General features: G+C 37.7%; 61 protein-coding genes (2 of these 61 only partly in view). 12 read left to right on the top strand and 49 right to left on the bottom strand.

Annotated features, from left to right (window positions below):
- The 16 genes from PQ479_RS12935 to PQ479_RS12860 form a co-directional block, all read right to left on the bottom strand.
- A protein-coding gene (locus PQ479_RS12935; RefSeq protein ID WP_047987781.1) for a DUF881 domain-containing protein crosses the window boundary here: on the bottom strand, positions 1–440 show its 5' portion. Its footprint begins 277 nt before the window's first position; only the first 440 of its 717 coding nucleotides appear in the window; the start codon lies at positions 438–440; its stop codon lies beyond the left edge, outside the window.
- Positions 441–445: 5 nt separating this feature from the next.
- The gene (locus PQ479_RS12930) at positions 446–1156 is read right to left on the bottom strand and encodes a DUF881 domain-containing protein (RefSeq protein WP_337957105.1); all 711 of its coding nucleotides are present in this window, start codon (positions 1154–1156) and stop codon (positions 446–448) included.
- Positions 1146–1925, bottom strand: a complete 780-nt coding sequence (locus PQ479_RS12925; protein WP_047987779.1) for a cell division protein FtsQ/DivIB — start codon at positions 1923–1925, stop codon at positions 1146–1148. The genes PQ479_RS12930 and PQ479_RS12925 overlap by 11 nt, the downstream gene beginning before the upstream one ends.
- A gap of 549 nt (positions 1926–2474) precedes the next feature.
- Positions 2475–3575, bottom strand: a complete 1101-nt coding sequence (gene spoVE, locus PQ479_RS12920; RefSeq protein WP_047987778.1) for a stage V sporulation protein E — start codon at positions 3573–3575, stop codon at positions 2475–2477.
- 157 nt (positions 3576–3732) lie between these two features.
- Complete coding sequence (gene murD / locus PQ479_RS12915; protein ID WP_047987777.1) at positions 3733–5085, bottom strand: UDP-N-acetylmuramoyl-L-alanine--D-glutamate ligase; 1353 nt, start codon at positions 5083–5085, stop codon at positions 3733–3735.
- A gap of 1 nt (position 5086) precedes the next feature.
- Positions 5087–6061 (bottom strand): phospho-N-acetylmuramoyl-pentapeptide-transferase, encoded by a 975-nt coding sequence (mraY, locus tag PQ479_RS12910; protein WP_047987776.1) that lies wholly within the window; start codon positions 6059–6061, stop codon positions 5087–5089.
- Positions 6062–6065: 4 nt separating this feature from the next.
- Positions 6066–7427 carry a UDP-N-acetylmuramoyl-tripeptide--D-alanyl-D-alanine ligase gene (locus tag PQ479_RS12905; RefSeq protein WP_047987775.1) on the bottom strand — a complete coding sequence of 454 codons (1362 nt, stop codon included), beginning with the start codon at positions 7425–7427 and terminating at the stop codon, positions 6066–6068.
- A 1-nt stretch (position 7428) separates the two neighbouring features.
- A complete protein-coding gene (locus tag PQ479_RS12900; protein WP_047988009.1) occupies positions 7429–8889 on the bottom strand; it encodes a UDP-N-acetylmuramoyl-L-alanyl-D-glutamate--2,6-diaminopimelate ligase in 1461 nt (486 codons plus the stop codon).
- Positions 8890–9014: 125 nt separating this feature from the next.
- Positions 9015–10940 (bottom strand): stage V sporulation protein D, encoded by a 1926-nt coding sequence (locus tag PQ479_RS12895; protein WP_047987774.1) that lies wholly within the window; start codon positions 10938–10940, stop codon positions 9015–9017.
- Between the two features lie 111 nt (positions 10941–11051).
- Positions 11052–13301: a penicillin-binding protein gene (locus PQ479_RS12890; RefSeq protein WP_047987773.1), complete on the bottom strand. Its 2250-nt coding sequence runs from the start codon at positions 13299–13301 to the stop codon at positions 11052–11054.
- 302 nt (positions 13302–13603) lie between these two features.
- Entirely contained in the window at positions 13604–13966 is a 363-nt protein-coding gene (ftsL2, locus tag PQ479_RS12885; RefSeq protein WP_047987772.1) for a cell division protein FtsL, read from the bottom strand.
- An 18-nt stretch (positions 13967–13984) separates the two neighbouring features.
- Positions 13985–14917, bottom strand: coding sequence for a 16S rRNA (cytosine(1402)-N(4))-methyltransferase RsmH (gene rsmH, locus PQ479_RS12880; RefSeq protein ID WP_047987771.1), 933 nt, complete (start codon positions 14915–14917; stop codon positions 13985–13987).
- Positions 14918–14944: 27 nt separating this feature from the next.
- A complete protein-coding gene (gene mraZ / locus PQ479_RS12875; protein ID WP_047987770.1) occupies positions 14945–15376 on the bottom strand; it encodes a division/cell wall cluster transcriptional repressor MraZ in 432 nt (143 codons plus the stop codon).
- 153 nt (positions 15377–15529) lie between these two features.
- Positions 15530–17149 (bottom strand): bacillithiol biosynthesis cysteine-adding enzyme BshC, encoded by a 1620-nt coding sequence (gene bshC, locus PQ479_RS12870; protein ID WP_047987769.1) that lies wholly within the window; start codon positions 17147–17149, stop codon positions 15530–15532.
- Positions 17150–17334: 185 nt separating this feature from the next.
- The gene (locus tag PQ479_RS12865) at positions 17335–17721 is read right to left on the bottom strand and encodes a DUF3397 domain-containing protein (RefSeq protein ID WP_047987768.1); all 387 of its coding nucleotides are present in this window, start codon (positions 17719–17721) and stop codon (positions 17335–17337) included.
- Positions 17721–18635: a 2-dehydropantoate 2-reductase gene (locus tag PQ479_RS12860; protein WP_047987767.1), complete on the bottom strand. Its 915-nt coding sequence runs from the start codon at positions 18633–18635 to the stop codon at positions 17721–17723. Before PQ479_RS12860 ends, PQ479_RS12865 begins: the two co-directional genes overlap by 1 nt.
- 225 nt (positions 18636–18860) lie before the next feature.
- Between PQ479_RS12860 and PQ479_RS12855 the strand changes: the two genes are divergently transcribed.
- Positions 18861–19367: an N-acetyltransferase gene (locus PQ479_RS12855; RefSeq protein WP_047987766.1), complete on the top strand. Its 507-nt coding sequence runs from the start codon at positions 18861–18863 to the stop codon at positions 19365–19367.
- A 67-nt stretch (positions 19368–19434) separates the two neighbouring features.
- Here the strand turns inward: PQ479_RS12855 and PQ479_RS12850 are convergent, their stop codons facing one another.
- The 3 genes from PQ479_RS12850 to PQ479_RS12840 all read right to left on the bottom strand — a co-directional run bounded on the left by PQ479_RS12850 (position 19435) and on the right by PQ479_RS12840 (position 21053).
- Positions 19435–20040: an RsfA family transcriptional regulator gene (locus tag PQ479_RS12850; RefSeq protein WP_047987765.1), complete on the bottom strand. Its 606-nt coding sequence runs from the start codon at positions 20038–20040 to the stop codon at positions 19435–19437.
- A gap of 221 nt (positions 20041–20261) precedes the next feature.
- Positions 20262–20435 carry a 50S ribosomal protein L32 gene (rpmF, locus tag PQ479_RS12845; protein WP_003321705.1) on the bottom strand — a complete coding sequence of 58 codons (174 nt, stop codon included), beginning with the start codon at positions 20433–20435 and terminating at the stop codon, positions 20262–20264.
- Positions 20436–20528: 93 nt separating this feature from the next.
- Entirely contained in the window at positions 20529–21053 is a 525-nt protein-coding gene (locus tag PQ479_RS12840; protein WP_047987764.1) for a YceD family protein, read from the bottom strand.
- Between the two features lie 191 nt (positions 21054–21244).
- Here PQ479_RS12840 and PQ479_RS12835 point away from each other — a divergent pair, with 191 nt between their 5' ends.
- Positions 21245–22480 (top strand): nucleotidyltransferase, encoded by a 1236-nt coding sequence (locus tag PQ479_RS12835; RefSeq protein ID WP_047987763.1) that lies wholly within the window; start codon positions 21245–21247, stop codon positions 22478–22480.
- Between the two features lie 369 nt (positions 22481–22849).
- On the opposite strand, the gene PQ479_RS12830 is transcribed toward PQ479_RS12835, so the two are convergent.
- Together PQ479_RS12830 and PQ479_RS12825 are read right to left on the bottom strand one after the other, a co-directional pair.
- The gene (locus tag PQ479_RS12830) at positions 22850–23911 is read right to left on the bottom strand and encodes a SepM family pheromone-processing serine protease (RefSeq protein WP_047987762.1); all 1062 of its coding nucleotides are present in this window, start codon (positions 23909–23911) and stop codon (positions 22850–22852) included.
- Positions 23904–24701, bottom strand: coding sequence for a patatin-like phospholipase family protein (locus PQ479_RS12825; RefSeq protein ID WP_047987761.1), 798 nt, complete (start codon positions 24699–24701; stop codon positions 23904–23906). The genes PQ479_RS12830 and PQ479_RS12825 overlap by 8 nt, the downstream gene beginning before the upstream one ends.
- Positions 24702–24862: 161 nt before the next feature.
- On the opposite strand from PQ479_RS12825, the gene ylbJ reads away from it, so the two are divergent.
- Positions 24863–26104, top strand: coding sequence for a sporulation integral membrane protein YlbJ (gene ylbJ / locus PQ479_RS12820; RefSeq protein ID WP_047987760.1), 1242 nt, complete (start codon positions 24863–24865; stop codon positions 26102–26104).
- Positions 26105–26126: 22 nt separating this feature from the next.
- On the opposite strand, the gene coaD is transcribed toward ylbJ, so the two are convergent.
- Complete coding sequence (coaD, locus tag PQ479_RS12815; protein WP_047987759.1) at positions 26127–26612, bottom strand: pantetheine-phosphate adenylyltransferase; 486 nt, start codon at positions 26610–26612, stop codon at positions 26127–26129.
- Between the two features lie 21 nt (positions 26613–26633).
- Entirely contained in the window at positions 26634–27188 is a 555-nt protein-coding gene (gene rsmD / locus PQ479_RS12810) for a 16S rRNA (guanine(966)-N(2))-methyltransferase RsmD (protein WP_047987758.1), read from the bottom strand.
- Positions 27189–27574: 386 nt separating this feature from the next.
- On the opposite strand from rsmD, the gene PQ479_RS12805 reads away from it, so the two are divergent.
- Entirely contained in the window at positions 27575–27964 is a 390-nt protein-coding gene (locus tag PQ479_RS12805; RefSeq protein WP_047987757.1) for a DUF7147 family protein, read from the top strand.
- A gap of 78 nt (positions 27965–28042) precedes the next feature.
- Here PQ479_RS12805 and PQ479_RS12800 read toward each other — a convergent pair whose 3' ends face one another.
- The 4 genes from PQ479_RS12800 to PQ479_RS12785 form a co-directional block, all read right to left on the bottom strand.
- Entirely contained in the window at positions 28043–28276 is a 234-nt protein-coding gene (locus tag PQ479_RS12800; protein ID WP_273717023.1) for a hypothetical protein, read from the bottom strand.
- A 154-nt stretch (positions 28277–28430) separates the two neighbouring features.
- Positions 28431–29669 carry an MFS transporter gene (locus PQ479_RS12795; protein WP_047987755.1) on the bottom strand — a complete coding sequence of 413 codons (1239 nt, stop codon included), beginning with the start codon at positions 29667–29669 and terminating at the stop codon, positions 28431–28433.
- Positions 29670–29817: 148 nt separating this feature from the next.
- Positions 29818–30096, bottom strand: a complete 279-nt coding sequence (locus PQ479_RS12790; protein WP_047987754.1) for a YlbG family protein — start codon at positions 30094–30096, stop codon at positions 29818–29820.
- A 151-nt stretch (positions 30097–30247) separates the two neighbouring features.
- Positions 30248–30688 carry a YlbF/YmcA family competence regulator gene (locus PQ479_RS12785; RefSeq protein ID WP_053070322.1) on the bottom strand — a complete coding sequence of 147 codons (441 nt, stop codon included), beginning with the start codon at positions 30686–30688 and terminating at the stop codon, positions 30248–30250.
- Positions 30689–30889: 201 nt separating this feature from the next.
- On the opposite strand from PQ479_RS12785, the gene PQ479_RS12780 reads away from it, so the two are divergent.
- Positions 30890–31663 carry an ATP-grasp domain-containing protein gene (locus PQ479_RS12780; RefSeq protein ID WP_047987753.1) on the top strand — a complete coding sequence of 258 codons (774 nt, stop codon included), beginning with the start codon at positions 30890–30892 and terminating at the stop codon, positions 31661–31663.
- A gap of 239 nt (positions 31664–31902) precedes the next feature.
- On the opposite strand, the gene PQ479_RS12775 is transcribed toward PQ479_RS12780, so the two are convergent.
- From PQ479_RS12775 to PQ479_RS12765, 3 genes are all read right to left on the bottom strand, one after another.
- The gene (locus tag PQ479_RS12775; RefSeq protein ID WP_337957104.1) at positions 31903–32139 is read right to left on the bottom strand and encodes a YlbE-like family protein; all 237 of its coding nucleotides are present in this window, start codon (positions 32137–32139) and stop codon (positions 31903–31905) included.
- Positions 32140–32159: 20 nt separating this feature from the next.
- Complete coding sequence (locus PQ479_RS12770) at positions 32160–32627, bottom strand: YlbD family protein (protein ID WP_047987751.1); 468 nt, start codon at positions 32625–32627, stop codon at positions 32160–32162.
- Between the two features lie 70 nt (positions 32628–32697).
- Positions 32698–33762 carry a CAP domain-containing protein gene (locus PQ479_RS12765; protein ID WP_047987750.1) on the bottom strand — a complete coding sequence of 355 codons (1065 nt, stop codon included), beginning with the start codon at positions 33760–33762 and terminating at the stop codon, positions 32698–32700.
- Between the two features lie 240 nt (positions 33763–34002).
- Between PQ479_RS12765 and PQ479_RS12760 the strand changes: the two genes are divergently transcribed.
- Entirely contained in the window at positions 34003–34353 is a 351-nt protein-coding gene (locus tag PQ479_RS12760; protein ID WP_047987749.1) for a YugN family protein, read from the top strand.
- A 39-nt stretch (positions 34354–34392) separates the two neighbouring features.
- Here PQ479_RS12760 and PQ479_RS12755 read toward each other — a convergent pair whose 3' ends face one another.
- The 7 genes from PQ479_RS12755 to cyoE all read right to left on the bottom strand — a co-directional run bounded on the left by PQ479_RS12755 (position 34393) and on the right by cyoE (position 41685).
- Positions 34393–34860 carry a TcaA NTF2-like domain-containing protein gene (locus tag PQ479_RS12755; protein WP_047987748.1) on the bottom strand — a complete coding sequence of 156 codons (468 nt, stop codon included), beginning with the start codon at positions 34858–34860 and terminating at the stop codon, positions 34393–34395.
- Between the two features lie 57 nt (positions 34861–34917).
- Complete coding sequence (locus PQ479_RS12750) at positions 34918–35478, bottom strand: DUF420 domain-containing protein (RefSeq protein ID WP_047987747.1); 561 nt, start codon at positions 35476–35478, stop codon at positions 34918–34920.
- 1223 nt (positions 35479–36701) lie between these two features.
- Positions 36702–37046 carry a cytochrome C oxidase subunit IV family protein gene (locus PQ479_RS12745; protein WP_047987746.1) on the bottom strand — a complete coding sequence of 115 codons (345 nt, stop codon included), beginning with the start codon at positions 37044–37046 and terminating at the stop codon, positions 36702–36704.
- A gap of 4 nt (positions 37047–37050) precedes the next feature.
- Positions 37051–37671: a cytochrome (ubi)quinol oxidase subunit III gene (locus PQ479_RS12740; protein ID WP_047987745.1), complete on the bottom strand. Its 621-nt coding sequence runs from the start codon at positions 37669–37671 to the stop codon at positions 37051–37053.
- Positions 37672–39558, bottom strand: coding sequence for a cytochrome c oxidase subunit I (gene ctaD / locus PQ479_RS12735; RefSeq protein ID WP_273717022.1), 1887 nt, complete (start codon positions 39556–39558; stop codon positions 37672–37674).
- Positions 39559–39599: 41 nt separating this feature from the next.
- Complete coding sequence (gene coxB, locus PQ479_RS12730; protein WP_047987743.1) at positions 39600–40652, bottom strand: cytochrome c oxidase subunit II; 1053 nt, start codon at positions 40650–40652, stop codon at positions 39600–39602.
- Between the two features lie 97 nt (positions 40653–40749).
- Complete coding sequence (gene cyoE / locus PQ479_RS12725) at positions 40750–41685, bottom strand: heme o synthase (protein ID WP_047987742.1); 936 nt, start codon at positions 41683–41685, stop codon at positions 40750–40752.
- Between the two features lie 289 nt (positions 41686–41974).
- On the opposite strand from cyoE, the gene PQ479_RS12720 reads away from it, so the two are divergent.
- Entirely contained in the window at positions 41975–42886 is a 912-nt protein-coding gene (locus PQ479_RS12720) for a COX15/CtaA family protein (protein WP_047987741.1), read from the top strand.
- Positions 42887–43001: 115 nt separating this feature from the next.
- Here PQ479_RS12720 and PQ479_RS12715 read toward each other — a convergent pair whose 3' ends face one another.
- A complete protein-coding gene (locus PQ479_RS12715) occupies positions 43002–43283 on the bottom strand; it encodes an Fpa/YlaN family protein (protein ID WP_047987740.1) in 282 nt (93 codons plus the stop codon).
- A gap of 108 nt (positions 43284–43391) precedes the next feature.
- A complete protein-coding gene (gene glsA / locus PQ479_RS12710; protein WP_047987739.1) occupies positions 43392–44318 on the bottom strand; it encodes a glutaminase A in 927 nt (308 codons plus the stop codon).
- A 132-nt stretch (positions 44319–44450) separates the two neighbouring features.
- Between glsA and PQ479_RS12705 the strand changes: the two genes are divergently transcribed.
- Positions 44451–44960, top strand: coding sequence for a hypothetical protein (locus PQ479_RS12705; RefSeq protein WP_047987738.1), 510 nt, complete (start codon positions 44451–44453; stop codon positions 44958–44960).
- A 132-nt stretch (positions 44961–45092) separates the two neighbouring features.
- On the opposite strand, the gene PQ479_RS12700 is transcribed toward PQ479_RS12705, so the two are convergent.
- On the bottom strand, positions 45093–46421 hold the full coding sequence (locus tag PQ479_RS12700; RefSeq protein WP_047987737.1) for a PhoH family protein: 1329 nt from the start codon (positions 46419–46421) through the stop codon (positions 45093–45095).
- A gap of 293 nt (positions 46422–46714) precedes the next feature.
- Between PQ479_RS12700 and PQ479_RS12695 the strand changes: the two genes are divergently transcribed.
- Complete coding sequence (locus PQ479_RS12695; RefSeq protein WP_047987736.1) at positions 46715–46918, top strand: YlaI family protein; 204 nt, start codon at positions 46715–46717, stop codon at positions 46916–46918.
- A 27-nt stretch (positions 46919–46945) separates the two neighbouring features.
- Here PQ479_RS12695 and PQ479_RS12690 read toward each other — a convergent pair whose 3' ends face one another.
- Entirely contained in the window at positions 46946–47281 is a 336-nt protein-coding gene (locus PQ479_RS12690; protein ID WP_053070321.1) for a YlaH-like family protein, read from the bottom strand.
- A gap of 38 nt (positions 47282–47319) precedes the next feature.
- Positions 47320–49161 carry a translational GTPase TypA gene (gene typA, locus PQ479_RS12685; protein WP_047987735.1) on the bottom strand — a complete coding sequence of 614 codons (1842 nt, stop codon included), beginning with the start codon at positions 49159–49161 and terminating at the stop codon, positions 47320–47322.
- A 175-nt stretch (positions 49162–49336) separates the two neighbouring features.
- Here typA and PQ479_RS12680 point away from each other — a divergent pair, with 175 nt between their 5' ends.
- Positions 49337–49522, top strand: a complete 186-nt coding sequence (locus PQ479_RS12680; protein WP_047987734.1) for a DUF5325 family protein — start codon at positions 49337–49339, stop codon at positions 49520–49522.
- 374 nt (positions 49523–49896) lie between these two features.
- Here the strand turns inward: PQ479_RS12680 and PQ479_RS12675 are convergent, their stop codons facing one another.
- The 4 genes from PQ479_RS12675 to PQ479_RS12660 form a co-directional block, all read right to left on the bottom strand.
- A complete protein-coding gene (locus tag PQ479_RS12675; protein WP_047987733.1) occupies positions 49897–50781 on the bottom strand; it encodes an NAD(P)-dependent oxidoreductase in 885 nt (294 codons plus the stop codon).
- A complete protein-coding gene (locus PQ479_RS12670) occupies positions 50782–51588 on the bottom strand; it encodes an inositol monophosphatase family protein (protein ID WP_047987732.1) in 807 nt (268 codons plus the stop codon).
- A 229-nt stretch (positions 51589–51817) separates the two neighbouring features.
- Positions 51818–53200, bottom strand: coding sequence for an alanine/glycine:cation symporter family protein (locus PQ479_RS12665; protein ID WP_047987731.1), 1383 nt, complete (start codon positions 53198–53200; stop codon positions 51818–51820).
- A gap of 253 nt (positions 53201–53453) precedes the next feature.
- Positions 53454–53639 carry a hypothetical protein gene (locus PQ479_RS12660; RefSeq protein WP_273717021.1) on the bottom strand — a complete coding sequence of 62 codons (186 nt, stop codon included), beginning with the start codon at positions 53637–53639 and terminating at the stop codon, positions 53454–53456.
- Between the two features lie 176 nt (positions 53640–53815).
- Between PQ479_RS12660 and PQ479_RS12655 the strand changes: the two genes are divergently transcribed.
- A complete protein-coding gene (locus PQ479_RS12655; protein ID WP_047987730.1) occupies positions 53816–54463 on the top strand; it encodes a YktB family protein in 648 nt (215 codons plus the stop codon).
- A gap of 89 nt (positions 54464–54552) precedes the next feature.
- Here the strand turns inward: PQ479_RS12655 and PQ479_RS12650 are convergent, their stop codons facing one another.
- Together PQ479_RS12650 and PQ479_RS12645 are read right to left on the bottom strand one after the other, a co-directional pair.
- Positions 54553–55089, bottom strand: coding sequence for a hypothetical protein (locus PQ479_RS12650; protein WP_047987729.1), 537 nt, complete (start codon positions 55087–55089; stop codon positions 54553–54555).
- A gap of 20 nt (positions 55090–55109) precedes the next feature.
- Positions 55110–55379 (bottom strand): UPF0223 family protein, encoded by a 270-nt coding sequence (locus tag PQ479_RS12645; RefSeq protein WP_047987728.1) that lies wholly within the window; start codon positions 55377–55379, stop codon positions 55110–55112.
- Between the two features lie 238 nt (positions 55380–55617).
- Between PQ479_RS12645 and PQ479_RS12640 the strand changes: the two genes are divergently transcribed.
- Entirely contained in the window at positions 55618–57081 is a 1464-nt protein-coding gene (locus PQ479_RS12640) for an aminotransferase class I/II-fold pyridoxal phosphate-dependent enzyme (RefSeq protein WP_047988006.1), read from the top strand.
- Positions 57082–57138: 57 nt separating this feature from the next.
- Here PQ479_RS12640 and PQ479_RS12635 read toward each other — a convergent pair whose 3' ends face one another.
- Positions 57139–57671 carry the 3' portion of a polysaccharide deacetylase family protein gene (locus tag PQ479_RS12635; protein WP_047987727.1) on the bottom strand. It continues 316 nt past the right edge of the window, so only the last 533 of its 849 coding nucleotides appear in the window; the start codon falls outside the window, past its right edge; its stop codon occupies positions 57139–57141.

The raw sequence follows: 57671 nt of genomic DNA, 5'->3' as shown, positions 1-57671 counted from the left end.
GCTATTTCACTTCCCCCAAAACTTCTCACTTCGTTTAATAGAAATCGAAATAACTCTACTGGAGGAGTAAAATCATCAACTTGTAAAAATTCTTCATCCACAAGTGATTCAATCCGGATAATAACACCATCTCCATTTATTTCGGATAAGCTCGCTATTTCCTTAAGTTCATTTATTTGATTTTCTAATACACCAGAAACATTGTCACGATTTGTTAACGTTTCTTCATATTCAACGGCCAATTGATTTAATTTATCAATTTCGTTCGATAATTGGATGCGCCTGTCTTGAGATTGCTTCAACTGCTCTCTAAGCTCACGAACATCCCGAGTATCACGAACTTGGACTTCTTCTTCGCTTTCTTGAAGTGATTGAAATTGGATGGCAATCATAATACCAATAACAAAAGAGACAAGTGTCAATATCCATATATTTTTCAACTTACTTACCCTCCTCTTTCAGATAAGTAAGAATTAAACTCAATATGATTTTGCTTTTGAGTTCTAACCGTTATGCCGTCATTAACGAGTTGTTCCAAAACACCACCATGGATCTCAATCGAAGCTAGTAAAGTATCCGGTTCCCCTATCGCAGAAATTGTAAAAGGAGCTGTTGAAACATGTCCATCTACGAGGATAACGGGCCCTACACATTTTATATAAGATTGATTCGTTAATCGATATCCATTTATTGCAACGGCCTCAGCTTGTGAGACAAATAACTCATCAATCACCTTCTGTACATGCTCCTCATGTACGATGTAATCATTGGGATTTGCATTCGTTGGTAAATACTCCGAATCCTCTAATGATATTTCAATACCCGGACCATGAACAGGAACCGTACCTGCTATTTTTCTTAGTCGTTCAATATCATCAATGAGATTCTTGTTACGAACTTCCTCTTCTTCACTTACATTAGCTAATTGAGACTCTAATTCTCTTATTGAGCTTTGTTTTTCACTAATCTCTTCTTGTAAGCTCATATTAAATTCTTCCGATTCGATAATTTGACTTCTTAAATCGTCTTCATAACGCCATTGTGTTTCATCATGACTTGAAGTGCTTTGTCTTTCACTCGTTATTTGATAACTTAAAGCTACGATAAAACCTGAAACGAACAGTACGAAGGATAGAATAACGTGTTTACCCTTCACCTTCAATTTCTACATCCTCCTCTAAATCAAACTGTTCAAAATATGGACTCATTTTCATATGTAACACACCATTTTGTTCACGATCTATTTCCTGAGCAATAGATGGGTATGGAACCATCCATTCTGAAAAATTATGAATAAAAGACCTTACTTCAATTCCGTCTGTCATATATAAAGTTATTTCGTTTGGCTCGTTATCTCCACCATTGTAGAATACTTGGGAGATTCGCTCACTAATTTGCTCTGGCAATAGTGAAAGCTCAGCGGCAAATTCTGTCAATAACTCTCCTTCATCAAGACCCATAATAATCGGTGCATCAGAAGGATATTCTTGTCGTTCTAATTCATTGAGGAAAAGACCATTTGCCATCATTGGGTAAAACTTATCTTGTTTAAATAAATAAGCTACTCGTGGATGTTCCTCAATATGTAACACGACAGTTGAGGGTAATTGTCTATCAATCGTCGCTCCTTTTATTTCAGGTAACGTTTGTATCGACGCTTCAATTTCCTCTGCATTCAAATTCCAAATGTGGTCCCCTTGTTTGAGCCCACTAGCCTCGATAATTTCTTCTTCAGAGGCAATATAAGACCCCTGAACTTCAATTGTTCGAATTTGGCTTAATGGTGATTGGAAATATACGATTACTAACAATAAAAGAAAGAACATAACTAGAAAGAATAACAGCCGACGATTCGCCTTACGTTTCCGCTGTTCTTTTAACGATGGCATGCGATCTTCCAATGTTACAATTTTGTCGTTCCCCATCGTCACCTCTCCCTCATTGTCTATCATTAAACATCTGTTTAATTATACCATAAAACAGGTACAAATTTATCACATGACTTTAACTTTTTCAGTAAAGAACGCCACTCTACGTAATCTTAAACGATTATTTTCTAAGTATTCCTTTGATATAGTTGATTTGGTCTAATACCTATATCTCAGAATTGCTTTTTCATTAAACTTTACTTCTTACTTCCCTTTAAGAGTAGCTTATTCGTTATGAAGAAACTTATATCCTTCTGTTTCGTTTCAAAGCTTTCTAACAAATCTAGTCAACATTCGACTTCTTTCTTATTTTATCACGTTACGTATTACAAACACATGATCAGAGTATGTGAGATTATCTGAATTGAATCCCTTCGAATGATTCACCCCTCGATAGTTTCACACAATTACCAATCCACACCAATCTTCAACCCTAAACAAATAATAATGATCTACATCCATGAAGTACGATGAATAATCTTCATAAAAAAACTAGAAAACCTGACATATCTAATCAAGTCGTCTAGTTCTTCCTATCATTTGCCCTTAAATTCTTGAATGTTTACTTATATTCAGCAATACTCCCAAGGAAACAAGCATTAATGTCAACGATGAGCCACCATAACTTAATAACGGTAGCGTAATACCAGTTACAGGAATCAACCCTGTTACCACCCCTATGTTAATCATCACTTGTATCGCTAACATCGCAATAATACCAATTGCCAACAAGCTTCCAAACAAATCCTGTGCTCCTAGAGCAATTCGAATGCCCCGCCAAAATATGAAAGCAAACAGTATTATCACAATCGCACCACCGATAAATCCTAATTCTTCAGCAAGAATCGCAAAAATAAAGTCCGTCTGAGGCTCTGGCAAGTAAAAATATTTCTGTCTACTTTCTCCTAACCCCATGCCCATCAAACCACCTGGCCCAATTGCATACAAGGATTGAATAATTTGAAATCCTGACCCCAAGGGATCCTCCCACGGGTCCAAAAATGAAGTAATTCGTTTAATACGGTATGGAGCAGAAGCAATTAAACCAACAAAACCTGCTAACCCAATCAAACCAAGAAGCACAAAATGACTGACCCTTGCACCGACTACAAAGATCATCACTACACACGTGCCAACCATAACCGCCCCCGTCCCTAAATCAGGTTGCAGCATAATCATACCGAAAGCGACCATTACAATACTTAAAGACGGTAGAAGCCCACTCTTAAAAGAGGTGATATGTTTTTGATTTTCCGAAAGAAACTTAGCTAAAAATATGATCATCGCCATCTTCATAAATTCTGACGGTTGAATAGAGAAAGCCCCAATCCCTAGCCAGCTTTGAGCACCCCCCCGCACTAAACCAACCCCAGGAATCAAAACGATAATTAGTAACAGAAAACAAATGATAATCATTATTTTGGCTAACGACTTCCAAGTCCAATAATCAATATTCATAATAAAAATCATGGCAACCAATCCGAGTACCGCAAAAAACAGTTGTCTCTTTAAGAAGAAAGAGGAATCTTCAAACCTGTATTCAGCCCAAGCCGCACTTGCACTATAAACCATGATCATACCAATAATTAATAAAGCAATAATTAATAGTAATAAACTATAATCCGGCGTTCTTTTTTGACTAGCCACTTGACCACCTCACCTGCAACAAATGTCTTACTAAACACTTTATGCGGACAAGTCGTTAAACATGTCATGAAGGTAACTAGTTTAAAAATCGAAAAAAATGAGTAAAGCTTTTGAGCTCTACTCATTCCTTGACCATACGTATGGTTTATATATCTTACTACCCTATTTTCATTACTGCACTCATAAATTCTAGTCCACGTTCTTCAAAGGTCCGATATTGATCCCAACTCGCACATGCCGGTGACAATAAAATCACTTCACCTACTGTAGAATTCTCCCAAGCAAGCGAAACGGCATCATCAACTCGATTAGCCTCATAAATAGTAGCAACTCCTGCTGCTTCAGCTACTTTTTTTAATTTAGTCGCTGTCTCACCGAACGTAATTAACTTACTGACATGTCCAAGTGAAGGGATTAAGGCGTCAAATTCATTTCCTCTATCGAGTCCTCCAGCTAACAGGATAACAGGTGCATCGAATGCTGCCAAAGCTTTTTTTGTTGCTAAAATGTTCGTTGCCTTTGAATCATTATAAAAAGAACGCCCTTCTAATGCACGAACAAACTGCAAACGGTGCTCTACCCCTACAAACGTTTTTAACACATGAATCATTTGTTCTTTTTTGGCTCCAGCAACATAGGAAGCTCCAACCGCTGCGAGGATATTTTCAAGATTATGTGTACCAGGTAAAACAATCTCACTGACATCAAGAAGTTTCTCTGCATTGATATAAAGAGCACCATGATAGACCGATAACCCATTGGCCAATAATGCCTTTTGTGTAAATGGAATCTTTGTAGCATGGAGATTTGTGACCATCTTAGATACTATTGGATCATCTGCATTATAAACAATAAAATCAGAATCCGTTTGATTGGCACCAATGTTTGCTTTAGCGTCTATGTAAGCATCTTTTGAACCATGATAATCAAGATGTGCATCAAAGATATTTAACAGCACAGAAATCTTAGGACGATATGTTGAAATACCCATTAATTGAAAGCTAGAAACCTCCATAACAATTACGTCATCCTCTGTAGCCGTCTCAGCTACCTCACAGGCAACTGTGCCAATATTCCCAGCAATAAGAGGATTTCTAGCACTTTCATTCATCATATGGTGAACCAATGTCGTCGTTGTCGTTTTTCCATTTGACCCAGTAATTGCAATGATCTCGGCTTCGCTAATTAAATATGCTAATTCAATTTCTGTAATTACAAGCAAATCTCTTTTAGCAGCTTCTTGCAATAAAGGGTTCGAATAAGGAATACCCGGGTTTTTGACAATTAACTCATAGCCTTGATCAAGTAATGAAAGAGGGTGAGAGCCACTGATAATTTGAAAGCCTTCCTTATCTAATCTTTGCGCTTGTTCATTTTCCTCTAAAGGTTTAGCATCATTAATGGTCACTTCAGCACCGAGGCGCTGCAACAGACGAGCTGCCGCTTCACCGCTTTTGGCTAATCCCAAAACTAAGACTTTTTTACCTTTCATCCCGTTGTAAGTCTTCATATTATATCCACACCTCAATATAGATTCCTAACAACGCTAATAATAAGCCAACAAACCAAAACGTCACAACGACACGCCACTCGGACCAACCTGACAATTCATAATGATGATGCAGTGGGCTCATCTTAAAAATACGCTTCCCTCTTGTTTTAAATGAAATCACTTGAATGATAACGGATAACGTTTCAATGACAAAGACTCCACCAATAATAATTAAGAGAATTTCGAGCTTCGCCATAATAGCAATCCCGGCAATCGCTCCACCAAGTGCTAAGGAACCTGTATCTCCCATAAACACTTTAGCAGGGTGTGCATTATAGACTAAAAACCCTAATACAGCACCAACGACAGCTGCACTAAATACCGAAATATTAACTTGATCGGCACTCCATGTAATGACAGCAAACGCTCCAAAAGCTATTGCTGCGGTTCCAGCTAGAAGACCATCTAACCCATCTGTCAGATTCACGGCATTGGATGCCCCAACTAACATTACGATAATTAAAGGTAAGTAAAACCAACCAAAGTCAATACTAATAGATGTTGCTGGTATGGTAACCACTGTTGAGAAACCTAGTTGTATAAGTCCAAAATAAAATAAAACGGCTATTAACAATTGACCAAATAACTTTTGTTTTGAGGTCAACCCTAAATTTCTTTTTTTGACGACTTTAATATAATCATCTAAAAACCCTACTAACCCAAACCCTACTGTTACAAATAATAACAATAAGATCTCTTGACTAAAAGATAAGAACCGAATCGAGACAAATAATGTCGCCAGTAATATTGACAGAACAATAACGATTCCACCCATCGTGGGTGTCCCGCTTTTTTTCTGATGCGACTCTGGCCCCTCTTCTCTAATACTTTGCCCGAACTTTAAACGTCTTAAAAACGGGATAAAAACGGGTGATAATAAAACGGCAATAAGAAATGATAAAAGAAGTGATAATAACAACACTAGCTCTAACATTCTATCACCCCTCCTTTCCTTCTTGCTGATAAGCACTTATTAATTCTTCTAGCTTCATTCCACGAGAAGCCTTAAATAATACTACACTACTTTCGTCTGTTAAGGAATAGATTGTATGTGCAGCCTCTTCTTTTTTCTGAAAATAGAAGGCTTGAATGTTTTCATCATAATACGATTTCTGCCACTCATCATACATCCATTTCATTAATTCCCCTACCCAAACAATTGCCGTTATCGGATGTGTAATACTAGATGCAAGCTGACGATGTAGCGTTTCCTCATCTTTTCCAAGCTCATATAAATCTCCAATAACCAAAATTTTCTTTTCAAAGCTTGGCATTTCTTTGATTGTTTCAATAGCCGCTTTCACAGATGTCGGACTAGCATTATAAGCATCATTGATAACAAGCTCACCAAAGGGACCTCTAGTTTTTTCTAATCGCATTCCTGTTATTTGCACGCTCGCCAAACCAGATTGGATTTGTTCTGAATCAAAACCAAGTTCACTGGCCAGTGCAATTGCATAAGCTGCGTTTTTGACATTATGTTTACCGAGAATAGGTAGAAAATAATTGTGACCTTCAAAAGTAAAGGTATAACCATCCTCAGTCATTTTTAAATCCTTGATCGCTGTCGCTAATTTCGAATCAAAGCCAATTAGCTTGGATTGTTCATTCCAATATGGCTTTAACAAAGCCTCATCCGCATCCATATAGACATGACCATCGAGAACTAATCCGGAGATAATTTCCATTTTCGCCTTAGCTATCCCTTCACGTGACCCTAATTGCTCCATATGTGATTCCCCAATATTTGTCACAATTGCTTGATTTGGCTTGGCAATAGTAGAAAGCAATTCAATCTCGCCAAAGCCACTCATACCCATTTCTAATATCAAATACTGACAATCTAATGGCATCGCCAAAATCGTTAATGGTAATCCGATATGATTATTAAAGTTCCCTTGAGTTTTATATGTGACTGCCTCTAAAGAAAGAACAGCTTCAACTAAATCTTTTGTAGTCGTTTTACCATTACTCCCTGTAATCGCAATGACAATTGGATTAACCATCGCTCGATAATTTTCGGCCATTTTTTGTAAAGCCTTTAACGTATCTTCAACCATATATAATTGAAAACCAGGAGGTAACGAGGATGGGAGTGGCTCGTTTTTGTTCCATAATGCTGCTTGTGCACCATTCTCTATCGCTTTATCTATAAATAAGTGACCATTACGGTTGGCAACTAATGGAATGTACAAATCCCCAGCTTTTAATGTTCTCGTATCTATCGAAACAGCACGGAATTGCGTCGCTTGATGATTGAACCGAGTGGAAAGAAAAGGTATGATTGTTGATGGTATCATGTTACTTTCTCTCCTTAATTGCTTCATTCGCTACTTCACGGTCATCAAAGTGAACCGTCTCTTTGGCAAATTGCTGGTAAGTTTCATGTCCTTTTCCTGCAATCACAATAATATCACCAGTTTTAGCACCGGCTATCGCTTGCTTAATCGCCATTTCTCGGTCCACAATCACATGATAATTGTGAGCTTGTAATCCTGTTGTCATATCAGCTAAGATTTGGTGTGGCTCTTCACTTCTAGGGTTATCCGAAGTAAAAATAGCTTCGGTTGAAAATTGTGTAGCAATTGTCGCCATTACTGGACGTTTTAAGCGGTCTCGATCGCCACCACATCCGACCACAACTATAATATCTCCCGTTGCAAAATCTTGTACCGTTTCAAGTACATTTTGTAAGCTATCTGAAGTATGTGCATAGTCGACAACTACAGTAAAATCTTGCTCAACTGTAGCTCTAACCGTTTCAAATCTTCCTGGTATCCCTTTTACTGTAGATAATGACTCAACGATAACATCAATGGAAAGCCCCGCACAATAAGCAGCACTAATTGCCGCTAGTAAATTATACACATTAAACTTACCAATCAAACTAACCTCTAACTCATAACATGTATCTTGGAAAATAAGCTCAAATTTCGTTCCTTTTGCACTTAAACGAATGTCACGAGCAAAAAAATCTGCTTTATGTTTTATACTATACGTCACGATATCTGCACTCGTCATTTTCATCAGTTTTTTGGAAGCAGGATCATCGATATTAAAAATCGCATATTTATCACGATATACATTTCCTAATTGAGCAAATAATAAACCTTTAGCATTCAAATACGCATCCATCGTTTCATGATAATCTAAGTGATCCGGAGTCAGATTCGTAAAAACGCCTATATTAAAATCACAACCATGAACACGACCATAATCCAAAGCATGAGAAGAGACTTCCATAAATGCCACATCAACCTGTTCTTTGACCATTCGATGAAAGGTTTCTTGTAAAGTTATTGACTCTGGTGTCGTATTTTTCGTTTTGACAATTTCTTCTCCCACTTTGGCATACATCGTACCAATGACACCTGTTTTTTTCTGTGCCGCTTTAAAAATATGCTCTAAGATTAATGTTGTTGATGTTTTTCCGTTCGTTCCAGTAATACCAATCAACGGGAACTTTTCAGTTGGATATTCATAAAAATGACTCGCCAACTTAGCCATCGTTCTTTTTGTATCTTTTACTACGATTACAGGCACATCTAAAGAGAGCGCTTTTTCAGCCAAAACGGCAACTGCCCCATTTTCAATAGCGCTTAGGGCAAAGTCGTGACCGTCTACTGTATATCCCTCGATACAAATAAAGAATGTATTTTCTCTCACTTCACGACTGTCCATTGTTATATGCTCAACTACTGGATCCTCTTTTAAGTCGACATCTATAAATGGTACTACTTTCATAAGCTCTGATAATTTCATCATTGATTAACACTCCGTTCATCCACTACATGGTAGGAGTAGAGATTTAAAAGTATCATCTCTACTCTTTTCCTATTACATTCCCTTTTTCTATTAGGAACACACATAGAATTATTTTAGACGTTTCATTGCTTTTTGTCACCCATATAAAGTCGGATTGTCGAACCTGACTGAACTTTTTCTCCTGGCTTTGGTGATTGTGTCACGACGTATTTCCCTTCACCAGATGTATTAATTTGTAATTCATAATAAGAATCATGAATTTCTCTTCGCGTTCGCCCTAGCATGTCCGGCACTTCAACGAGTGGTTCATCTGGCCACGTTAATTCTTTTTCAATTTGGTTTTCCCTTTTTTCAACGCCTAGTGCGCGTAAGCTATCACCAATAATTGTTCCGACAATCGGAGCGGCTACTTGACCACCGTACTGAATCGTATCTTTAGGATTATCAATAGCCACATAAACAACAATCTCTGGATCATCAGCCGGAGCAAAACCGATAAAAGATAAGATGTAGTTATTTTCTAAATACCGACCATCCTTTGCTTTTTGTGCCGTCCCTGTTTTCCCACCGACTCGATAGCCATCAACAAATGCTTTTTTTCCGGAACCTTGTGCCACAACATTTTCAAGGGCAAATCGCACTTGTTCAGACGTGTCTTCCGAGATGATTTGTCTTTTCATAACGGGTGTATGACTATTGACCACTTCTCCTGTAACCGAGTCCAGCCATTCTTTGGCCAAATAAGGTTCATAGATATACCCTCCATTAACCGCTGCCGATACAGCCACGACTTGTTGGATAGGGGTCACAGCCACTCCTTGTCCAAATGATGTTGTCGCAAGCTCTAACGGCCCTACTCGGTCACGGTTAAATAGTATTCCCGTACCTTCTCCTTGTAAATCTATCCCTGTTTTCGTTCCAAAACCAAAGTCTTCAATATAATCAAATAGTCGATCCTTTCCTAGTCTCTCTCCTAAAACAACAAAGCCTGGGTTACATGAATTCTGAACCACTTCTAAAAAAGTTTGAGAGCCATGCCCACCTTTTTTCCAACATCTTAAATTATGTCCAGCTACTTTAATGTAGCCGGGATCATAAAAGTTATCCTTTAATAAATCAACCTCTTTTTCTTCCAAAGCAGCCGCTAAGGTGATAATTTTAAAAGTAGACCCAGGTTCATATTGCATCCAAACAGGTTTGTTTTGATTGTAAACAGTCGGATCTACAGCTTGGAATTGTTCAGGATTATAATGAGGTCTACTGCTCATTCCAAGAATTTCTCCTGTTTTAGGATTCATAGCAATTGCAATCGCACCATCCGGGTTATATTTGGCTTCAGCAATATCTAGTTCCCGTTCAATAATCGTTTGAACGCGACTATCAATGGTCAAAACCAAATCCATTCCGTCCGTAGGTGCCTTATATTCATCGGCATGATTAGGCATTCGATTTCCCTTTGCCGTCGCAAAAAAGGAAACATAGCCTTTTTCCCCTTTCAGGTATTCATCATAATAGGACTCTAACCCCGTTAAACCTTGATTATCAATTCCTGCAAATCCAAGAACATGTGACAAATAACTACCAAATGGGTAATGCCTTTTACTATCTTCGGCAATATACACACCAGCTAACCGTAATTCTCTTACTTCATCGGCCTTTTCCTTCGATATTTTTCTTCCTTCTGGGTTAATCTTCACAATAGAAGCATTTTTAGTAACCATTTCAAAGGCTCGTTGCGTATCCATATCAAGAGTGGCCGCCAGTTTTTCCGCTGTATTCTCTGGATCCCTCACTTGTTTTGGAACGACTAAAACCGATGGAGAACTCACATTGGTTGCTAATACAACACCATTAGCATCTAAAATCTCTCCTCGTTTTGCCTCAAAGGGTACATCCCGACTCCACGAATCCTCTGCTAAATCCGTTAACCAATCACCTAATACAAATTGAACATACCCTAAACGAAAGGTAATGATAAAAAAGATAGCCAGTCCAACAAAAAATACGAGTAATAAACGCTTTTTAACGGTTACATTTGAAACACGCACGTAAGTCAACCTCCCGAGTCATTTCTACAAATCGTAAAAAAGATAGCTTGTTTTAGCCTATGCTTTGAACGAAAAAGTAGAACATTCTCGGGAGATACAACGCTTTACCAACTATTCCGTATCTACTCCATCAGAAAGATCCTCTGATTCCGATTCACCAATCGCTTCCCCATTTTCTTCATCCTCTGTTTCCGTGTCCGCTTCATTCATTTCTTCCTCAACTAAATTCTCTTCTTGCTCATATGACTTTAAAGCCAACTCAATCGTAATATAATCACCAGGCACTACACGGTCTCCCTCTGAGACATCTTGCCCTGTGACATACCCTTGCCCAAATAAGTTAGCCGTTATATCTAATACATCTGCTAACCTTAAAACATCACGACTTGACCAATCAACCATATTTGGGATCTCATAGCTGTCGTCATCGGTCCGTAAAAACACTCTTTCACCTTTTAAAAGCCCTTTTTCAATTGCAGGCTCTTGTGAAATCACCTGCTTACCATCACCAAGAATAACTGGCGTAAGCCCTTGTTCCTCTATCACTTTTGCTGCATCCTTCGTCGTCATTCCTGTGAAATCTTCTAATTGATACCCTTTTTTTGTTTCTTGGTTTATTTCTTCTACCGTAGGTACTACATTTAAATATTCCAACCCTTGTTTCATAACCGTCGTAAATATTTTCTGTGCTGGTTGAGCTCCCGTCTCCATTGCTGAAATGGTTGGTCTTTCAACTGCTACATATACGAGTAAACTCGGGTCTTTTTTAGGTGCCATTCCTAAAAAGGAAAAGATGTTTTCGCCATGCCCTTGAATATACCCTGGTCCATTTGGGTTTGGAATTTGGGCCGTCCCTGTTTTCCCAACGACATCAAACCCTTCAATATAATAAGGCTTACCTGTACCTGCTGGGTCAATGACAGCCCCCTCTAATAAGTCAAGCATTTGTGAGGCGGTCTCTTCAGAGATTGGCTCACCTGTCACTTCTGGTTCATTTTTCATAACAACATCATCGGTATTTGGATCAACCATCCGATCAATTACATAGGGCTTCATCATCTTACCACCATTAGCAATCGCTGTAGCTGCTTGAATTTGTTGTATAGGCGTAATCGCTGTACCTTGACCAAATGCAGTCGTTGCTACATCGGTTTGACTTCCTTTAGCAATTAAACTACTTGCTTCATTTGGTAAATCAATGCCTGTTGGTTCAGTTAAACCAAATCGTTCCCAGTACTCATATAACTTATCTGCACCTAATCCTTCTAGTGCGAGTTTTGCCATAGCAACGTTAGAAGAACGATAAAAACCTTCTTCAAATGTGATTTCTCCCCACCCACGACCATAGTTATGGTCACGCACTGGGTCTGGCCCTACTTGAATAGTACCAGATTGATATAATTGATCTTGATTAAATTTCCCTTCCTCAATCGCTGCTGCGACTGTAAACATCTTAACCGTAGAGCCTGGTTCAAAGTGATCGGATACAGCATAATTCATATAATTTGTAATCGACTCATAACGATTAGGATTAAAACTAGGACGATTACTCATCGCCAGGATTTGACCTGTTTTAGGATCGGCAACAATCGCAATCATTCTTTCAGGCTTATATTGTTCATCTACTTCCGTCATGACTTGCTCTAAAGACGTTTGAATATTTGAATCCAGTGTCAAATATACATCTAAACCATCCTCTGCCGGTGTAATAGTTTCAGGTTGATTTAATAACGGTACCCGATTTCGATCTGCTTGATAGTTAAGTTGACCGTCTTGCCCTGACAAATAATCATCTAAACTTCTTTCAAGACCCATTCTTGCTGCTTCCATATTCCTCTCTGTATAGCCAATGATATGAGAAGCATATGTTTGCTTTGGATAATACCTTCTTGGTTCTCTTGTGAAATAAATCCCTTCTAGCTCTAACTCGCGTATCTCCAGCATTTCTTCATACGTTAAGTTACGTGCACCAGCTCCAAGTTCAACTTGAAATTTATCTTGTGATAAAATTCGGGTCAAATTTTGTACATCTTGATTTATGTATGGTGCTAAAGCATCGGCCGTCTCACTCGGGTCTTGCACAAATTCACTTTGATTTTGATTTAATATGGCATAGACTTTATACGAGGTGACTTCTTCCGCCAGAATTCCTCCACCGCGGTCAAAAATCGTCCCTCGTTTTCCTAATAATTCAATGGAGCGACTCCACCTTTCTTCTGCCAGTTCTTCGAGTTCTTGACCGTTAACTTCTTTTGTTACTTGTATGAAGGCAACACGTCCAATAAAAACAAAAAAGATGACAAAGAAAATAATCATTAAGGTAACAGCTCTAACATTGGTTACTGCCCGTTTTATTTCCATCCTCTCACTCCGTCCTTGCTAATTGTTTTGTATGAAAGTTACATATGGGCGATAGGTTGTGCCTTGAAGTTACCTGGTCATCCATCTTGCGTTAGATGACTTAACAGGACATTGCTCCCTGTTTGTTCAGACCGACTCCTGATGTTGATCGAGTTGTAAAAGAGCCAACTGTTTAAAAAGTCGCCACTACTTTCATCTTTGTTGGTGACGAAGTGAACGCTGCTTCGTCATGTGCGCTTTTTATAAATGGTGCTTAAAAACGAACTCTTATATTTGTGTAAAAAAACTAGTTCATGAATGAACTAGTTTTGTGGTTGAACTGGTTTTACTTGGTCTCCTTGGAAAAACATACCTTGTTCTTTCGCTTTTTCAATAATTCTTTCTGGATTACTGTATTCATCAACCGTTAAGCTCAGGCCCGCATTCACTTCTTCTTGTCCACTTATCGTTTGTTCGAGCTGAACGATTTCAGCATTCGTTTGATAAATGCCAATATAATTATGAATGATAAAGGCAGCAAAGAGGAAAATTCCAGCAACGATAAGTCCCATAATCGCTTTTTCACCTTTTGTTATTTTATGTTTAATACGACGTACTACTTTTTTACGTTGAGGTTGTAACGTTTCCTGCTGCTTATGTTGAATATTGCGAGCAACCATACTCATTTTCAGTCCCCCTCACTCTTATTGTTTTTCTGCAATTCTTAGCTTAGCCGAGCGAGAACGATTATTTTCTGCTAATTCACCTTCACTCGGTATAATCGGTTTTCTTGTAATTAGTTTTAATGGTGCTTCGAATCCTTCTGGGATAATTGGTAAACCAGGCGGTAAGTCCGGTCCCTTACTTTTCTCTCTAAAAATCTCTTTACATAATCGATCTTCTAACGAATGAAACGTGATAACAGCAACTCTTCCACCTTTGCTCAATATATCAACCGCATCCTCTAAAGCATCTTCAAACGCTCCAAGCTCATCATTTACTGCAATTCTTATCGCTTGAAAGGTCCGTTTAGCAGGATGGCCACCGGTTCTACGAGCTGGTGCTGGAATCGCTTCTTTAATTAATTCAACAAGTTCCCCTGTTGTTTCTATAGCTTTCTTTGAACGAGCTGCTTCAATCTTTCGAGCAATTTGTTTAGCAAACTTCTCTTCTCCATATCGAGTAATGATTCGAACTAGTTGGTGAAAATCCCATTCATTGACTACCTCAAACGCACTTAGAGCCGCCGTTTGATCCATTCTCATATCTAATTTAGCGTCTTGATGGTAACTAAACCCACGACTTGCATCATCTAGCTGCGGGGATGAAACACCTAAATCAAATAGGATCCCATCAACTTCGGTCACACCTCGATTTTGGAGCTCTTCTTTTATGTAGCGAAAATTTGACTTAATTAATGTGAATTTCCCTTGATAAGCCGCCCAATTCTCCTGTACAAAAGCAAGTGCCTCATCATCTTGATCAAACGCATATAAATGCCCTTGATCATTCAGTTGTTTGACAATTAACTCCGAATGGCCCCCTCTTCCTAACGTACAATCTACATAAATTCCATCTGGTTTGACTTGCAAACCTTTCACTGATTCTTCTTTTAATACTGTTACATGAGTAAACATAGACGACATCTCCTTGCAATCCTCAACCTACAGGTCAAAATCAATAATATTTTCAGCAATCTCACTAAAGGAATCTTCTGACTCGGCAAAATACTCTTCCCAATTTTCCTTTGCCCAAACCTCGACACGATTGGATACACCGATAATCACACATTCCTTTACAAGCTGAGCATAATCTCGCAAAGGTGCAGCAATGTTTATTCTTCCCTGCTTATCTATTTCACATTCTGTTGCCCCCGAAAAGAAAAATCGGGTGAATGCTCGTGCATCTTTTTTAGTAAAAGGTAGCGTCTTTAATTTTTGCTCTAACTTTTCCCATTCCTCTTGTGGGTAGACAAATAAACAGCGGTCGAGCCCCCTTGTGACAACAAAGGACGTACCGAGGTTATCTCGGAATTTGGCCGGTACAATCATCCGTCCCTTTTCATCAATGTTATGGCGATGCTCCCCCATAAACATAGTCGATTCATCTCCCCCCACTTTATAACTCTAATCTACCACATCCCTCCACTTTATACCACTATATAATCATTTTTACACCACAAAAAAAAATCCTGCTTCTTCGCAGGATTTTTCTTTCTCTATCTTTTGACAGGTAAATAATACTTTTTTTTACAGAAAAATCAGTTTATGCTGCGAATCAATCGGGATTTCAAGTTCCATCATTCGACACAAACCAGACTTTCCTACTAGATTTAGTAAAATGAACGGATGAATGACGCGCTCCTGTGGTCGATTTAACGGATATAACCAGCGATTGGCCTCATCAAACTTTGACAATTCCTGCTCATGCTTTTTTTGCAAATGGTTAAGCATCCTTTTTTCGACAAATTCTATTTCTTGGTTAATGAGCTGTAAATTCTTTTCTGCTAATTTACCTAAGGAATAATCAAGCTCTTGAGCTAACTCACGAAGCGGAGCGTGTTTTTGAGAAATCGAACGCTTTACTTCATCGACCGTTAAGGAAACCGGGCGTTTCTCACTTTCATCGATCCACTTTCGCCTCAACTCTTGACCACCCCCATTTAGAAAATCTTCCACTGTATAAGACTTTTCTTGAAGCCAATTTTCCGTCATCTTCGGAACAATAGTCATCATAAGCCTAGGAATGACGGGAGGCATTTTCAAATCAAATAATTCAAAACTCCTCTTTAATGTCGCCCAATATTTAATTTCGCCTGGCCCAGAAATAAAAGCTAACACCGGCAGGATATACTCTTGCATTAAAGGTCTAGTGACAACATTATTACTAAATAAAGAAGGTTGCTTATTTAATAAATCCAAAAGTTCATCCCTTGTAAAACTGTGGTCTAAGTCCTTCAAGTAAAAGTTTCCCTCTACATAATCTAAACGCACCCTTTTCCCTTCAAATTCCATAAAAAGATGGGCATTTTCCTTTTCAGTCATAATTGGTCTTCCATAACCCGCCTCTTCAAACTGACGGGCACCCTCCTGTTGAGCGAACTGAAGCTCATCAACCTGATCAATCAAGCACTCGAAAAAGACCTTTTCCATATTTCTAATTGGATCTTGGTGAGCATCTAATAATACTAAGCCCTCATCAGCAAATAACCAATCTAATAGCTTGGCAAAGAAATCAACCAATGTTTGTGATTCCAAACTAAATTGGTGAACAATCTTCGTTAAGTCTTTTGTATATTCGGTTTCTGGTAACTGGGAAAAAATACGCGTGAGCCACTTGTCTAAACCCCCATGATCTAATGTTACGTTTGACGCTGATTGCATACTTTCATCAATGTCTAGTAACACTTTTTTCCATGTGTGCTTCTCTTGTGAAAACACATATCTAATTTCATCTAAATCATGATCCTCCCCAGCAATCCAAAAGACAGGAACCACCGGAACACCTAACTTTTGTTCCTGCTCTTTTGCCAGCTTAACTGTCGTTAAAGCTTTATAGAAGGTATACATCGGTCCTGTTAACAACCCCGCCTGCTGTCCTCCTACAATAACGACTGCATCGTCTCTTACTAAAGTATGTATACGCTCTAATGATTGGGGAGAGAGATTTAAACGCTCGTGAAATTGCCGCAAAGACGATACTAACGCCTCTCTGTTATATGATCTTGCCCTAATATCTTCTAGGCGCTTTTGATATTTATTCTGTTCATCTATCCCATAATGAAAAAACGATTTAACTTTCGGTTCGCCTTCTATATAATCTTTTAAAAAGCCAGCCTCATTTGAATGGCTTATATCCTTTACTTCCATCCCTCTTTGACGTCCCTTCTACATGAAGTTGCTTATTACTACCAACACAATGATCGATATGATATAAGTTCATTTTCTTTATATTATATACTTCTTATCACCATATAGTAGCAAAGAGAATGAAATCCACCAAATTATCTGCTTATAAAACGGTGAGTTTTTTTCATTCTATGCCCTCCATCCTTTTAACCGATAAAGAAAATTCTATAGAGTACTCCATAACCACTTAATACCACATATAAAAGGAAAAATACGATAAAGTTCATCCTTAATATGCCTCTAAACAGTTTCGAAATCACTAAATCATTGGCTACCCGCCAATAAACCCACGTAAAAATCATCGCAATCAATACGACGGTTAAAGAAATAAACCAAAAAAAGGAACGTGACCATATTTCATAAGAAATAAAATAAACAGATACCACAAACCAAACTGCTGAAAAATCTGAAGCCAAACGAATCGCTCTTTTTTTATTTTTAAAACGCTTTACAGATGTTATGTATATTCCATACCATGCCAAAATTGGTAATGTTGCAAGTGTAGCAAAAAGAAAAGATAAAATTGTTGTCATCACCGAACCTCCTTTAACCAAGATTGTTCTATCCCTTTTGTCAGTCCATAAAGAAAATCTAAGTATGGAGTATGTAACCCTTGCTTTTCTGACTCGTTCACCACATATCCTAATATCGCCTCAAGTTCTGTTTTACGAGCATTCTTCCGATCCGTCAACATCGATGATTCATTCTCAGCGGTTGCCCTGCATACATCCTCTACCTTTTCTAGACCTTCATCAAAATCAAGGCCTAAAACATACGCAGCTTCTTTTACAATTTCATGTAGTAAAAAGCGATAAGAATCATTCGTAAGCAGTTGTCCATTTCTTTCCATAATAAGCATCGATAATGGGTTAATCGCGACATTAACGAGTAGCTTTAAAGAAAGCATCGTTAACCAATCCTTTTGATAAACACTTGTAAATTGCACGTCATTATAGTCTTTAAATAATTCTTGAACGAATCGCCCATTCCCTTCTACATAAAAGGACCAATTTATTCGACCTTCTCCTGTATGTACAACAACAGCATCTGATTCTCTCATTGCACCATGCTCAACTACAGCTAGAGCTACCGTTTCTACTTGTAAACGTTCCATCACTTCCAAATGACCCATTCCATTTTGAATAAACAGAAAGGAATGTACCGACACATTAGCTGGTATCTTTTTTAATACGGTCGCCACCTGATACGATTTCACAGCAATCATTATGCAATCAGCCACACCATCAGTCCATTCATCGATAGGAATTGCAGCAGGGAAATACGTCTCTGTATAACGAGCTTTTCTTTTTAGTTTCAATCCATTTGTATGAATTGCATCGGCTTGTTCTTGCCTATGTGTAATGATCGTTACTTCATGACCTACTTTTGAACTATAAGCAGCAAGTAGCAAACCTATTGAACCTGAACCTACGATGATTATTTTCATTATAATCGTCCCTTGTTTTATTGTTTTTGTGTTTATTTATAATTATAAAGTTCTATTCTTTTAATGAGAAGACTTTTTTTAATATGATTACTATACTTCGTTCGTTACTTTTGTCATATTTTATTACATTTTCCTTTTTTAAAATAGAGAAAAGAAATAATAGCATGTATTTTAATTTTTTAGTAAACTATATGTAAGCTTTATCATTTTAAGGAGGCTAATTGAATGTCTAGTCATGAGGTTACTAAATTACTTATTAATTACAAAACGATCGAAGAATTCAAAAATTTCCGTGAGTACGGTGCTGCAGAATTATATATGAAAGAAGACTTAGAGCAAAACATCGTCGAAAACGATAGTGAGTCGCCTTTCTACGGCATTTATATAGGTAAACGCTTAGTCGCTCGAATGAGCTTATATCGCATTGAAGAAAAGTATGATCGCTATTTCGAACCAGCTCAAGATTATTTAGAGCTTTGGAAATTAGAAGTATTAGAATCCTACAGAGGGCGCGGATACGGCAAAGCATTAGTTGATTTCGCTAAATCCTTTAATCTACCAATCAAAACCAATGGTAGAGTTAACTCTAATGAATTTTGGCATTCTATGGGTTTTGAAGAAGTTACGTACAACCCAGCACGTGATCGAGGAGAGAATCCTTTTGTTTGGTACCCTGCTGGTGTACAAGAGCAACCAGTTAATGAATCCGAATCAACGACTATATCAGAATAACAGGACAAAGCTAGCAAAGAAACTCCTCTGCTAGCTTTTCCATCGAGTATGAGCTGTTATCACTGATTTATAATGACAATTTCCGGGCTCTATCCATAATAGATAATAATGAGCGATAATCATCTTTCATCATTTTCTTCTCTTCCTCTACTTTAGCCAAATGCTCACGTAACCTTTGGTTTTCCTCTAATAAACGTTGGTAGTCACCTTGTTCCACCTGTTCTTTAGCTTTTAAGTCATACCGCTGTAAATATTCAATGACATGTGCCATGGTTAAATCTAGAGACTCCGAACCTGCTTTTTCTTTAAAGGAATGAATGGCTTTTTCATCCTGAATCGGTTCTTCGTTACCATCTTCTTTTTTACTTGTAAACACACGAACATTTTTCGGTTTTAGAGAAACTTCCTCTACTTTACTTTCTGATTCTAAAGAAGTTTTCACTCCCTTTAGTTTCGTTCTTTGCTTTTTAGCTAAATGGATGGCAGATTCATATTTTTTTCGAATCGTTGAGTTCCAACGAAATCCACATGCTGCACTCGTTCGCGACAATCTTTGGCCAACTTCTTCAAAAGCTGATAACTGTGTACTTCCTTCACGAATATGTCTAAGCACAACCTCTGCCAATAATAAATCTTCATCTGTACTCCAAGCATCTTGACGTATCGTCGTCATCCAATCCCTCCTTTAATCACTCATTAATTCATTCTATGCGTGAACTAGCAAAGATAGACTTTGTTCTAGTAAATGAGTATTTCCTTTTTTCTGATTCCTTATTCAATGATTCTAGCGGAAACCTCATATCATTTTTAAAGAAACGGATGGATGTCAACCAATCAAAGAAAAAAACAAGCTCCAAATAGCGAGATGCCATTTAAAACTTGTTTTCATATTCCTTATTTACTTACTACTTCTTGCCCTTTATATGAGCCACACTCTTTACATACGCGGTGAGCTAATTTAAGCTCGCCACACTCTGAGCATTTTACCATACCAGGTACTGCTAATTTGTAGTGAGTACGACGTTTATTTTTACGAGTCTTAGAAGTTCTTCTGAAAGGTACTGCCATCATTCCCACCTCCTTACAGGTTCTCGGTTCTGCAAATAATCTTATTTACTTATATGAAAGGAAGCCGATTGCGTGATCGTTGCTTCGATTTTCTTATTCCTTGTCAAAAAACTTCGCTAAATCTGCTAACCTTGGGTCAATACGATTATTTAAATCCTCTTCTGTAACAATCTCCCAATCTTTTCCCTCTTTTGGGGCTTTCGGTTCTTCTACAACATCAGCAAAGATTTGCATCGGGATCTCAAGTAATATTTGTTCCATGACATAAGGCTTCAGGTCAATTTGATGACCTTCTACAGAATGAACATCATCATCCAGACGTTCCTCATCAATTTGAAAAGAATCAAAACCTTCTAATTGAAAACGTTCTACCACATCTTTATCAATAGATAGCGGTACATCCACTAGCGTTCTCGAACAAGGAAGTGTTAATTCTGTCTGTAAATTAAATGAAAAAGTAATAAAGTTTTTCACATAATCAATTTGTCCTTGTAACTGGACAGGAGCAACAGCTCTAATGTCTTTCTCGAGTTCCTTCAGTTCTGAAAGCTCAATTGTTTCCTTAAATATTAGCGGTTTTTGCTTCGCCGCTTGTAGTTCTTGTAAAGACCAAATCATCTACATCACCTCTAAGGCAACAAAAGTAATTATAAATGTCGCAATTTCTTTTGTCAACCTTTTTTCTTTACAGTTAATCCTTTATAATGAATGGAGTACAAACCTTTCCACACATTAATTTTCATTCTACCACGTTTAAAATCTGACGTAAAGATTGATTCGAAGTCAATCTAGATACAAGGAGGTTCTCTTTGAAAACAGTTGGTTTAGTTGTTGAATATAACCCTTTCCATAACGGTCATTTATATCACCTTACTAAAGCAAAAGAAAAAACAAACGCTGATGTTGTCATTGCAGTGATGAGTGGTTCCTTTCTACAAAGAGGTGAACCTGCTCTCGTTTCTAAGTGGTTAAGAACGGAAATGGCCATTGCCAATGGTGTTGATATTGTCGTTGAGTTACCTTATTATGACTCTGTTCAAAAAGCAGAATTTTTTGCTGAAGGAGCTATTCGAATCCTCGATCACTTATTTGTTGATACAGTTTGTTTCGGAAGTGAATCAGGCAAGATCGAGGACTTTTATGAGTTATATGATTTTATTGAAGATCACCGGGAACAATGGAACCTTTTACTTAAAGAAGAGATCGCTTTAGGTAAAAGTTATCCGAAAGCAACTTCTGATGCCTTTCAAAGGTTGAGCCATCAATTAGGGCACCCCTCTCTACTATCATTGTCTGAACCAAATAATATTCTCGGCTTCCACTATGTAGAGGCTACACGGAAATGGACAAATTCTATGAACGCTGAAACGATCCTACGCCAAAAAGCTCACTATCATGACCAGGATATAAATCACGCAACAATTGCTAGCGCTACAAGTATAAGGAAAGCTCTTTTTTCCGATCAAGACCAAGAAAAAGTGAAAGCTGTGTTACCACAACCTAGCTATCATATACTTCACCAACACTTGAAGAACAATCAACCTTTATTGCAATGGGAATCACTTTTCCCTTATTTACAATATCAAATAATCAGTACGAAACGCGAAAACTTAGCTGACATTTATGAATGTGAAGAAGGGCTTGAATATCGCATTCAAGAAACGATTCAACAAGCAACATCATTTCAGCAATGGATGGAGTTACTAAAAACAAAGCGGTACACCTGGAGCCGTTTACAACGCTTAGCGACTCATATTTTCACACAAACAACCAAAGCAGAAATTAACAAGCTTCAACAGCTCAAGAAACCGCCTTATATTCGTTTGCTCGGTATGTCTCCTGCCGGGCAAACTTACCTCGGTACGATTAAGAAAAAGATGACGACGCCATTAATAAGTCGTTTTGCCGAGGTTCAAGGTACAGCTGGGAGATTAGATCAACGAGTCACAACTATGTATAATATGGCTCTTGGACATCTTACCAATACGAGCCGATTTAAAGAAGAATATCAGCAAACGCCAATACGTATAAAAAATGAATCGTAAACAGGTTACTATAAGGCTGTGAATAATATAAGAGCTAGCAGATTTTCAACCCTGGCAACTACTTCTAAATGGAGTCTCCGCAAGATTCTCCCGCTAGATATTCGCTAGATCTTAAGAACTACTATCATTCTTACAACAACCATTAAAATGAAAAGAAACTAAAAAGGACATTGAACAAAATGCTATTAGTCACAAAAACAGATTGAATGAAGTGCTGTCAATCTAAGATATCGCACAGTTTCATGTTTGTTGCTGTTGAATTATTCTCCCTTTCTCTTCCGCTTCTGCACATTAACCTCCTCTTTATCCATCAGTCCCCCAAAAAAAACACTACGCTCACCTTATACGGTGAATCGTAGTGTTTATTCGTTATGAACTTTCTTCTATTTGTGCTAAAAAGTCTAAGGCGTCGTCAATCGTATTAATCGGAATGACTTGAACATCTGTGTTAATATCTTCTGCAGCGGCTAACGCTTCTTGATAATTGGAGTTCTCTCTTCCATTTTCTGCGGGTGCTAAAAAGTAATCGGCACCAGCTTTGTCTGCGGCGACAAGTTTTTGAGCAGCACCACCAATTCTACCGACAGTTCCGTCCTCATTAAGAGTTCCTGTCCCTGCAATATTATACCCTTTGGTAATATCCTCTTCCGTTAATTGATTAATAATCTCAAGGGAAAACATTAATCCGGCAGAAGGCCCCCCTATTGTATTAGTATCCATTTCTATTTCTGGATAATACGTTACTTCTCTAGAGGTTACAGGATTGGCAATCCCGATTCCAGCACGATTTTCTTCACCTTCTTGTAAATAACGCTCTGGAAAATAACCAAAGGCAACCTCTTCTACTTGCTCCACTCCATCTCGGACAAAAGTAAACATGACCGTATCATCAATACCTTTTCCTTCTAAATGGGCAAATAAGTCCTCAATGTTTCTTACTGACTTTCCATCAATAGCAACAATTAAGTCACCGGGCTCAAGAATATCAGCGGCAGGCATATCTTCAATCAGTTGTGTAACGATCGCTCCGTGATATTCAAATTCAACATCTCGTCCAGCTTTTTGATAAGCTAAAATGGTGGCAATCTCTTGAGAGCTATTCATCATCATAATTTGGCGGTGATGATATTCACGATCCGACTCCCCTTCACGACGCACGGACTCATCAGGATGAAGGACCCGATAAGGACTCAAATATGACCACAAATAAAGAAATGGATTCGCTTTACCCATTTTGATTGTCGTAAGCATAAAAGTTCCCTTGTCAATGTTCTCAAACTCATCATGGAGGTCAATCTCTATATACTGCGTTAAGATTTCTGCTGACCCAGGTTCTGAGTAATAGAAAGGTAGTTGATAAAAATATAAAAATAAAAATAAAACGATAAGTAAAATATAGCGTATTTTAAAAGATGATTTCTTTTTAGTCAATGTCGTTCTCCTTCCAGTTTGCTATCATGTTTTTTAATTGAACCATTTTTTGTTCAGTCGCTTGTTCTCCTGCAAGTATAATGGAATCAACATCCTTAAAAAGCAAACCATTTGATTGTTTTACAACGGGTTTAATCATCAAAGACTTTTCTGATTGTTGCTGCTTATATATCTCACGACCCATAATATCAATCGTTAATAAAATGACATCATAAATAGTCGCGACCTTTTGTTCGCTTTTATAATACGAAACATCAATACCTATGATAATGTCTGCCCCCATCTCCTTTACAACAGAAGTTGGGACCCGCTCTAACACTCCACCATCTACAAGCAGTTGATCTTGATAGCTCACCGGAACAAAAATACCTGGAATCGAGATACTAGCTCTTACAGCCTCAGCAAGATCACCTTCACGGAAAACAACCTTGTTTCCACTTAATAAATCCGCTGCAATAATAGCTACAGGAATTTGCAGATCTTCAATCCGTTTTCTCTTTGTTAAGATACGTATTAGTTCTAATACTTTATCACCTTTCACAAAGCCCATTTTAGGAACGATATAATCTAAATAATATTTCCTCTTAAATAACTTAGCGAACTTTTCCATTGCCTCTGGCGTTTGACCTACCCCATATAAACCAGCTACTAAAGCACCCATACTACTACCGGCTACATAATCAATAGGTACATTATGTGCTTTTAAAACCTTTAAGACTCCGACATGAGCAAAGCCTCTCACACCACCTGCGCCAAATGCAATTCCTATTTTAGGACGTTGCTTTGCCATTCGCATTCAACTCCTATCATACGATTTCCACGATTCTTTTTCAATCATATGGTCTAATCCACAAATCTAGACGTATATTTAATGTTAGTTAGTTGTACAAGCATGAATGATTTCTTATCGATACTCATTCGTTAGGTTGTTGAGCAAAGGAGGGTCAATCGTTGTTTTCTCAAAAGTTTCAAACGCTTTTGCTCGCTAGTATCGCCATTTTTTTTGCCATTACTTTAATGCTATTTCCTAAAGAAGCTCTAGAAGCTTCAGTACGGGGTATGAATATATGGTGGAATGTCGTATTCCCTTCCTTACTGCCTTTTTTCATCGTCTCTGAACTATTAATTAGCTTTGGTGTCGTTACTTTACTCGGCCGATTTCTTGAACCATTGATGCGGCCCTTATTTCGCGTTCCTGGGGTTGGTGGTTTTGTCTGGGCAATGGGTCTTGCATCTGGTAACCCTGCAGGGGCAAAATTGACAAGTCGCTTAAGAAAGGAAAAAAAAATAACACAAATCGAAGCAGAGCGACTTGTCGCATTCACAAGTTCATCCAATCCTTTATTCATTTTTGGAGCCGTTGCCGTAGGTTTCTTTCACAATCCTGCACTTGGTCTCGTCTTAGCTGTTTCCCATTATCTCGCCAATATATTTGTAGGAATTCTGATGCGATTTTATCGACAACATGAAAAAGAAAAGCTCTCAACAAACGTAGAACCCGGAACTAACAAACGTAATGGTTCAACAAAACCTTGGCTAACCGTTCTCCATGAGGAGCGCCAAAAGGATGGACGTTCATTGGGGCAAGTATTAGGAGATGCCGTCCGCTCATCGATACAAACCCTTCTTGTTGTAGGTGGTTTTATCATTTTATTTTCAGTTTTTAATAAGGTCTTGACCCTCGTACACTTTATTGATGTGATAGGTTTAGCTTTGAGCCTTCTACTCGCAATCCTTCAACTTCCCATCGAGCTTAGTCCTGCCATTATTTCGGGATTATTTGAGATGACGATGGGTGCACAACGAGTCAGTGAAACAGAGTCAGCACTACTTATGCAACAAGTTATCGTCGTTAGTTTTTTATTAGGATTCAGCGGTTTCTCTATTCAAGCCCAAGTAGCTAGTCTTTTAGCTGATACAGATATTCGTTTTCAACCGTTTTTTATCGGTCGATTACTTCAAGGGTTTTTTGCTGCTTTCATTGCCTTTATTCTTTTCCGTCCTCTTTATTTAGAAGGACAGGGCATGACTTGGTTCTCCAACGTCATCCCAGCGTTTGGCCAAGAGATTGATATCCATTCATCCTGGCAATTATTTTTATCCATAAGCCCGATTGTCACCCTTGTCTTTCTAATCTTATATATTTTTCTACAAGGCTACGAGCAATTAAAAAAAGCTGTTCCTACTAAATAAGTAAGAATAGCTTTTCCTCATTTTAAACACTTTTAAATTTTGCTTTTAATGCCTTGGCAACATTGGCTGGCACTAAATCATCGACATTCGCATGATACCTTGCAGCTTCCTTGACAATACTTGAACTAACATAAGAATAATGATTATCTGTCATCATAAAAAAGGTCTCAATTTCTGGTCCAATTTTTTTATTAATAGAAGCCACTTGCATTTCATATTCAAAATCGGTCACTGCACGTAAACCTCTTATAATCGTTTGAGCGTTACTCTTTTTCACATAATCAATAAGTAAACCTCCAAACCAATCTACTTCTACATGTTCTAAATGACTTGTTGCTTCTTTTATCAAACGGACTCTTTCCTCAACTGTAAAAAGCGGCTCTTTCTTTTGATTATGTAGAACGGCTACAATGACTCTGTCAAATGTTTTGGCACCTCGTTCAATAATGTCTAAGTGACCTAATGTAATAGGGTCAAAACTCCCCGGGCAAACCGCTATCTTTTCCATTTACAGCATCTCCTCTTCACTTTAATCTTTGAATCGGTAAATTGAAATAATCGTGTCTCCATAGGTTTCCTCACGTTCTTTTTGTAAATTCCCAACTTCATCTGGTAACGGATGGGCTTTTCCATGTTCAATCACAATCGTTCCTTCGTCTGCTAACAGTTGAAAATCAGTGATAATGGCCAATTCACTAGCTATTTTTTCATTCGCATAGGGGGGATCTAAAAAAATATAATCAAACCGAATCTCTCTTTTGATTAAAGCTTTTAATGCCCGACTCGCATCATTACGATATGTCTCAGCTTGGTCTAGGAATTGACATTTTTCCAAATTCTCTTTTATAGTGGCTACTGCTTTTCTGTCTTGGTCAACAATAATCATTTTATCTAACCCTCGACTTAATGATTCGATAGAAAGACCACCACTTCCACCGTATAGGTCTAAACCAATTCCTCCTTGAAAGTAAGGTCCAATCATATTAAAAATCGATTCCTTCACCTTATCAGTTGTAGGTCTCGTCGAGTTACCTGGCACCGCCTTTAAAGTGATGCCTTTTTTTGTACCTGAAATAACTCTCATTACTCATTCCTACTTTCCATCTCAATTATTTACTATTTTATCATAGGTTTTATTTGGATATCCAAACAAAGATGTTGCTTCATCATTTTAATGATTGCTTACTAGCCGTGTATAATTCAATAAATCTTGGTCATAATGAAACTAGCAGCATTTATTGAATGTTGCACAACCGCGGAGAAGACTTACGTTTCCCCATAAGTTCTTCCTCCGGTTTCTCCTCTCCCATAGCCTGTGCATACAGAATGTGTGTGATTAGGCACCTCGTAGGGTTTGCTTACGGGGTTTTTTTTTGCCTTTTTTCGTATACATCTATCTCTTTTATTAAAATTACGATAAACTATGAATGGAATAAACCACCTGGCAGCCCATGAAGGAGAGTTAATTGAATGTTACAACGTTTTATTGAATTAGGAAATGGATATTCAGATCTATATGAATTGTTAGAGATTGCGAAACGTAATGATGATCGAATTTTAGCCATTATCCAGCTAAACACAGTGATTGAGTCGCGTGAGAAGACGTCATTGGCTGTTGTTTTAAAACCAGCTAAGGAAGGTAAATTTTTGCCTATTTATATTTGTTTAGAAGGAATTCCAAATCCCGAGGTAACTCCAAATGAAAGGTTTCGTCTATTTCAAAGTCTAAGTGAAGAACTCGCTATTCCTATACAGTCTTTAGATGTTAAGCCATCAGAAACGTTTAATGAAAAAGCTTTATATTATCAATATTTGATTGGTATTTTACGATTAAGTCGGATTTTGCCTCCACTTGGTTAAAAGGGAAAGAGGCTGGGACAAAAGATTTTTAGTATCTAAAAAGCTAAACCCAAAAAATATCGAATAGTTAGTAGCTAACTATTCGATATTCGGGTGATATCTAGACTTTATTAATTTATCTAAATGAAAATAAACGATAGCTGTTAAAAGTGTAACGACTAGTAAACCAAATTCTTCACTATGACTTGGTAAGCTAAAATTCAGAAAAATAATACCGACAAAAACACCTACGAACACATAAAGAAAAAGCATCATAAAATAAGTAACGATTAATTTCTTCATTACCCAATCAAGAGAATACGATACGAGCATACCTACCATTGTAATAAGGGAAAAAGAGAGAAATAGCACGTTCGTGAAGTATTCAAGAAACCTCACCTCTAAAACAAGAATAGCAAACTTGTGAACAATGCGGTAATAAAACCAATTGCTATTGCCAAATAACCAACAATACCCCTCCTAAAAATCAGCTCGGAACCTCTTGTTGTTTTCTTCGCTCTTTTTCCTTATAAAATCTCTTTTTAGCTGGTGGGAGTACTTTCCCTTTGACTAAGGCAACATTTATGAGTAATAGGGTTGCACTTATTAAAAACAATGTGCTCATCGACGATGCGGTCACGATCCAGCCTCCTACGACCGGTCCAATCATATTTCCTAAATACATCGCACTGTTAGAAAATCCGTATGTTCGACTCTCCATACCTTCAATGGAATGTAACCGAATCAGGGCATTAGCTGCAGGTAATAATCCCCCCACACATATGCCTTGCATAAAGCGTAAAACAATTAATTGCCAAATGTCCGTTACAAATGCTTGTGGGATAGCGAGCATCGCAACGCCAAGCATCGCCCAGATTAAGACATTATGAGCACCTACCTTATCACTTACTCTTCCTAAAAAGGCTGATGACATCATATTAGAAAAACCTAAGACAGCCACCGTTAAACCAGCATAGAAAGCCGTATTTTGTGCAGGCGTCAACTCAATAACATAGATAGACAATAATGGATTAATTCCCATTACCGCCAACTGAATAACTAATACAACACCAAATAAAGCGAGGACTGGTTTTTTTGATGTAACTTTCTTAAAATCCTCGATTGTATTTGTTTTCACCTGTGATTTTGCAGGTGCTTTAAAGTTTTCTTTCACAAACAAAAGACAAACAAGTGCTGCAATTAAAATCGAGAAACCTGTAATAAAAAATATCATTCGATAACCAAACATTTCTGCCATTAGTCCACCTAATAAAGGGCCGAGTATACCACCAGCTACGGCTCCCGCTTGCAAAATTCCAAGAGCGTAACCAACATGTTGCTTCGGCGTATTCGTAGAGACGAGTCCTATAGAGGCCGGGATGAACCCTGAGACCATTCCATTTAATAAACGGAGTAATAGCAGAGAAATAGGGCCAGTTGCAAACCCTGTTAATGCGATAATGATTGCCATTCCAAAACCAGACCGTAATATCATTGATTTTCTTCCATAACGGTCAGCCATTCTTCCCCAAAACGGGGCAAATAAAAAGGCCGTTAAAAAGTTAGCTCCAAATATAACACCTGTCCAGATTCCAATAGATGTTTCATTCTCTAAGCCAAGCTCTTTTAAATATAACGGCAGGAATGGAATAATCATGGTCATCGCACTCGTGACAAAAAATTGACAAGCAACGAGAATCCATAAATTCCTTCTCCAATTTTTCACTTTTTTCACTTCCTCCACCCTTATTATATATTTCGCAGCACGAAATAATCAAGTGAATGAACTTATTTTACAAATTTATCGGAAAATAATTACTTCTTTTTATCCAAAAATAAAAAGCCATGTCTGTTAAACATGACTTTCTCAAATACTAAATACCCATTTTATAATCATATTCTTTTGCTTTATCTGGCTTGGAATTTTGATATTCCGTTTTCACAAATGGTCTCATCGACGGTTTTACATCTTTTACAAAATGTAATGATTGCAATTTCTCTATAATCTCATCCGTTTTATCTTGATTGCAATAAAAAATGACATACTTCATTTTCTTAGAAACATATTGAACATTTCCAAATCGTCTTAATTGTCTTGCAAATTTCAATGAGGAAAGCCATACTGCTATGCCTTGTCTATTTCCTACTAGCATAAAGACGTTTCTCCTTTTTTCCAACAAGTCTGTTTATATTTTAGCACTTTCTTTTCAACCTAGCAACAGCAAGTCCTTAATCAGTCGTTATCATTATCGATATGTAAAAACCATGAGTGAGCACTCATGGTTACATGTATATAACGATTGCCTAACCGCAGCTACAAGAGCCACCAGATCCACAACCACCTGCACAAGACATTTGGTCAAAAAATGGATTTCCAGTAGGCACTTTAATGGTCTGTGATACCGAGTGGGCAATGACTCCACTTAATTCATTCAATAGCTGTTCTAAATCTTTCTCAGCCTTTTTATATTCAACGACAATCGGAAGTAAATCCAACTGGCGCTTCGTTTGACGAATAGTCGTGGAAACCTCTTTATAATCAGGGTGATACTTACCAAATCGCTGGACTTCTTCGTATTGATCCTTGATGCGATTAAATTCACCGATCATTTTCTGTGCCTGCTCATCCGCTTCAAGCTGTTTCTTCTTTTCAATATATTCAATGAAGATATCCGAATCCCTAAAAGCCATACTTAAATCTTCAGCAGCTTCAATCACATCCACCATAGATATGGTTGCTAGCATAATCCCACCCCCTTCTAGGGCATTATAACACGATAACCCCTTAAAGCCCACCAACAAAAATGAAAGTCCCAAAAGTATGTCAACATATATAATCACAGACCTATCAAGCAATTCGAAAAAATAAATTGACATTCATTCAATACTTCACTATAATTCATTCGACTTAGAAAAAAGAATATTGGCTACAGTAAGGAGAAAGCGATGAATTTTGTAACCTTTAACCCCTTTCGGACTATTGGCATCCCAAATATTAAGTATGTCAAACCCGAACTGATGTACAAAGAAAGAGAGAAAATAATGGATGCAGATTATTGCCTTTTCCCTGAAAATTGGCAAGTGAATTCTCTCGTATACGGGATGAAAAAAAAGATTTTCCCAAGTATTCAATCTATTCAACTGGGATTTAACAAAATTGAAATGACTAGAGCCCTTTGGAGTGTCGCTCCAGAGCTCATACCAAATACAGAAATACTCGGTAGAAACCAAGAAAACATTGAGAAAGTGTTACGAGAATTTGAATTTCCTTTTGTCGCAAAAGAAATTCGAAACTCCATGGGAAAAGGTGTTTACTTAATTGAAAACGCCGAGCAATGGGAGGAATACGCTGAAAATAATCCTTACTTTTATGTCCAAGAATACTTACCTATTAAACGTGACTTGCGCGTTTGTATCGTAGGAGATGAAGTGATTGCTGCTTATTGGCGCGAAAACGAAAACTCCTTTAAGAACAATGTAGCGCAAGGCGGTGAAATTTCATTTAACGATATCCCTAGTGAAGCTTGTACTACTATATTAAAAGTCGCACAGGAGTTAGGCATTGATCACGCTGGTTTTGATGCTGTATTTGTTGATGACCGTATGTATATTCTCGAATTTAATACATTGTTTGGTAACCAAGGTTTTCAACAAATGAATATATCCGTCGAACAAAAAATAGCGTCCTACTTAAATAAACAACTTCCACTCAACAACTAAAGAATTAAAAACAATCGAGTAATATCTTTACAAAACCACCGCTCCCACCTCTCTGTGAACGATTGGACAAAACATGCGAAATAACCCTGTGAGTAAAATGTAGCCGAGAACGAAACTTCTACAAAGAAGCTAGTTCACCTCTACCTCACAGGGGATTAGCATGTTTTTTGTTTAATGAAATTGAGACGTTTGCTGCAACGATTGTCACCTTTTCAATCACTATAACGCGTTCACACCCATTACCCTAACGAGTTTTTACCCATTTTTAGCATCTCAATCATCATCATTGCTAATCCAATATTATTTTGCACCTTTTCTACCCTTTGAGGAAATGTTTTTCCATAGAAATAATTAGATTCCTTTTCCATCTCAGGTATGAGATGAGGCTCTCTCGTAATTTTTCGGTACCAAATGGGATTTTGCCTCATGAATTGTCTAAGCTCAGGTTTTTCATGTAATAACTGCTGAATTTCCACACGCAATGAAATCCCCTCCCTTAATCTCTTCTAAAAGAGAAAGAACGGTCCGTCCTTGTTGAGGTAGAACTGTTAGTAGGTTTTTGAAACGTACTCATCACATTTTGCACGTTAGATAATAACGAGCTAAATTGACCTAAATGACCTTGTAAATCCTGAATGTTCATTTTCTTAACCATAGATAACAGCATACCTAATGTTTCTCCAGACGCAGCTCCAGTAGTAGAGGAATTAGTTTGCTCGGTACCACCTGTCGTTCCCCCATTACTTTGTCCTTCCATTCCACTATGCGCTGTCTCACCTTGACCTGATTCTGCTGCTTGACGATACGAGTTCCACTGCTCATGCTCTGCTCCAAGAATGGACCATTCTTCATAGAAACTTTGTAATGACTTTTCGTTGCTCCTGACCGCCCGGATAATTCCAGGATGTTGCTGTACAAAGGTTTTAAACTGTTTGACGGCAGGATTTAATTCGGACTCTGCCATACGAAAACCCCCTATTTATAATCCTTATCTTATGATATGAGAGACATTTGTCCAGTGTTCCTTCTTTTCCTTACGGGAGCCACGGTGTCATAAAATTTTGGGTGTAATAGTCCTCATAAACACCTACGCCTAGATGAGTGAATTCTTCATGTAACAAATTCACACGATGTCCCTCACTATTAAGCCAACCTTCTACAGCAGCTAATCCATCGACATAATGAGCCGCAATATTCTCACCTGCTAATCTTAATCTAATTCCCCCTGCTTCAATTCGGTTGCTTAAATCACCGGTATTTGGTGATACATGGCTAAAGAACTGATGATTTTGCATATCTTCACTATGTTTATATGCAACTTCTGAAATCTCTTCATCCCATTCAAACGTATCTAGACCATGTCTTACTCTCATGACGTTAGTTACAGAAAATATTTGCTGTTCCTGTCCTTTTGCTACCTCTTCAATTTCTTGTGCTGATAATTGTGGAGGTTCTGGTAGCTCGCCTCGATATTGCACAGAATATGGTCGCTGCATGACAAGTACTTCGTTATTTAGAATACGTACACTCGATAATTCCTCCGTAAATTGATCAAAGTAAGCTTGAATCCAAACCCCTTCTTCATATTCGAAAAGAGGGCGCATTCTTAAGTCATCCTCCGTCAACTGATATTGATATTGCCCCCCTTCATAACTAACCGACACTTGTGCTGAAAACTCATAAAGCTCGTCCATTTCTGTATAATCTTGCGGAAGCTCATAAGGAAGGTCCCCCAACACAGTTCCAATTAAAAAGGCTGTCACAACTTCATCACTTTGAATCCCAATTTGAACATATCGTTCATCATCTTTTTCATAAATCAGCCATTCATACCCAAAACTTGATAAATCCCTTCTATCTGGCTCTCCGAAGTCTGCTATAACCTCATCAACAGAAAGACCAATTAACGGGTCCTCCCAACTCATTTCTTCAGGGACATCTTCTTTTTGTGGTTCCTCTTCAATCTCTTCTACTACATCAGGTAGGACTACCCTTTCTGGAAACCATTCTGACACTCGGTCTTGGTTCATATATTCGAAATAAGCAAATCCTGCAAATAAAAGAATAGCAAGGACAACTACGATATGTTTAATTCTCATGTTTCCACCTCTCTATTTGTCTTTGTACCCTATACCACCATTCTTTATGTGTTCTGAATCGATTTCGTTTTTCCTTTCTCTATTTATGTAGTCTCTTGTCATTCGTCATTAAATCATTGTCGAAAACGTGAAAAAATAGGATCTAACCCGATTTTCACGGACGAATAGATTGCAACTGAAGCCTTTTCATACTATGATAAATATTGGACATAGTAAGTTGAAAAGAGGAGGTTTTTATTTATGAAATTCGAACACATCGAATTAGCTGATAAAGAGTTCAAGTTTGAAAATGTTCACCATTCAGCTGAATCATTAGGATTTGTCCACGCTGAGCAGTGGGATTACGAGCGAGTTATGTTTGACTTAAAGATACATAACAACCAAGAGATCTACTATTTAAGAGTGCCTGCCTATGCCATTAAAGGTGATATTCCAAAAGACGATACGATTGTTCGCCTGATGACACCAATTCTTGGTAAATATTACTACCCACACGGTGTAGAATATATTGGTGAAGATTTTCCAAAAGCGGTTGTTGAAAAGTGTAATAACAAACTTGGTCAACTATTAGAAGCTTTAAATAAAATCTAAATGAAATAAAAAAACCAGATTTCATCTGGTTTTTTTATTTTACTTATTTAATTCCCTAATCGTCACGATTCTAAAACGACCATCTGGACTTTTCACTAGTTCAAATTCAACATGCCTACTAATCTCATCCACATCATCATTTAGATAAGTAATGGCCACTTCCTCCAAAGCTTCTACATAAAATTCTGATTCAGGATCTTCACCAACATATACATTGAGCACTTCAAATTCCAGTAATTCCTTCGTTGCCTTCCCTTGTTCAAGATCATCCATATATCGGCGTAAGCTATGGTAGTAGCTATTATTCGGTATTAAATAATCTTCTAATGAATCAAATCCACCTTGTCCTACTGCTTGCGTCATATCACTTTTATAAGCTGATACAAACTCTTCTGCTGCTTGATATGTAGTCTCATCCTCTACTGGTGTAACTTCGATATCATTTCTAGGATCTGAACATCCAATTAATACGAGCACCAAAACACAAAGTCCCATCCAACGTTTCAAACTGATTAACTCCTTTTTCTTCCTAGCTTCTATCAAAAAACGAGAAAGTATTTTATCTTAATAATAAGGTGAAATCATTAGGTAAACGAGGACACCTGTAAAACTAACATATAACCAAAGTGGCATAGTCCATCTTGCTATTTTTTTATGAAGTTCGTTTTCCATATTCCAAGCTCTAGTAACTGTAATGAGTACTAACGGGACAATAATTGCCGCTAAAACAATATGTGTGATCAGTACAAAATAATAAATGGCTGCTACAATTCCGTCACCACCAAATGGTGTAGATGGAGATAAAAAGTGGTAACTGATATATGTTATGAGGAATAAAGTTGTTGTTCCAAATGCTGCATAAATAAAGCGCCGGTGCCACGTAACATTTTTTCTTAAAATCATAATAAAAGCAATTAATAAAAATGTAAAAGTAAAACTATTAAAAATGGCATTCATCATTGGTAAAATATGAACATTAAAAAGGTCAAAATTGTCATAACCTGGCATTCCCGAAAGAATGATAACAAGTCCATTTACGATAATTGTTATCGCAATAATCCATGGTTTATAATTACGTTTTTTAAAAGTACTTGCTTCATTATTAGCTGTTTCACTGTTGTTCATATCATGACATCTCCTTACAATTACATTACATAATCATCATTATAGCATGAAAGGCATTGAAACAAACCATAAGCGATGTCACAAAACTGTGACACTCGGTTGCTTTTTGTATGAAAGTGTGGTGCGAACATGGAGCGTTGCTCGTCGCTACCGAAAATCATGCTCCGCGTCCTCCGGGGTGGCGCTAAACTAACTGGCTTCGCCAGTGGATTTCAGCCCGCCACTACGTCCCGCGGGAGTCTCCGCATGTTTTCGTCCGCTAGGTTACTGCTAATTCTAAAGTTCAAAATCATTCTCAACAAATATTAAAATGAATTAGAACAAAAAAACAAAGTGAATGAAAAGCCACCAGTAAAGAGCCAAACCACCACACTTTCATTTTTGTTGGTGATGAGTTGCTTCGGCAAGTCATCATGGAGGTTTTGTATGAAAGTGTTCTTAGGGCGATGGTTTGTGCCTTAAAGTTAGTTGGTTCTTTATTCCCTTCACAACTTTTCGTGTGACTTTACTCACTCATTTCACTCGAGTAACTGTCATGTTCGGCTCTTTTCGTGACTTTACTCACTCACTTCACTCGAGTAACTGTCTCGTTCAGCTCTTTTCGTTACTTTACTCATCTTCTTCCCTCGAGTAACTGTCACGTTCAGCTCTTTTTGTGACTTTACTCATCTTCTTCCCTCGAGTAACTGTCACGTTCGGCTCTTTTCGTTACTTTACTCCCTTTGAGTAACTGACATATTATTAGCCTTTTCATGTAGACTCTTCGGTTTTTGTACTTCTCATTCAAAAAATAAATGAACGAAAAGCCACCAGTAGCCACCAGTTAAAAAGCGAAACGCTATTTTTGTGTGGGGTGTTTATAAAAATTAGTGGGATACATGGTGCGTTACTCGCACTACAGATACGTTTAAGTTATACCCAATTTGACTGCACTTCTCTTCCTAGCAGTTGTAGATAAACCTCTTATTACCACTAACATACCATTCTCACTCCAGGAGTTGTAGATAAGCACACCTTTATATACCTCTTTCCCTTCTCTTTCCCCTTTCTGTCTCCACTTATTCCTATAGCAGCTGCAGATTATCTCTTTCTCACACTCATTCAACGACTCTACATAGCAGAATGCTCATTTTCATCATAGTTCTTGCTTTGGATCGATTTTGAAAGTCCTCCACAAGAAAAAAACCTCTTCCAGTCATGAATACTGAAAGAGGTTTTTCATGTTAGTACTTTGTAATTCCTAATAGAAGCATTAAGGCTGCAATTGTTGGGACTGTTACAAAGATACCTGTAATCATAAAGGCATTTGCCCATGCATGGTCTTTATCTTTCATATGCATAAAGAACAGTAATTGTAGTAATAATTGAATTCCAGCTAAGATCAAGATAAAAGGTACCGCGAATGAATGAGGAATAATATCACTACCAACAGCGATAAATGCCATAACGGTTAAGAAAATCATTAACGCAAATACGATGATTTGGCGCTTTATTTCTTTTTTCGTTTGACGTTTTTCTTCCTCCGTCATTGCACTCTTGTCAAAACGTGTACTTAAGTTATCTGCCATATGATCAGCCTCCTACTCCCATGAGATAAACTACAGTGAAGATGAAGACCCAAACTACGTCAATGAAATGCCAGTAAAGACTCGCTACGTAGAATTTCGGAGCGTTCGTTAACGTAATCCCTGATCTTGAGTAACGAATTAATAATACGATAATCCAGCTTAAACCAAAGACAACGTGAGCACCATGTAATCCAACTAAAGAATAGAACGCAGAAGCAAAAGCACTTTCTGAGTAGCCTAGTCCATAATGAGTCACATACTCATAGAACTCATAAATCTCAAATCCTAAGAATGCCAATCCAAGTAGAACTGTTACCCACATCCAAGCCATCATCGTTTTGAACTTGTTCTTCTTCATTGCAAACATAGCTAACACACTTGTTAATGAACTTGTTAATAAAAACATTGTCATAATAAATACAAGTGGTAAAGAAATGATATCAGCTGCACCTGGACCATCAGCAACACCATTACGTAAGCCTAAGTAAGTTCCGAAGAAAGTCGCAAATAGAATCGTTTCGCCTCCAAGGAAGAACCAGAAGCCGAGAAATTTGTTTTTACCTTCAAGGGTTGCCCTCTCTGGGTGAGAAGGTAAACCTTTAGATGTATCCACATGACCCGCCATTTAGTTTCCTCCTTTCGAGTTGTTCATTTCTTCTTTCACACGAGAAGCCGGAATATAATAACCGTGATCCTCTTTGATCGAACGAACAAACATTGAACCAAATGTAATTGCTAAACCAGCAATTAAAACAATTAATCCATTACCGCCAAGTTCCCAGTAAGGAGATTTCATGATTACACCAAAACCAGCAATATAAAGCCCAATCGCCATGATAAACGGTAAAATTGAACCATTTGGCATATGAATGTCAGCTATAGGCTCTGCTGATTTCATCGTTCCATCACCATGTACTTTTTCATAGAACAACGGATCTAACGAACGTACTTGTGGTGTTTGAGCAAAGTTGTACTCTGGGATCGGTGTAGGTGTCGCCCACTCAAGTGTACGAGCATCCCATGGATCCGCTTCAGTAACACGCTCACCTTTGAATGCAGAGTAGATGACGTTGATAACAAGTAAAATAACACCCGCAGACATAAAGAACGTACCGATTGTACTAATTAAGTTAAAGGCATCTAAGCCTTGATTTCCTAAGTATGTGTAAACACGACGTGGCATACCCATTAGACCTAATAAATGTTGAACAAAGAATGTTAAATGGAAACCAATGTAGAAAATCCAGAAGAAAAGCTTTCCTAATGGCTCATTTAATTTATGACCAAACATTTTAGGGTACCAATAGAATAAACCAGAGAATAGTGCTAAGACGATACCACCAACAATAATGTAGTGGAAGTGAGCTACTACAAAGTACGTATCATGGTATAAATAGTCAACTGGTGCCATCGCCAGCATAACTCCTGTTACTCCACCAAGGACAAATGTAGGTACAAATGATGATGCAAACATCATCGCTGTGTTAAAGGTGATTTTACCACCCCACATGGTGAGGAGCCAGTTAAATATTTTAATACCGGTCGGTACCGCAATCGTCATCGTGGCAATCGCAAAAATGGAGTTGGCAACGGGTCCCATACCGACCGTAAACATGTGGTGAGCCCATACCATGAATCCTAAGAATGCAATAATCATTGTTGCAAATACCATCGCTGTATAACCGAATAGACGTTTTCTAGAAAAGGCTGGAATAACCTCAGAAATAATACCGAAGGCTGGAAGCACCAAGATATAAACTTCAGGGTGACCAAAGATCCAGAAAATATGTTGCCATAAAACAACGTTACCGCCCATATCAGGGATAAAGAATTGTCCATCAAAAATACGATCTAACATAATAAGTGCCAAACCAGCAGCAAGTGGTGTAAAGGCAAATAAGATTAGTGTAGAAGAAATAAATGATGTCCATACGAATAATGGAAGACGCATCATTGTCATACCTGGAGCACGCATGTTAACGATCGTAACTAAGAAGTTAATCGCCGACACTAATGTACCAATACCAGACACTTGTAATCCTAATACATAGAAATCAATACCTAATCCACCGTATTCACGGCTTGCAAGTGGTACGTAGTTCGTCCAACCTGCATCTGGACCGCCACCAAAAAACCAACTTGTACTTAACAGTAATCCACCGGATAAGAATACCCAGAATCCTACTGCGTTAACAAATGGAAACGCAACGTCACGTGCCCCAATTTGGAGGGGAATGACAAAGTTCATAAATGCAAAGAGCAAAGGTGTAGCGGCTAAGAATAACATAATCGTTCCATGCATCGTGATGAATTCGTTAAATGTTTGACCACTTAAGAAATTCATTTCAGGGAACATTAGCTGAATCCTCATGAATAAGGCCATAACACCCGCTTTAACAAAGAAAAGCGTACCGGCAATTAAATACATAATCCCGATTTTCTTATGGTCGACTGTTGTTAGCCAATCCCATACGACGCTTTTATCTTTCGTATGTTGTGTAGCTGTAGCCAATGGGTTTCCTCCTTCTTTCATAAAAGTAAAACGTTAAATTCTTAATCGTTATCTAAAACAGATAAAGTTCGTAAGTATGCAATAAGTGCTTCTACTTCTTCATCGGTTACACCCGCTTGTAAATAAGGGGCATTTGACATGTTATTACCTTCTTTTAATGACTCAGGATCTTTAATCCATTGTGCTAACTTCTCCTCATCATCCATGTCAATATAACCAGCAAACACTTCACGGTCGGCGAAGTTTGTTAAAGTTGGACCAGCAGCAGAACCACTTCCGCCAATTGCGTGACAGCCAATACAGCCAAGCCCATCAGCACCAAATAATTCGCGCCCTTCTTGAGCTAATGTTTCTTCAGGTTCAGCAGGGCCTTCTTCCATCCCCGCTACCCATGCATCATACTCATCACGCTCTAATGCAACCAATTTAAAGTCCATTAAAGCATGGGATGGTCCACAAAGCTCAGCACATTTCCCTTTATAAGTTCCTGGATATGTAGCTTCAAGCCACATTTCATTCGTAATTCCTGGCACGGTATCAATCTTACCACCTAATGCAGGTACCCAGAATGAATGTAGAACATCTTCTGCATGCAATTCAAATAATACTTTTTCACCTACTGGAATATAAACATCTTGACCAGCTGTGAATCCTTCATTTTGGTAATCAAATTGCCACCAGAATTGGTGTCCTGTAACGTCAATGACAACCGTGTCCTCACCTGCAACAGGGTCTGGCTCCATGTCAGCCATCATAAATGTACCTGAAATAGTTGGTACAGCTAAAATAACTAATAAAATAATAGGGATAACTGTCCACGTAATCTCTAAAGCTGTATTACCGTGAACTTGTTTAGGAATTTCATCATCTCCTTCTTTACGACGGAACTTAGCAAGAATGATGAAAAAGATTGCAAATACGACAACTGTAACGAAAGCCATAATATAAAGTGACAATAACATATTTTCTAAAAGCCACTCAGCTTGTGGACCTTTCGGATCAAGTGCCGTCAAATTCTCTTCCCCACACCCTGCAAGCACAAGTAGCAGTAGAGAAAATGGTAGAAAACGCCATGCAGTTTTCCAACGTTTCATTTGATAAACCAACCTCACTTTCTTCACGTAGTTACATAACTACAAAATATATATATAATCATTATTCACCTTATTGACATTTTCTATGAACAAAATGTTAAAGATGAACAATAACCATAAGCACAAATAAAATGGTTAAATAGTTGAGCGAGTATACAAACATTTGCTTCGCCCACTTCAAATCATCCTTTGCTTTGAAACCACTTATTCCTAGAGCTAACCAACCCACTCCTAGAATAGCTGCCACAACCGTATATACAATACCGAAAGGATAAAGTAATAAAGATACCGGCAATAATGCCGCGACATAAATAACAATTTGTCTTTTTGTCATTTCAAAGCCAGCTACAACAGGTAGCATTGGAATTCCAGCTGCCCGGTATTCATCGACACGCCTCATAGCTAATGCCAAGAAATGAGGGGGTTGCCAGAAGAACATGATAAAGAACAATAGCCATGCATACATATGTAAGCTACCATCAATTGCCGCCCAACCAATAAGTGGTGGTACAGCACCCGAGAAGCTTCCAACAATCGTATTTAATGTTGTTGTACGCTTTGTCCACATTGAATAGAGAACAACGTATATAAACAATCCGATTGCCCCAATTATAGCAGCAGTTGCTGTTGTTAATGATAAGAATATTAAACCTATAATTGACTGTATCGCACCAACTGTTAAAATGTGTTTTCCCGAAAAACGACCTGTTACGGATGGTCTATTTTTTGTTCTTTCCATGATTGGGTCAATATCTCGGTCTATATAATTGTTAAACGTGCAGGCACCAGCCATCACTAAGCCTGACCCTAAAATAGCAAAAAGGGCTGCTTGCCAATTTGCAGCAAGACCTGTACTCGTATAGATAGCCGCTAAAAAGACGCCTGTAAACGTTGTTATTAAATTTGACGTTACAATACCTTGTTTAGCTAATACCAAATAATCTTTCCATGAATGACTTTGACTCATTGGAGCTGCTATAGTATCGCCTTGTACAACTTCACCTGATTTTGATAATGAATCCGTTTTATTCATTCATTTCACCTCCTCATTAAAAATGAGAAACAACGTTATTGCTTGTTTATAGTCGTTATTTCATTTCACTTTTTGCAAAAACTCATTCACATTATATATCAAAATTGATGATCTTTCATCAAATTAATGACTTTCACAGATTCTTCACAATTAGGATGTTCCTAAAATTGACACATGAGCAAAATTGACTTTTTCCCATATTATTTTTAAGATCAGTTATGTTACTAAATATTCCCTTGCTAACTTTAGCATATTTCTTAACAATTTTATAGAAGGTTTGGTGAATTCCATGCATAGAGCTCTTAAATTTTATGGTGTTATTACCTCTATCGGCGTACTTATTGTTTTATTACAAGGAGCGACTGTGACGAAAACGGATTCAGGTGAGGGTTGTGGAAAAACATGGCCATTATGCTTTGGTGAAGTTATTCCCACAAGTCCTGAAATCGAAACGATTATTGAGTACAGTCATCGTATTGTCGCTGGCCTAGTAGGTGTTATGATTTTAATTTTGGCCATGTGGTCTTGGAAAAAGCTTTCCCATATGAGAGAAGCTAGACTATTTTCTATTCTTGCTTTTATCCTTATCGCCTTTCAAGGTTTACTAGGTGCTGGTGCTGTTGTATTTGGTCAATCCCATGCTATTCTTGCCCTTCATTTTGGTATTTCGGCGATGTCACTCGCTTCCGTAGTGATATTAACCATACTCGCCTTTGAAGATCGGCCAGCTGGCAAACCAATTGCTCCTAAAGTAACCAAAGGCTTTAAGTATTATGTTTTATTTGTGCTTACATATTGTTACGCTGTTATTTATTCTGGTGCTTATGTAAAACATACAGAAGCAACACTTGCATGTAGTGGCTTTCCGCAATGTAACGGTATGTGGTTCCCTGGTTTTTCCGGGCCAATTGGCTCTCATTACTTCCATCGAATCGTAGGAATCCTATTATTTATTTTCCTCATCATTCTTTTAATATGGACTGTAATAAAATATCGTGAGCAACTCGTATTATTATGGACAACTATTATTTCCGTATGTTTAGTCCTCCTCCAAATTATTAGTGGCGTTTCTGTTGTCTTTACAGAGAACTCATTAACAGTTGGATTAATGCATGCTCTCATTGTTTCTTTATTATTTACCACTCTCTCGTATATGATGTTAATTTTAACGAGAGAAAAAGCAATTTCTTCAAAAAAATAACCTATAGATCAAAAAAAGTACCGCTATTGGCGGGACTTTTTTTGATCTATTCTTCTATTATTATTCAAACTTAAAAAGGCATAAAAAAATCAAGCTGAATTTCTCCGCTTGATTTTTATTTGCGTAAAGACGCTTCATGAAGAGCTGCTAGTTTGTGCTCTAATTCTACTAAAAGCTGTTTGCCTTTCTCTTCCTCTACTAGTTCAAGGCGGATAGCAAAGTCAATTTCACGTGAAAGACCAAACATCTGTGTATCCAAGACCTCTTCGTAAAGGGGGCATTGAGGCATTGTTAAATTCTCCATTTGCACTTCAATAAGCTGACAGATTTTATCTGCATCTGCTTTTAATAGAGCAAAGGCTTTCTCATTTTGACCTGTCATCACTTCGGTTGACATGTTGTCCCCTCCTCAGGCTCTAAATATCCTTACTAAATATAGTATCTTTTTTGCTCGAAAAATGCAATCATTTTCAATAGGTTTGCACGCATTAGTCCCAACATTTTTTTAGAAAATACTCAAATGATAGTGAGCGGCTAGAAGTTCAAGTATTTTCATACCTGCATAACTATTCCCTTTTTCATCCAATGCAGGTCCATAAATACCGATCCCTAAACGATTAGGAACAGCTCCAAGAATACAGCCTGATACACCACTTTTAGCCGGAATGCCTACCTTGATTGCAAATTCGCCCGAGGCATTATACATACCACAAGTTACCATAAATGTTTTTACTAATCGAGCAATCTCATAAGGCATGATAACTTCCCCTTCGTGATTCCTCCCTTCGTTCGCCAAAACAAATCCAATTTTAGCTAAGTCATCACATGTTAACTCAATCGCACATTGCATCGTGTAAAATTCAATTAATAAATTGACATCTCCCTCGATAATATGATGTTGTTTCAAAAAATATGCTAAAGCTCGGTTTAAGTCTGCTGTTTCATACTCAGACCTTGCCACTTCTTTATTATACGTTATATGTTTGTTCCCACTTAGCCGATGAATAAAGTGTAAAAGGTATTGAAGTTTATCCTGAGCCGTCTCTCCTTTTATTAATGAGCTCACCGCCAAAGCCCCCGCATTAATCATGGGATTAAGTGGTTTTGATGGAAATTGAGCTTCTAATTTTGAAATTGAATTAAAAGGATCGCCTGTTGGCTCCATTCCAACCTTTTCAAACACAACAGCTTCTCCACAGTCCATTAAAGCCAAAGCTAACGTTATCACCTTTGAGGCACTTTGTAAGGTAAAGAGATGCTCACTATCTCCTGATACAAAGCAATGACTTGCCCCATCAAAAATGGAAACAGCTAAAATATTCGGGTCTGCTTTTGCTAGGGCTGGTATATAGGTAGCTACTTCTCCTTTTTTTGCTTCTTTTTTTGCTTCTGCAACCATCTCATCTAAATCCTGTTGTTTCTGACAAAGCATATCAATCTTCAATCCTTCCTAATCAAAGTGTGACAAATTTGCTAAAACTATTTATACTTTAATAGGATGATCTAGATTTACTTTTTTAACCGAATATTTATTGAGGCATATATGATTGTGGGAGGGTAATGTATGAAAGAATTTGTTTTTTTTATTGACGGTGAGGTGGCTCATCCTTTAACGATCGATCCTTCTGTTTGGATTTTTGATGAGCGCAAAGTCCACTTAAAGGATGCTTTTACAGCGAAGGAGCAAAAAGAGGATCCAGAAATCGCTTATCGTAAAGCCATTTCAGCACAGTGGGATAAAGAAATTATCGAGGGTAATGAAGCACCAAACCCTAATTCCAATGATAATAAAATTTCTTATAATAAAAAAGAACTATTTCAGTCATCTTACGGTATAGCTATTGAGCCTTTCATTCGTAATGCTAATCCAAGTGAAAAGGCAACCGCCGCTAGGATTGTAACAAAATCCGGGGAAGCTTTTACCTATTCATTAGCTGATATTACGAGTATGATTGCTGGCTTTTCTTATGAGGGTAAACCATTAAAGGACGATGGCCCTATTCATCTTTATTTTGCTGATGGAAGTAATCGTGAGAACCCTATTAAAGATGTGCAAAGAATCTCTTTGATTTAACTTAAACGATGTACGCTAAGTGATTTAAGAGTCCTATCTGTAATAAAAGCCGGTTGAACATTGACCGGCTTTTTGATGTTGGATACTAATCCAAATGAGTAACTACTCTCTTTTTTTGTTAGTGCTGGCTTTTTATAATAAGTCTGCTGCTAATTGTGCGAGCCCTGAACGTTCTCCTTTTACAAGCTTTATATGACCACTCACTTGCTCCTCTTTAAATGTCTCGACCACATAGGTCAATCCGTTATTAAACTCATCCAAGTAAGGGTGGTCAATTTGTTGTGGATCACCCATTAAAATGATTTTACTTCTTTCGCCAACTCGAGTTATAATCGTTTTCACTTCATGTTTTGTAAGGTTTTGGGCTTCATCAATGATAATTAACTGGTCTGGAATGCTTCGACCACGAATATAGGTTAAAGCCTCAACTTGGATAGAGCCCATTCCTGCCAGTATATGCTCTAACTCACCCGGTTTTTTCGTATTAAATAGATATTCCAAATTATCATAAATCGGTTGCATCCATGGTTTTAATTTTTCTTCTTTTTCTCCTGGTAAATAACCAATATCCTTCCCCATTGGAACCACAGGTCTTGCGACTACTAATTTCTTATACCTCCCTAAATCTTCGGTTTGCATGAGTCCAGCTGCTAATGATAGTAAAGTCTTTCCTGTTCCTGCCTTCCCAATCATGGTCACTAACTCAATATCATCTCGAAGTAATAATTCGAAGGCCATTCTTTGTTGAACATTTCGAGGTCTTATGCCCCAGACTTGTTCAGACTCCTGTAAAAAAGGCTTTATATATTTTCCATAAGCATCCACTTTCCCCAAAGCAGAACTTGAGCTTCCTAACGCATCCTTTAAAATGACAAATTGATGAGGAAAAAATTTTTGTTTTTCAAAAAGCTGAACAGGTAAAAGTTGATTTTGAAAAAAACTTTTAATCATATCAGCATCTACATATTTTTCTACATATCCACGATATACAGCATCATTTTCTACAACCCGATCACTGAGAAAATCCTCAGCAACGATGCCTAGTGCATCCGCCTTCACACGAACTAATGCATCCTTACTTACTAAAATCACTTCTCTATTCCCGATTTGCTTCTCTTCTACGGTTAAATTCAAAGCAACGGCAATGATTCGATTGTCATTAGACATTTCAGCAAAAGAGCCCTTCATTCTTTCAAAAGAGCGATGATTCAGCTCCACCCTTAACGTACCGCCTGTTTCCTCTAATTTTATCCCTTCATGTAACTTACCTTTCTCTCTTAATTTATCAATAAGTTTTGAAAAATGCCTCGCATTACGACCCACTTCATCCATATTTCTTTTTTTTGAATCAACTTCTTCTAATACAATGGCAGGTATTACGATTTCATTATCCAAGAACGAATAAATAGAATGAGGGTCTTGTAAGAGCACGTTAGTATCTAAGACGTAGATTTTGTTCAATATTCCGCCTCCTGACTGAAGTTCGTTTCACATGCTTTTATATAAAATATGCATAATGAACAATTATGTCCATGAACATGGCTTAGTCCCCTTAATAAAAAATGTATGAACGATTAAGGGAAGATAGACGAGATATCGACGAATTGACATGTTTTCATTGAAACTCAAAAAAACATTTTCAATTCTAATGAAAAAAGTTACACTACATATAGACAACCATTTCATATATTTCTTCGTTTATACTTTCAAAAATTGGATAAAGATAGAAACAACTGTTGATGGGAGTGGAAAACATGCGAGTAAAATGCGTTCTATGTGATAAAGTTGATAAAATTGATGACCATATCTTATTAGCTAAAAGGTTAAGAAACCGTCCTATTCATACGTATATGTGTGAGGTTTGTCATGACCGAATCGCCACACGTACTAATGAACGTAAGGAATTAGGAACATTACCAACAGAACACACAAATGAAAAAGAGAGTGATTGGGTTTAACCCAACACTCTCCTTTTCATTTCATTTCTATTCAGGTTGTTCCGTTTGTCGATGTCGATAGAGACGGTACCGGTACGCTCCGAGTATCAGTGCTGAAATAATTAATACAGCAATCATTGGTGCACCAAATAGGAACTCAAGGAACCATAAAACAAAACAGCCAATAATTAATAAAATGTAAATGACTACCATCTTCAAAATAGGGAGCTTTCTCGCAAACCCTAAATTAAAAACGAGAATCGCTAATGCCACAATCAGAACAAAAGCCCCAAAGCCAATCCAACTATTTTCAGCCGTCGCTCTCATTAGCCAAGACAGACTTTCTATTTCGGCTAGTTGTTCTTCAGTGAATTGTACGTCCATACGTCCTACACCCTTTCTACATATAACCTACAGTTAGGTTAAGACTGTTGAGAAAGTTTTTTACGCTTTTCTACTCGCTCACGCTCTGATTTATTTAAAATCTTTTTACGTAATCGAATCGATTCAGGTGTTAATTCACAATACTCATCATCATTTAAATACTCAAGCGCTTCTTCAAGAGACATAATTCTAGGTTTTTTCATCGTAACGGTTTGGTCTTTTGTCGCTGAACGCACATTCGTTTGTGCTTTCATTTTCGTTACATTTACCGTTAAATCGTTTTCTCTTGTATGCTCTCCTACAATCATACCTTCATAAATCTCGGTACCTGGATCAATAAAGATTGTACCACGGTCTTCAACTTGCATAATACCATATTGACTGGCTTTACCTGTTTCCATAGAAACAAGCACTCCTTGACGGCGTCCGCCAACTTGTCCAGCTGTCATTGGTTGATAACTATCAAATGAATGATTAATAATTCCATAACCACGCGTTTGGGTAAGGAATTCAGTTGTATAACCAATTAATCCTCGAGCAGGCACCATAAATTCTAAGCGAACTTGGCCATTACCGTTGTTTGTCATATTGACCATTTCACCTTTACGCTCACCTAATGATTCCATCACTGAACCTGTATATTCTTCAGGTACATCAATTTGCACACGCTCAACAGGCTCAGAGCGTACTCCATCAATTTCACGAATAATAACTTCTGGTTTTGATACTTGTAATTCAAAACCTTCACGACGCATATTTTCAATTAAAATGGACAAGTGTAATTCTCCACGCCCTGAGACAATCCAGACATCTGGTGATTCAGTTTGTTCTACACGTAAGCTTACATCCGTCTCAAGCTCAGCCATTAATCGCTCTTCTAACTTTCTGCTTGTTACCCATTTCCCTTCACGACCTGCAAATGGACTATTATTAACTAAGAACGTCATTTGTAATGTTGGTTCATCAATACGTAAAACAGGTAGAGCATCTTGGTGATCTACCGGACAAACTGTTTCACCAACGTTAATTTCTTCCATACCAGATACAGCAATTAAATCCCCGGCTTTAGCCGAAGTAATTTCAATACGCTTTAACCCTAAGAAACCAAACATTTTTGTTACACGGAACTGCTTCACAGAACCATCTAATTTCATTAAGGCTACTTGGTGGCCAACTTCAATCGTCCCGCGGAATACACGGCCAATTCCAATACGACCTAAATAATCATTATAATCAAGCATTGTTACTTGGAATTGTAATGGTTCAGAACTGTTATCAACAGGTGATGGGATTGTCTCAACAATCGTATTAAATAGTGAGTTCATATTCTCATCTTGTTGCTCTGGATTTAAGCTTGCTGTTCCGTTAATCGCTGAAGCATACACAACTGGGAAGTCTAATTGGTCTTCGTCTGCACCAAGATCAATAAATAAGTCGATAACTTCATCAACAACTTCTGTCGGTCTAGCAAAATCTCGGTCAATTTTATTGACAACAACGATTGGTGTTAATTTTTGTTCTAATGCTTTCTTTAATACAAAACGTGTTTGTGGCATACAGCCTTCATAGGCATCTACTACTAATAAAACACCGTCAACCATTTTCATAATACGTTCAACCTCACCACCAAAATCTGCGTGGCCTGGTGTATCTAAAATGTTGATACGTGTATCTCCATAGTTAATCGCTGTATTTTTGGCTAGGATTGTAATTCCGCGCTCTTTTTCAATCGCGTTAGAATCCATCGCTCTTTCTTCTACTTGTTCATTGACACGAAATGTTCCAGACTGTTTAAGTAGTTCATCTACTAAAGTCGTTTTTCCGTGGTCAACGTGGGCAATAATCGCAATATTTTTGATATCGTTACGATATTCTGTCATTCAATTCTCTCCTTAGTTCAACTTTAACTGTATAAGTATATCACAAACAAACTGAAAATAGGTAATCTGCCTTTATAATTAAAAAGGTTAATTTTTTTGTCACAACATTAGCCTTTTTCTTTTGCGAAATACAGGGTACACTAGATCATGTTCACGGAAATAGGGGGTAATTAATGTGAAGAAGGAAAACCTATTATTTTTATTGTTGGCTTCCATAACCGTTTTTTGTATTATGATTATTGGTGTAGCGATTGCTGAACGTAGTGTATTAATTGCTTGCTTCGCATTTATTGGCATTATCGTTGCCATGGGCCTTGGCTTTACGTTAAAAAAACGAGCACGGGAATCAAGCGAGATTTAACCTACTATTATTTTTATACTCATTGTTATATATGAACTCTAATCAAACGAAACGATAAAAGACTACCTAATTAGCGGATGGCTAACGGTAGTCTTTTTGTATGAAAGATACTTATGGGCAATAGTTTGTGCCGTGAAGTTAGCTCGTCATCCATCTTGCGATAAATGACCTTAGCAGGACAGTGCTCCCTGTTTTTGTTCAGGCCGACTGCTGATGGTGATCGAGTTGTAAACGTGCCAACAGTTGAACAGTCGCCACTACTTTCATCTTTGTTGGTGGCGAAGTGAATCGGGCTTCGCCATGTGGGTTTTGTATGAAAGTTACGAATGGGCAATAGTTTGTGCCGACGTGACTTGGGCTTGGCTATTAGTATTTTATTTTCTTTGGAGGGATATATTTGTCTTTTCTTCTAATGGTTTGACAACTGCACAAATGTCTTCATGCCCATATTTTTCTTTGGCTTCTGCTACTTTTTGCTCACCTAGCTTAACCATATCTAGAGGCATATTGATTTCATTAGCTAAATCTAAAGCTAACCCAATATCTTTATGTAATAAATTCAAAGAAAATCTTGCTTCGAATTTACGATCGAGTATGGCATCAACCGACCAGTCCATACTTTTTGAGAACCCAGAACTTCGTTTAATTAAGTCATAGGCAACACTTGGGTCAACGCCACTTTTCTCCGCCATAATATAACATTCTGCCAATGCTGCTTGATGGACCCCTATCAACATATTATTAAGCAATTTCACGACTGTTCCGCTGCCCACTTCACCAACTAATACAATATATTCACCATAACATTCCATGACCGCTTTTGCTTTGGAAAATGTATTTTCAGAACCACCACACATAATCGTTAAATTACCTGCGATTGCCCCCATTGGTCCTCCACTTACCGGAGCATCAATAAATTCTGAACCTTGCTGTTTCGCTAATCCCGATAAGTTTTGCACGGTATTTCTGTCAGCTGTTGAATGGTCAATAAAAACGGTTCCTTTTTTACCACCTGCCAGTAATCCATTCTCTCCCTCATAAACCGCTGTTAATGTTTGAGGAAGAGGTAAACAAGTCATCACAATATCTGCTTTTTCAGCTATTTCTTTTGGGGAAGATAGAGTCTTTGCTCCGAGTTTGACCGCTTCCTCATACTTTCCTCTACCATCCAAGACATATACGTCAAATCCATTTTTTATTAAATGCTGAACCATAGGAAATCCCATCGTTCCAAGACCTATGTAACCAACTTTTTGCATTTAAAATTCCTCCCCTAGATATAGCGATATCACTTCTTTATGTAATTGTGGTTTCGCGGTAACAACTGTACCTGACTCTAACAGTGACAATGTTTCACCTGAAAAAGAGGACGCCACACACCCAACTTCATTTAATATTACAAGAGCTGCTGCATAGTCCCAAGGAGACAATTTGACACTGATATAACTATCCAAACGATCGGCAGCAACATAAGCCATTTCGATGGCTGCTGAACCATAAGAACGAATACTTCTTACGTCACGAACGAGAGCTCTTAGAGGGTTCTGATACACATTCCTTTCTTCAACAAGCCACCTTCCATTGACGCCAATCACTGCCTCATGTAAAGGGCGTTCTTTAACTGGCAAGAGTTCATCATCATTTAAAAAAGCACCTTCCCCTTTTCTTGCATGAAACATCTCATTGGACATCACATCATAAATGATTCCAATCATGCCTACACCTTCATGGTAAACCCCAACAGAGATCGCAAAATTATATCTTTGATGCACAAAATTCATCGTTCCATCAATAGGGTCAATAATCCATACCGTACCGTCTAAAGAATTCAATTTCCCTTCCTCTGCTACTCCCTCTTCTCCTAAAAATTGATGCCCTGGAAAGGTTTCTTTGATTTTTTGATAGAAAAACTGTTCGGTTTCCTTATCTACTTGTGTGACTAAATCATCTGGGTTTGATTTTGCTTTAACTTCAATCGGATTTTCTAATGCTTTTTTTATATTTTCGCCTGCTTCAATTGTCCAAGCTTTAGCAATCTTCTCAATTTCATTCCAATGTAATGACATGTAAGACACCTCAATTTGATTTAAGCATTTATTGTTTATTATGACACACTAATTGTCAGAAAGAAAAGATTTCGGTTTTTTAAATGAAAGCCATGACTGTGATTCCTGTGTCATCCAAACCTATTTAACAATCTTAAGTTGTAAGATTATTGCCTTCTTTCATTCTCATTCAATTAGAAAAAGGATGAGTATGGTTGCTCATCCTTTTATCGGGTTGTTGTAAGTCTGATTAGCTTGCAAGCTTTTGTTTCTTTTCTTCCTCTTTTTCTTTTTTCCTAACTTCTTTAAATTTATTTGTCTCTGCGACTATAACTCCTGAAAGGAGACACAGGGCAATTAAGTTTGGTATAGCCATTAAACCATTGAAAATATCAGCAATATCCCAAACAAGTTGCACCGACTGACCGGCACCGATCATAACGATAATACAGAAGACTACTTTGTAATAAATCGTATTCCTGTCTCCAAAAATGTAACCAAAACACTTCTCACCGTAATAAGACCAACCAATAATCGTTGAATAAGCAAAGAAGATGATACCAAAAACAACGATTAAGTTACCATAACCAGGTAAGAACGATTCAAATGCTCCACCTGTAATATTAGGTGCTGCATTTCCATCACCTAAAAACTCTAAATGTAATCCACTCATGACAATGACAAGACCTGTAATCGTACAAACAATCATCGTATCAAGAAAAGTTCCTGTCATCGAAACGAGGGCTTGTCGACCTGGATAATCAGTTTTGGCAGCCGCCGCCGCAATCGGGGCAGATCCTAAACCAGCTTCATTGGAGAATACACCTCTAGCAATACCGTAACGAATCGCGGCACCAATCGCTCCACCTCCAACAGCTTCTGGATTAAAGGCAGCTTCAAAGATTACACCAAATGCAGCAGGTACCTCCGTGATATTAAGAACGATAATAATAAGACCACCGGCCATATAAAATAAAGCCATAAACGGAACAAATACTGCTGAAACTCGTCCAATTCCTTTGATTCCACCTAATAATACTAAAGCCGTTAACACCATTAAAATAAAACCAGTAATCCACGGGTTAATATTAAACGTCCCTTCAAGAGACCTTGCAACGGTGTTTGATTGTGTCATATTCCCAATCCCAAAGGATGCTAAACAGCCAAATAAAGCAAATAAGAAGGCTAACCATTTCCAACCTAAGCCTTTTTCTATGTAGTACATCGGTCCACCAGAGATTTCACCTTTATGGTTGACTGTACGATATTTTACAGCCAGGATAGCTTCTCCGTATTTTGTAGCCATCCCAAAAAATGCTGCGAGCCACATCCAAACTAAAGCCCCTACTCCACCAAGGAGAATCGCTGATGCTACCCCCGTCATATTACCAATACCGAGTGTAGCCGCCATCGCTGTCATTAAGGATTGGAAGTGTGAGATATCTCCCTTCTCCGACTTATCTTTCTTTTTACTCCTAGAGAAAGTTAATTTAAGGGCGTAAGGTAAATCACGCACTTGTAAGAAACCAAGACGAATAGTTAAGAATACACCCGTACCTACAATTAATAATAAGGTGATAGGTCCCCATACTACTGAATTAATGGCATCTACGATTGATTTAATTGTATCCATTTTCCTCTTTTCCTCCCGTCTATCATGTACTGTACTCTACTAAAATAATCGTATTGTATTCATTTTAGTTGAAACTTGTTAGAAAATCTATCAGAAAATATATAAACTTTAGTTTATTCAGAATAAATAATGTGAAAATATCCATGTTTCCTTCTGCTATGTAAGATATAAACACACAACTTTCACATCCACACCAAAAAAAGACTAACGCTGTTTGCGGAGGTCTTTTAATCACATCGTTCTTTTTTACTAGTTATTGATATCTTTTGAGTTCCTTTTGCAATCGCTTTAATTTTCTTATACATTCTAGCTTAGTGGCGTCGTCTAGGTTTGTAATTGCTTCATACAATGACATAAGTTCATAATCAATTTCCATCTTTAAAACTATTACCTGTTCCCTCTTTTTAGAAGGCTCAATTAATCCCACAATATGCTCCACCTGTAACACCTCTCACCTAGGATTTGTATGAACCTAAATTCCTTTTAAATTAGTACATTTTATTAAAGAGTTCACTAAAAGGTGCACAATAAATGACCAATTTTTTAATGCATGCTTTCTGAGTAAAAACAGATTTTATGGTAAAATTACAATATAAAAGAAAGAGGAGTGTTTGGATGAAGTTTCATGGTTTTACAGATGAAGATTTTGATGTATTTAACATTGCGGGCCTTGATGCACGGATGGAAGGAATTATTTCTACTATTAGACCAAAATTTGAAGCAATCGCTTCTGAGATAGAGCCGACTCTATCCGCCTTAACTGGTGACGAGATGTTTACACACGTTGCTCAGCATGCGAGAAGAACAGTTAACCCTCCTAACGATACATGGGTAGCTTTTGCTACTAATAAAAGAGGTTATAAAATGCTGCCTCACTTTCAAGTTGGTCTATTTGAAAGTCACTTGTTTGTTTGGTTTGCCGTCATCTATGAATGTCCCATTAAGAGAAGCTTTGCCGAACAATTATTAAAAAACGTCAACAAATGGAAAAAAGAAATTCCCAATGACTATGTTTGGTCCATCGATCATATGAAGCCTGATGTGAAAAAACATAACGAACTAAGCAAGTCAGATTTAGAATCGATGTTTACACGTTTAAAGGACGTCAAAAAGGCAGAGCTATTATGTGGCCTCAGAATAGAGCGTGATGATCCCCTACTCAAAGACGGTGCATTACTAATTAAAAAGATTGAAGAAGCATATAAAACCGTGCTACCACTTTATACGGTGGCCAAGAAAGCACCTTTTGAGTCCGTTAAATAATTTCATGTGAATAAAGCCAGTATTTATTACCTAATCGTAAATAAATACTGGCTTTACTATGTAGAGCTAAAGAGCTATCGGTAATCTGCTTATGGACGACCTTCATATAGAACCTTTAATATATCTTTACTTAATTCAATCTGTTCAGAGCGTTTATCAACAAACGCAACCATATCATTCGCTAAGTTGATTTGTAGCTCATCAATAAAATAAGTATCTTCATTAATTGGCAAAGCTAATAATTCTTCATCACCCGTTGCCTCATTTACCACCGTATATGCTTCACTTCCTTCTATATTGGCCGCTTCAAATCGATCATCTAACGGTGTTAAACCAACTGGATCAAAAAATACTTGCGCCTGCTGTTCATTAATAAAATATACATCTCCCTCATTTGCAGCCAATATGACTAAAATACGTTCATGCTGAGCTGACTCAATCGATATATGGAGTTCTTCACCTAATTTACCTAGTTCGTCTTCGATTAAAGCTCGAATGGAATCTTCTTGGTCGCGAGGAACATCTCCGAACATATAAATGGATAAAGCTTCCTCATCATTACCACCACAACCCGCTAACAGCAAAACCGTTATCACTAATGCAATCAAGTAACTATATTTCCCCAATACACGTAGCTCTCCCTTTTTTATAATTTTACGATTTCTCCATCTTCTAATTTCTTTGCTTCCTTTACAGCTAAATAACTGGAAACATTCACTTGTTGATCAAATTGAGCACAAAGTTGCTTTTCCTCACTTTTGGAAGGCACAATTTCCTTAAAGCGCTGATACTTCTTAAGAAATAAATGACGCTCGATCCCGTTTCCATATACTTGTTCAACGGCTTCATAAAATGCTACAACATCGACTACTTCATCGGTTGTCCAATCAAGAGAAATTGGCATATTCATTTCCATCACTTACACCTCCTTCACTCTCTACAATATGTAACACGTCCCGCCTTTTTATGCAAACTTTTTCTCTAAACAATAATGATATAGAATTCCATCTAAATAAAATTACTGAAAAAAACATATTTTTATCACTTATTTACTATGCAAGCTATCCTACGTTTGGTATACTCTTATTTGTTTTATACCATTATAAGGTTAAGGTAATTTATAGGTGAATGAGGTGGCGTCTTTGTCTGGACAAATGTCTACTCCATTATTTGATGGGGTTCGTAAGCATGCAGAAAAACAACCGGTACAGTTCCATATTCCTGGTCATAAGAAAGGCTCAGGGATGGATCCTGAATTCAGAAATTATATAGGAGAGAATGCTTTAGCCATAGATTTGATTAATATAGCTCCTTTAGATGATCTTCATCATCCGCACGGAATTATTAAAGAAGCACAAGAACTTGCCGCAGAAGCTTTTGGTGCTGATTATACATTCTTTTCTGTACAAGGTACAAGTGGTGCAATCATGACGATGATTATGAGTGTCTGCTCACCAGGCGATAAAATCATCGTTCCACGCAATGTTCATAAATCGATTATGTCAGCGATCATATTTTCTGGGGCTAACCCAATCTTTATTCATCCAGAAATTGATCCAAACCTAGGTATTTCCCACGGAATAACGACCGACTCCGTAGAAAAAGCATTAGAAACGCATCCAGATGCGAAGGGATTATTAGTCATAAATCCAACTTATTTCGGTATTTCTGGTAACCTACAGAAGATTGTTGAAATCGCTCATCGATACGAAGTGCCTGTTTTAGTTGATGAAGCCCATGGAGTCCATATTCATTTTCATGATGAATTACCGTTATCGGCGATGCAAGCAGGAGCTGACATGGCTGCAACAAGTGTCCATAAGCTTGGAGGTTCTATGACTCAAAGCTCTATTTTAAATGTAAAAAAAGGCATGGTCTCTCCACAAAGGGTTCAGTCAATAATTAGTATGCTCACCACGACGTCGACATCCTATTTATTATTAGCCTCTTTAGATACAGCCCGTAGAAGACTCGCAACAGAAGGTCAACAGCTTTTAACAAATACCATTCAATTAGCTGAGCAGACTCGAAAGCAACTGAATGATATACCAGGTATTTATTGTGTTGGCCGTGAAATATTAGGTGACAAAGCTACTTATGATTTCGATCCGACCAAACTTATTATCTCTGTTAAAGACCTTTCTATGACTGGTTCTGAAGTAGAGAATTTATTAAGGGAAAGATATAACATTGAGGTTGAACTCTCTGATTTATATAATATTCTTTGCATTATTTCGTTAGGTGATACGAAGACCGAAACGAAAAAACTTGTTGATGCACTAACGCAACTATCACTTGAATCACGTGATACAAGCAAACCAAAACATGAAATGAACGTATATGTACCAAGAATTCCAACCTTAGCACTTTCCCCTCGTGACGCCTTTTATGCGTCCACGGAAGTCATTTTACTATCACAATCAGTGGGAAGAATCATTGCTGAGTTCATTATGGTCTATCCTCCAGGTATTCCCATCTTAATCCCAGGAGAGATTATTACTCAAGAGAACCTCGATTATATTGAAGAGAATATAAAAGAAGGTTTACCCGTTCAAGGACCAGAAGATGAGACCTTTCAAACCATTCGTGTTATCAAAGAATTTAAAGCCATTAAATAACAAAACATAAAAAGAACTATCTTCACGTTAAAGTGAAGGTAGTTCTTTTCCATCTTCTTATTTTATTTGCTCAGGATCAACAAACTGATAACCTTTATCTCTTAAGCCAGCTACGATTTCTTCTAATGCGTCTTTCGTCCATTCCCGATCGTGCATGAGTAGATTGGCACCGTTATTTAATTCTGGCGCATTGACCATAATGTCCGCTAAACTCTCTGCATTTTGATAATCAGCTACCCAATCATACCCGTATGTCCAGTTCATTCGAGTCATTTGTTCCGTTGCGACAACCTGATTAGAGAAATCCGTATTTTCTCCAAATGGAGCACGGAAAAAGCGTGGCCTTTCACCAATAATTTCTTCAATCCGTTCGTTTAATTTGACGATTTCCTCCATTTGTTCCTCTTCAGTAATCTCACTTAAGTTCGGGTGACTCATCGTATGATTTCCTATTTCAAAACCTAATTCATGAATCTCCTTTAGTTCTTGTTCACCCTCTTCATCATTAATAAAATGACCGTTCACAAAAAATATAGCTGGTACATCGAGGTCTGCTAAAATATGTGCCATTTCAACTCCATATGTATGTG

The sequence above is a fragment of the Alkalihalobacillus pseudalcaliphilus genome (assembly GCF_028610675.1).
Lineage (GTDB): Bacteria > Bacillota > Bacilli > Bacillales > Bacillaceae_D > Alkalihalobacillus > Alkalihalobacillus pseudalcaliphilus.
Note: the sequence above shows the minus strand (reverse complement) of the source record. Positions and strands in the feature narration are given on the sequence as shown.

What these genes read in the sequence shown, in the direction of transcription:
- PQ479_RS12925 (WP_047987779.1), bottom strand. Translation starts at nt 1,925, where the DNA reads ATGGGGAACGACAAAATTGTAACATTGGAAGATCGCATGCCATCGTTA.
- murD (WP_047987777.1), bottom strand. Translation starts at nt 5,085, where the DNA reads ATGAAGACTTACAACGGGATGAAAGGTAAAAAAGTCTTAGTTTTGGGA.
- mraY (WP_047987776.1), bottom strand. Translation starts at nt 6,061, where the DNA reads ATGTTAGAGCTAGTGTTGTTATTATCACTTCTTTTATCATTTCTTATT.
- PQ479_RS12905 (WP_047987775.1), bottom strand. Translation starts at nt 7,427, where the DNA reads ATGATACCATCAACAATCATACCTTTTCTTTCCACTCGGTTCAATCAT.
- PQ479_RS12900 (WP_047988009.1), bottom strand. Translation starts at nt 8,889, where the DNA reads ATGAAATTATCAGAGCTTATGAAAGTAGTACCATTTATAGATGTCGAC.
- PQ479_RS12890 (WP_047987773.1), bottom strand. Translation starts at nt 13,301, where the DNA reads ATGGAAATAAAACGGGCAGTAACCAATGTTAGAGCTGTTACCTTAATG.
- ftsL2 (WP_047987772.1), bottom strand. Translation starts at nt 13,966, where the DNA reads ATGAGTATGGTTGCTCGCAATATTCAACATAAGCAGCAGGAAACGTTA.
- rsmH (WP_047987771.1), bottom strand. Translation starts at nt 14,917, where the DNA reads ATGTTTACTCATGTAACAGTATTAAAAGAAGAATCAGTGAAAGGTTTG.
- mraZ (WP_047987770.1), bottom strand. Translation starts at nt 15,376, where the DNA reads ATGTTTATGGGGGAGCATCGCCATAACATTGATGAAAAGGGACGGATG.
- bshC (WP_047987769.1), bottom strand. Translation starts at nt 17,149, where the DNA reads ATGGAAGTAAAGGATATAAGCCATTCAAATGAGGCTGGCTTTTTAAAA.
- PQ479_RS12865 (WP_047987768.1), bottom strand. Translation starts at nt 17,721, where the DNA reads ATGACAACAATTTTATCTTTTCTTTTTGCTACACTTGCAACATTACCA.
- PQ479_RS12860 (WP_047987767.1), bottom strand. Translation starts at nt 18,635, where the DNA reads ATGAAAATAATCATCGTAGGTTCAGGTTCAATAGGTTTGCTACTTGCT.
- PQ479_RS12855 (WP_047987766.1), top strand. Translation starts at nt 18,861, where the DNA reads ATGTCTAGTCATGAGGTTACTAAATTACTTATTAATTACAAAACGATC.
- PQ479_RS12850 (WP_047987765.1), bottom strand. Translation starts at nt 20,040, where the DNA reads ATGACGACGATACGTCAAGATGCTTGGAGTACAGATGAAGATTTATTA.
- rpmF (WP_003321705.1), bottom strand. Translation starts at nt 20,435, where the DNA reads ATGGCAGTACCTTTCAGAAGAACTTCTAAGACTCGTAAAAATAAACGT.
- PQ479_RS12840 (WP_047987764.1), bottom strand. Translation starts at nt 21,053, where the DNA reads ATGATTTGGTCTTTACAAGAACTACAAGCGGCGAAGCAAAAACCGCTA.
- PQ479_RS12825 (WP_047987761.1), bottom strand. Translation starts at nt 24,701, where the DNA reads ATGGCAAAGCAACGTCCTAAAATAGGAATTGCATTTGGCGCAGGTGGT.
- coaD (WP_047987759.1), bottom strand. Translation starts at nt 26,612, where the DNA reads ATGGAAAAGATAGCGGTTTGCCCGGGGAGTTTTGACCCTATTACATTA.
- rsmD (WP_047987758.1), bottom strand. Translation starts at nt 27,188, where the DNA reads ATGAGAGTTATTTCAGGTACAAAAAAAGGCATCACTTTAAAGGCGGTG.
- PQ479_RS12805 (WP_047987757.1), top strand. Translation starts at nt 27,575, where the DNA reads ATGTTACAACGTTTTATTGAATTAGGAAATGGATATTCAGATCTATAT.
- PQ479_RS12800 (WP_273717023.1), bottom strand. Translation starts at nt 28,276, where the DNA reads ATGCTCGTATCGTATTCTCTTGATTGGGTAATGAAGAAATTAATCGTT.
- PQ479_RS12790 (WP_047987754.1), bottom strand. Translation starts at nt 30,096, where the DNA reads ATGCTAGTAGGAAATAGACAAGGCATAGCAGTATGGCTTTCCTCATTG.
- PQ479_RS12785 (WP_053070322.1), bottom strand. Translation starts at nt 30,688, where the DNA reads ATGCTAGCAACCATATCTATGGTGGATGTGATTGAAGCTGCTGAAGAT.
- PQ479_RS12780 (WP_047987753.1), top strand. Translation starts at nt 30,890, where the DNA reads ATGAATTTTGTAACCTTTAACCCCTTTCGGACTATTGGCATCCCAAAT.
- PQ479_RS12770 (WP_047987751.1), bottom strand. Translation starts at nt 32,627, where the DNA reads ATGGCAGAGTCCGAATTAAATCCTGCCGTCAAACAGTTTAAAACCTTT.
- PQ479_RS12765 (WP_047987750.1), bottom strand. Translation starts at nt 33,762, where the DNA reads ATGAGAATTAAACATATCGTAGTTGTCCTTGCTATTCTTTTATTTGCA.
- PQ479_RS12760 (WP_047987749.1), top strand. Translation starts at nt 34,003, where the DNA reads ATGAAATTCGAACACATCGAATTAGCTGATAAAGAGTTCAAGTTTGAA.
- PQ479_RS12750 (WP_047987747.1), bottom strand. Translation starts at nt 35,478, where the DNA reads ATGAACAACAGTGAAACAGCTAATAATGAAGCAAGTACTTTTAAAAAA.
- PQ479_RS12745 (WP_047987746.1), bottom strand. Translation starts at nt 37,046, where the DNA reads ATGGCAGATAACTTAAGTACACGTTTTGACAAGAGTGCAATGACGGAG.
- PQ479_RS12740 (WP_047987745.1), bottom strand. Translation starts at nt 37,671, where the DNA reads ATGGCGGGTCATGTGGATACATCTAAAGGTTTACCTTCTCACCCAGAG.
- coxB (WP_047987743.1), bottom strand. Translation starts at nt 40,652, where the DNA reads ATGAAACGTTGGAAAACTGCATGGCGTTTTCTACCATTTTCTCTACTG.
- cyoE (WP_047987742.1), bottom strand. Translation starts at nt 41,685, where the DNA reads ATGAATAAAACGGATTCATTATCAAAATCAGGTGAAGTTGTACAAGGC.
- PQ479_RS12720 (WP_047987741.1), top strand. Translation starts at nt 41,975, where the DNA reads ATGCATAGAGCTCTTAAATTTTATGGTGTTATTACCTCTATCGGCGTA.
- PQ479_RS12715 (WP_047987740.1), bottom strand. Translation starts at nt 43,283, where the DNA reads ATGTCAACCGAAGTGATGACAGGTCAAAATGAGAAAGCCTTTGCTCTA.
- glsA (WP_047987739.1), bottom strand. Translation starts at nt 44,318, where the DNA reads ATGCTTTGTCAGAAACAACAGGATTTAGATGAGATGGTTGCAGAAGCA.
- PQ479_RS12705 (WP_047987738.1), top strand. Translation starts at nt 44,451, where the DNA reads ATGAAAGAATTTGTTTTTTTTATTGACGGTGAGGTGGCTCATCCTTTA.
- PQ479_RS12695 (WP_047987736.1), top strand. Translation starts at nt 46,715, where the DNA reads ATGCGAGTAAAATGCGTTCTATGTGATAAAGTTGATAAAATTGATGAC.
- PQ479_RS12690 (WP_053070321.1), bottom strand. Translation starts at nt 47,281, where the DNA reads ATGGACGTACAATTCACTGAAGAACAACTAGCCGAAATAGAAAGTCTG.
- typA (WP_047987735.1), bottom strand. Translation starts at nt 49,161, where the DNA reads ATGACAGAATATCGTAACGATATCAAAAATATTGCGATTATTGCCCAC.
- PQ479_RS12675 (WP_047987733.1), bottom strand. Translation starts at nt 50,781, where the DNA reads ATGCAAAAAGTTGGTTACATAGGTCTTGGAACGATGGGATTTCCTATG.
- PQ479_RS12670 (WP_047987732.1), bottom strand. Translation starts at nt 51,588, where the DNA reads ATGTCATTACATTGGAATGAAATTGAGAAGATTGCTAAAGCTTGGACA.
- PQ479_RS12665 (WP_047987731.1), bottom strand. Translation starts at nt 53,200, where the DNA reads ATGGATACAATTAAATCAATCGTAGATGCCATTAATTCAGTAGTATGG.
- PQ479_RS12655 (WP_047987730.1), top strand. Translation starts at nt 53,816, where the DNA reads ATGAAGTTTCATGGTTTTACAGATGAAGATTTTGATGTATTTAACATT.
- PQ479_RS12645 (WP_047987728.1), bottom strand. Translation starts at nt 55,379, where the DNA reads ATGGAAATGAATATGCCAATTTCTCTTGATTGGACAACCGATGAAGTA.
- PQ479_RS12640 (WP_047988006.1), top strand. Translation starts at nt 55,618, where the DNA reads ATGTCTACTCCATTATTTGATGGGGTTCGTAAGCATGCAGAAAAACAA.